Here is a 57,671-nt window from a genome sequence, read left to right on the forward strand (position 1 = left end):
ACTGAAGGGACTGACCCCGGAGGAATTCCGGAATCAGTCCCTATGTGCGGCGTAGGCCGCTTATTAGCCCGTCCAAGAATTGGGGCGCAGTTCAGTGCGCAGCGGGGGTTCTTTCATGTCCGAGGACGTCCGCGAAGGTTAGCCCTCAGATCCTGCGGTGGGAGACCTAGGCCTCGTTGTACACCGTCTTGAGCTTCAGCAGGTGAGCGTAGCGGTCCATGGCGGCCTGCTCGTTCTCCTTGAAGAGCTCCTCGGCACGCTCGGGGAAGGAACGCGTCAGCGAAGCGTAACGGGCCTCGTTCATCAGGAACTCCTGATAACCGCCCGCGGGCTCCTTGGAATCGAGCGAGAACTTCTTGCCGGCAGCAGCCTCGGGGTTGAAGCGGAAGAGGTTCCAGTAACCGCACTCGACAGCCTTCTTCATCTCGGCCTGGCAGTTCTGCATGCCGCCCTTCTTGATGGAGTGCATCTCGCAGGGGCTGTAGCCGATGATGAGGGACGGGCCGTCGTAGGCCTCGGCCTCGTGGATAGCCTTGAGGGTCTGAGCCGGGTTGGCGCCCATGGCAACCTGTGCCACGTAGACGTAACCGTAGCTCATGGCAATCTCGGCCAGAGACTTCTTCTTGGTCACCTTACCGGCAGCGGCGAACTGAGCGACCTGGCCCAGGTTCGAGGCCTTGGAGGCCTGACCGCCGGTGTTGGAGTAGACCTCGGTGTCGAAGACGAAGACGTTGACGTTGTGACCGGAAGCCAAGACGTGGTCCAGGCCACCGAAGCCGATGTCGTAGGCCCAGCCGTCGCCGCCGAAGATCCAGAAGGACTTCTTGGTGAGGTAAGCCTTGTCGGCGAGGATTGCCTTGGAAGCGTCGCAGCCACACTTCTCGAGCTCGGCAACGTAGGCAGCGGCAGCGGTCTTGGAGGCCTCGGCGTCATTGACGGAGTCGATCCAAGCCTGGCCGGCGGCCTTGAGCTCATCGGACGGACCATCGGCAGCGATGATGTCCTGGGTAGCGGCGATCAGCTTGTGCTGAACGGCCTCATAGCCAACGGCCATGCCCAGACCATGCTCGGCGTTGTCCTCGAACAGGGAGTTGTTCCACGCCGGGCCGTGACCGTCCTTGTCCTTGCAGTAAGGAGCGGTGGCAGCGGGGTTACCCCAAATGGAGGAGCAACCGGTGGCGTTGGAAATGAACATGCGGTCGCCGGCGACCTGGGTCACCAGACGTGCATAGGCGGTCTCGGCACAGCCGGCGCAGGAACCAGAGAACTCCAGGTAGGGCTGCTTAAACTGGCTGCCCTTGACGTTGGCCGCGATGAGCTCCTTCTTCTCGGAGACGTTCTCGACCATGTAGTCCCAAACGGGCTGCTGGTCCATCTCCTGCTCGGTGGGAACCATCTCGAGGGCGCCCTTGGGGCAGACCTTGACGCAGTTGGTGCAACCCATGCAGTCGAGCGGGGACACAGCCATGGTGAACTTCATGCCCTTGGCCTTGGGGCCCATGGCGTCGAGCGTGCGGGTAGCCTCGGGCGCGGCGGCAGCCTCGTCCTCGGTCATCGCGAACGGACGGATGGTGGCATGCGGGCACACATAGGCGCACTGGTTGCACTGGATGCACTTGGTCTCGTCCCAGTGGGGAACGACCACGGCGACGCCGCGCTTCTCGTATGCGGAGGCGCCCAGCTCAAACTGGCCGTCGGCGCAACCGACGAAGGCGGAAACGGGCAGGCTGTCGCCATCCATGCGATCGATGGGCTCGAGCAGGTTCTTGACCTGCTGGGCGATGGCGGACTTGGTCTCCTCGGAGAGCTCGACGGGAGCGGCGTCCTCGGCGGTAGCCCAGTCGGCCGGAACCTCGAACTTACGGAAAGCGGTAGCGCCGGCATCGATGGCCTTGTGGTTGGCGTCGACGATAGCCTGGCCCTTCTTCATGTAGGACTTGGTGGCCGCGTCCTTCATGTACTGCAGGGCGTCCTCGGCGGGCAGGACCTTGGCCAGCGCGAAGAAGGCGGACTGGAGCACCGTGTTGGTGCGCTTGCCCATGCCGACCTTGGCAGCCAGATCGATAGCGTCGATCAGGTAGACGTTGACGTTGTTGTTCGCGATGTAGCGCTTGGCCACGGCGGGCATGTGCTCGGCGAACTCCTCGTCGCTCCACTGGCAGTTGACCAGGAAGGTGCCGCCCGGCTTGACGTCGCGGACCATCTTGAAGCCCTTAACGATGTAGCTGGGGTTGTGGCAAGCGACAAAGTCGGCCTTGGTCACGTAGTACGGCGAGCGAATCGGGGAATCACCAAAGCGCAGGTGCGAGACGGTGACGCCGCCGGTCTTCTTGGAGTCGTACTGGAAGTAGGCCTGGACGTACTTGTCGGTGTGGTCGCCGATGATCTTGATCGAGTTCTTGTTGGCGCCGACGGTACCGTCGCCACCCAGACCCCAGAACTTGCACTCGATGGTGCCGGGGGCTGCGGTGTTGGGCGCATCCTCGGCCTCGGGCAGGCTCAGGTTGGTCACGTCATCGACAATGCCGATGGTGAACTCGCGCTTGGGCTCGTCCTTCTTGAGCTCCTCGAAGACAGCGAACGCGGACGCGGGAGGCGTGTCCTTGCTGCCCAGGCCGTAACGGCCGCCGACGACCTTGATGCCCGTCTTGCCGGCCTCGTAGAGAGCGGAGACGACGTCCTGGTAGAGCGGCTCGCCGATGGAACCCGGCTCCTTGGTGCGGTCCATGACGGCGATCTTTTTGACGGTCTCGGGGAGAACGTCGACAAAGTGCTTGATGGAGAACGGACGGAACAGGCGAACCTTGACCAGGCCGACCTTCTCGCCGTGAGCGTTGAGGTAGTCGATGACTTCCTCGAGCACGTCGCAGAAGGAGCCCATGCACACGACGACACGATCGGCATCGGGAGCGCCGTAGTAGTTGAACAGGCCGTAATCGGTGCCGAGCTTTTCGTTGATCTTCTTCATGTAGCCCTCGACGACGGCGGGAAGCTCGTCGTAGACCTTGTTGCAGGCCTCGCGGTTCTGGAAGAAGATGTCGCCGTTCTCGTGGCTGCCGCGGGTATGCGGGTGCTCAGGGTTGAGCGCGTGATCGCGGAAAGCCTGGACGGCGTCCATGTCGCACATCTCGGCCAGATCCTTGTAGTCCCACATGGCAACCTTCTGGATCTCGTGGCTGGTGCGGAAGCCATCGAAGAAGTTAAGGAACGGGGTCTTGCCCTCGATGGCGGCAAGGTGAGCCACCGGCGAAAGGTCCATGACCTCCTGGACGTTGCCCTCGGCGAGCATGGCGAAACCGGTCTGACGGCAGGCCATGACGTCGGAATGATCGCCAAAGATGTTCAGGGCGTGGGAAGCGACGCAACGCGCGGAGACGTGGAAGACGCCCGGGAGCTGCTCGCCCGCGATCTTGTACATGTTCGGGATCATCAGGAGCAGGCCCTGAGAAGCCGTGTAGGTGGTGGTCAGAGCACCGGCGCCCAGCGAACCGTGAACGGTACCGGCTGCACCTGCCTCAGACTCCATCTCGACGACCTTGACCGGGGTGCCAAAGATGTTCTTGCGACCCTGGGCCGCCCACTGGTCGACATGGTCGGCCATCGGGCTGGACGGCGTAATGGGATAAATTCCCGCTACCTCGGTGTACGCATACGAAACATATGCGGCCGCCTCGTTGCCGTCCATAGACTTAAACTTACGCGCCATATACCCCTCTCCTCTCATATAGGTATACAGGCCCCGGCGATTGCCGGGATGTTGGCGTGATGGGATTTTCGCTGTTGCTTCCAATCATCCGACAGGCAGACTGAGCAGCAGGTACATGGCATGGAGAGAAGGCATGCCGAGGCAAGGAGGGCTGCACGCGCTCCACAGGCCCAGCTACCCGTCTTGCACATGACCGAGCGCCGCAAAGGCCGCATGCCGGATGCTCCCGGGCACGCCCCGGCGATGGGAAGCGCCCGCAACGGAAATCCGCATGCGGGCTTATTGTACCCCGCCGCCAAGCCATATTTCGACAAATATAGGTGGGCGGTAAAGGTTTACCTTAGGTGACTGCCAAGGGGCGAGATGGCCCCTCGGACGGAAAAGTCGCAGCCTGCATCGAGAGTGGTAGCGCACAGAGATGTGGTGTAAGAGGCGGGGCATGCCCCGCCTCCGCCCTTTCTTGAAAGGGAGGGGACACCGCCTAGAATTCGTCGTTGGAGTAATGAAGGTGACGAATGAAAGGAAAGGCGATGTCCCAAGAAGAGAGTGTACTGCGCCTCGGCCGCGACGAGGCCCTCGAGGCGGCGAGGCTTTGGCAGGAGTGCGGCGACGCGCGCGAGTTCGCGTGCAGGGTGCTGGGCAGCGTGATGAACGCGCTGATGGACTCCGAGGCCCAGCAGATGTGCGGCGCGGGCCGCAACGAGCGCGGCGACGGCAGGGAGAACAGCCGCAACGGCTACCGACCCAGGTCGCTCAAGACCGCCGTGGGCGACGTGGAGCTCGAGATACCCAAGCTCAGGCACGGCACCTACTACCCCGAGGGCATGCTCGCGCGCTGGTCTCGCGTCGACACCTCGGTGGCCGCCGTCGTGCAGGAGATGTACGTGTGCGGCGTGTCCACCCGCAAGGTCGAGCGCGTGGCGTCCAAGCTGGGCATATCCTCGCTGTCGAGCTCGGAGGTCTCGAGCCTGTGCTCCGACCTCGACGACGAGGTGGCCGAGTTCCGCCGCCGGGACCTGTCGGGAACGCCGTGCTGCTACCTGTGGCTGGACGCCACCTACATGAGCTGCAGGGTCGGCTCGTCGGTGGTCTCACAGGGCGTGGTGACCGCGATCGGGCTGGGCGCCGACGGGCGCAAGCACTTCCTGGGCTGCGACGTGGTCGACACCGAGAGCGAGGACTCCTGGTCGGCCTTCCTCGGCGNTCTCCGACAGCCACGCCGGGCTCGTGGCCGCCGTCTCGCGCCTGTTCCAGGGCTGCGCCTGGCAGCGCTGCGTGACGCACCTGCAGCGCAACCTCCAGAGCGCCTGCTCGGGCAGGCCCGAGGACTCCAAGGCCGCCGTCAGGGATCTCGTGCGCGCCGCGGTCTACCAAGACGACCCCGACCTCGCGCGCTGCGTGTGGGCCGAGGCCGCGCCCTGGGTGGCGTCGGTGTCCGCCAGGGCCGGCGAGCTCTTTGAGCAGGCCGAGGACTCCGCGCTGGCGTTCACGGCCTTCCCCAAGGCGCATTGGCCAAAGCTCCGCACCAACAACGTCCAGGAGCGCGCCAACCGCGAGATCAAGCGTCGCTACAGGGTCGTGCAGTCCTTCCCCTCGAGGGAGTCGATGCTGCGCCTGACGTGCGCGAGCCTCATGGAGACCGAGGGGCAGTGGTGCCAGCAGCGAGTGTTCTCCGAGGCCTCGGCCGCCGAGGGCTTCGACGAGCCCGCAGGCAGGCAGGCTCCGACAGAGGAGAGACGTCGCGCACTCGGGAGGCGCGCCAAGGAGATCGTGGACGAGATAGTCGAGAAGCACGGTCTCAAGAAGGAGTAGCATTGGAGTTCACAGCGACGGACCTCAAGGCACTCTTACACCACGTCCGCGCACGCGATCTCGAGAGTGGATAATCTCCCACTTTTTGCCTGTATCTTGACCAAAAGTGGGAGATTATCCACTCTCATGGGTTGTGCGTCCGAAAATCCTCTCTCGTGCGTCCGGAAATCCACTCTCGTTTCTCTATCGCCGACCACACGGCAGTTGCGGTGAAATGGGGACTGTTTTTGCCGGTCGCGGCCTTAAACAGTCCCTATTTCACCGCAACTTATTTAGGAGATGAGTTAGAGAGCGCCGAGGAGGATGGCGTAGGTGGTGGATTCGCCGAGCTTGAGCTCGTCACCGGGGTTGAGCTGAGCGGAGCGGCCAGGCTCGACCTGGGTGCAGACGTTCGTCGCGCCGTTTACCACCACGGTTCCGTTGGTGGACGACAGATCCTCGACGTACCAGGTATTTTGGTCATCGCACCACACGTGGGCATGGCGAGCCGAAACGTCATCGCCCACATCGGTGATATCGCCTTCCCCCGTCGCCAGCGCACCGATCTCCACGCCCTGCTCACTCGGCTGAATCCAGCGCGGAGCGCTCACCACGTAGCCGTTTTGCACGCGAAGCAGGCCCAGCGGATGCGCAGGCGCCGCCTCGTGATCGCCCGTGACCGTCGAGGTGCTCAGCGAGCGCGGCGTCGACGTGGCGCCGCCGCAGGTCGCATGAGCGTAGTCGATGGCATAGGTCACCGAGGATCGAACATCTGCCGAGCAACCGACGGCTACAAACAGCACCAGCACGGCCTCGGCACGTTCGGCGGGCATAAGTTCCGCCGCCTGCGACAGACGCTCGACCGCATTACGGTAGAGGTTCGTATCCTGATGGCATTCCTCGAGCGCCCGCACCATGGGCTCGCCAGCAGGCCCGCACACCATGTTGATCACCGCCATGGCATTCATGGGATTGCGGCGACGCAGGGCCAGATGCGACATGATGCGCGCGGCCGAGGTGCCGTAATCGGCAAAATAGCGCTCCTGCAGCGTGCCGACCGGAGCGCGCACGATAAAACGCGAGACCCAGGAGCGATCGGCGGCGCGGCTCTGGGGGCTGCGGCCATCGGCCAGCGGACGGCTCGAAAGCACCATGCCGCACAGCTCGATATGGCTCAGGTGCGCTGCGCGTTTAAAGATGTCGAACATGGCTCCGCACGGGGTGAGCTTGATTTGAGATGCCATGGCCTAGACCTCCTTGGTCGTTGAACTCGTATCGGACGACGTCTCGGTCGCCCCGACAAAGGCGCGAACCGCCGCGGCACCACCGGCAAGCGGCGTTGCCGTCTGGGTTTTTGCGCGCCGCGGCGCCGCGACGGGAAGCTCAAAGGCAAAACCCATCGACAGCAAAAACCATACGAGCGTGTATGTTGCAATTAAGGCGGCAACGAAGCCGCTCGCTACGGCGCGCTGGGAAAACACGGTGCATGCAACCGCGATCAGCACCGGAACCTCGCAGGCAGAAAGCGCCAGTACGCCATGCAGGAACCCCGTGCGACGATCGTGCGCCATGGCGCCGGCGGCAATACCCGCCATGCCCGGCAGCGCCAGCGCGAGCGCGGCAACGATACCCGGCAGCGTACCGGACCACGAAATGTACCCCACGGCAACCGCCACACGAGCACCCGACGCCAGCAGCGCCGCCGACACCACCACAACGGCCCATACGATGCCGCAGACAGCCGCTGTACCGATCATCGCAGCGCGACGGACCACGCGGCTGGACGCATCCATGGGACAGGGCGTGAGCGGCTCGCCGCGGAGCGACCGGCCGACGTTTTGCGCGTAGTGGTCGCAAAACGTCGTAAGCGCCGCCTCCACCGCGGCGGGCTCGGGACGATCGCCCTGATTACGCGACAGGCAGGCCATGACCACGTCGAACAACTGGGCGTCGACAAATGCCAGCGCGTCGCGCAGCTCCTCGGAGTCTGGCTCGAGCCCCATCTGCTGTGCCTGCTCGGCGGCGGCGAGCGCCACATCGGGCTCACGCCGGAGCAGCTGGGTTAGGTCGCAACCGGGCGCATGGGCGCCAGCGGGATAGTCGGGGCGCGTATCCATCTTGAGACGATAGGGACTGGCAATATCGCGCGTCTTTTTGCGCGAACCCGAGGTGCCCAATGCGCTCGGCGCCACCTCGTACGGTGCGACGCCGGCGATGAGCTCATAGACCGTGCTCGCCGCGGCATACACGTCGATTGCCGGCGACATGCGCAAAACGCGCAGGTCGGCAATATCGTCGGTGAGCATCTCGGGCGGAGCGTAGGCAACCGTCGCGCGACGCAACGTGGCATAGCGCTCTGTAAAGGACTCCCTGCCGCCACCTCGCGCCACCGCAGAGGCGGGCTCGAGCGCCAACGACGAGCCAAAGTCGATGAGGCACAAATCGAACGTGCCCTCGGCAAGTTGTTGGTCGAGCGGCAGGCGCGCCGTGCGAACCATAATATTGGCCGGCGAGATGTCGCGATGGACGAACCCCTCCCCCACCAAGCTCATGCGGCAGAGCAGATCGAACAGGTCGCGACCCAGGCGCGCCGCCACGAGCGGCGACAGACGCCCGGCATTGTCCACGGCAAAGCGCGGGCGCAGGCGAGCGAGCGTCTCGCCCTCGACCCACTCCATGACAATCGCGGGCACGCCGTCGACCTCGCCCCACCCGTACAAGCGGGGAAAGCCCTTAAGGCCCGAAAGGGCACGATGGCATTCATATTCCTCGCGAAACGCCGCCTTGAACTTGGTGACCAGCGCCTCGTGGGCGACATCGTCATCAAATTCGTCGCGCGTTGGCAAGATGAGCTGCTTGAGCGCCACGGCCTCGCCCTGCGCGTTGACGGCACGCGTCACACGGCCGATACCACCACGGCGCATGGTGGCGTCATCGGCAAACAGCATCGTAAAACGGCGAAGGTAGGCGGGAAGCTCGTCCGTGCCCAGGGCGACGGCCGGCTCAAACCCGTCGACGCGCGCCAGGCGCAGGCCCACCATGGGATCACGGTTGAGCGACTGGGCTGCCGCAGAAGCGAGATCGTTCGTCATAGGGCGATCGCCGCCAGGCTATTGTTGAAGTTGTTAAGCGCAATGTCATCATCGCCGTAATGCCCCACCCATTGGCACAGGTTGGTGTAGCAGCCCCATAGGTTGGCGTACTGCCGATACCACTTTGAGTGGGGAGAAAACGTTTGCCGGCCAAACTCGGCACGGATGACAAACATATCGTTGGCCAGGCTATCGCACGGCCCGGTATCGCCTGTTGCGTTATAGGTCGAGACCGCGCTATTTGCCCGAGAGACATAGCCGTCGAGCATATTGCACTTGGTCACGAGCCAGCTGTGTATGCTTTCCTCCTCGGCGGTCGAAAGGCCGCTGGAGCTTGTATTGCCACCGGTGTTGCCGCCCGTCGAGCTGTCGCCCCCAGACCCGCCGGAGGCGGAGCCCGAACCGGAGCCACCGCTCGAGTTCGACGAATCGGAGCTGGAGCCAGACGAACCGGAGCCGCCAGGTTTCCCCGACTGCTGCGTATCCTGACCCTTTTGCTGCTCGGCCTTGTTTACGACGGTCGAAACGCTGTTATCGGAAAGGTGATGGATGATCTTGGTGTTGGTGAGCACGATGGTCTTGCCGTTGGCAAGCGTGATCTCGTTGGACGCCCGCTCGCCCTCGTCCGCGGGATCGACGTCAAACACGGTGCGCCCGACCACGCTCGCCCACGCAAATCCAGTTGTCGTTCCCAAGTCGCTTTTGGTCTTGCGCCCAATATGCAGCTCGCGCGCAGCATGCGCCTGTACCATGGACGGCACCGTCATGCCATAAGCCGAAACACCGGCTATGACCAGTACGAGCGAGCAAGACAGCAGCACATACGCCCGAGGCGCCAGGCCCAGCCGGCGCCGCATGCGCACCGCGGCGCCATGCTTTGTCTGAGTGCCCCCGGGCCGCATGCGTTCTCCTCCAACAAAAACACGCCGCTTAAAAGCGGCGCATTCTTTCATATCCACATTTTGAGTGTATCAGCGAACCAAAAAGGTTGCGCAACGAATGGGCAAATACGAGGTGCAAGTGGACCCATCCACGCGATAAGCGGATGAAAAGCAGGTTTGTTGCACAACAAATGCATGAACGCGTGCCCAATTATGAGCGCCCCGTGCGGCAGGCCGACGGGACATGCCGCGGAGCTGACGCCGCCTAGATCGCGCGGCGGGCCTCGATAGCGCGGCCGAGCGTGAGCTCGTCGGCATACTCCAGGTCGCCACCCACGGGCAGGCCGCTCGCCAGACGCGACACCTCGACGCCCAGTGGCTTGATGGCGCGAGCAAGGTAGCTCGCCGTGGTCTCGCCCTCGATATTGGGGTTGGTGGCGATGATGACCTCGTGGATGTCCTCGTGGCCCAAGCGTGCCAGCAGCTCACGAATGTGCAACTGCTCGGGACCAATCTTGTCCATGGGACTGATCACGCCGCCCAATACGTGGTAGAGACCGTGGTAGCTGCCCGTGCGCTCAATCGCCTGGACATCGCGCGGCTCGCCCACCACGCAAATGCGAGTGGTATCGCGCATCGAATCCTGGCAGATGGAGCACTCGTCGGCCGTGGCGTAGTTAAAGCAGCGGCTGCAAAAGTGAACCTCCTGCTTAACCTCCAGGATAGCCTCGGCCAGGCGGCGCGCCTCCTCGGCATCGGCCTCGAGCAGGTAATAGGCGATGCGCTGGGCCGACTTGGGACCAATGCCCGGCAGACGGCCCAGCTCATCGAGCAATTTTTGCAGACTATGGTTGGCACTCATATATATGCGTGTCTTAGAACGGCATGCCCGGGATGTTGAGGCCGCCGGTGATGGCGCCCATCTGCTTGTTGGCAAGCTCGTTGACACCGCGGACGGCCTCGTTGACGGCAGCCATGATCATGTCCTGCAGCATATCGACGTCCTCGGGATCGAGGGCATCGGGGTCGATGGTGAGGTTGACGAGCTCCATCTCGCCGTTAACGGTCACCTTGACCATGCCGCCGCCGGCAGAGGCGTCGACGGTCTGGGACTTAAGGTTTTCCTGCGCGGCGGCAAGCTGCTCCTGCATCTTGCGAGCCTGCTTCATCATTTGCTGCATGTTCATACCGGCCATGATGGCTCCTTTACGTGCGGCCGCGCGACAAGCTGCAAGGGCAGCCGGAGCGCGACGGGACTTTCAAACTCAAAAATCGTACCACGGCGCGGGGCAAGCAAGCGGGGCGGACACGCTACCTCAGTCGATATACATGTCCTCTAATACAAACCACGCGCAAAGATTATGCAAGGCCGAATTATGCAAGGTTGCATAATATCGCATACTCAATCTAGTAGAGCCGAATCCGGCATTTCATGTGTGCCACTAAATAGCTAAATGCCAAACCGCTGCTCGAGGCGGAGCACATGGCGGCAGGGTATAATTTGATTGTCATAGATTGCAATTTGGAGGTGCCCCATGAATGCCCCCGACGCGCTCCAAAACATCCGCTCAAAACACCCCGTTGCATATGTGGTTCTCTATCTCTTTGTCGGCTGGGCATTGCTGGTTGTCATCACCCATGCCATAGCTTTTGGAGCAGAACTGCTGATAGCCAGCTCGGACCAGCCCGTCGTCAAATGGGAGACGACCGATGAATGCACCGACGGAACCCGAACCATTTACTACAACAGCCCGTCCCTCTACCAAGAGTTCAAGGTCAAGATAAAGGACTCCAAGATTGTCGATGCCGAACTGGGCTCTTTATTTACAATCGGAGCAACCGTCAACGCCGAGCAAGTCGAGTACACGGACGGCCATGCGACGTATCGTATCGACCTCAGCATCCTAGGCCGACCGTCACGCGCTTGTCTGCTCGAATGCGATATACGCGGCACCACACTACACATGTCCGAAATACAGATGCGCCCGGACAAAGAGATCTCTTCTTGAGCAGCGTACCCGCCCGCACGGTTACTCCACCGGTTTGAAGATGGTGGCCTGGCCAAAGACGCTGCGGATGAGGGCTTTGGCCTCGTCCTCGGTCTGCGGGATGCTCGGGGCTGCGCCCTGGTGGCCGAAGGGACTGCCGGCGCCGGGGTTGGACTCCCAAGGGGCAGCGGGGGCGTCATCGCTTGCGGGAGCGGACGTCGCAGCTGCGGGAGCCGCGGCTGAGGCGGCAGGGCTGGGCGCAGGCACCGCGGCAGGCACGTCGAACGGAGGAAGATCCTCCCCGCCCGCATCGCCGGCAAAGCCACCGACCATGGCGTCGTCGTAGGGCACCTGCTCGGATTCCCAAGGCGCAGCCTGCGCAGACGGCTGAGCCTTGGGAGCGGACGCGCGCTTGGGCGCTCGGGGCGCGGGCTCGGTCGGGAGCTTGCCCGTGGCAGGAGCACCGGCAGGGTTGTCGGAGCGCAGCCAGGGGGCCTTAGCCAGGTCGGATGACTTGGGTGCGGGTGTGGCAGCGGGCTTGGGCGCGGGGGTCGGAGCAGCCGGTTTGGGCGCAGCAGGTTCAGGCGCCGACGGAGTCGGTGCCGCTACCGGTGCCGCTTTTGGCTGCGTCGCGCTGGCGCTCGAGGATGCAGGGACCGCCGAGGACACGGGTTGCGGGTCCGCAGATGCCGCAGCCCGTGCAGATGGAGAATGCTCCTCATGTTGAGGAGCCGGCGTGCCACCCCCATCCAGGACATAGTCGACGGTGCGACGACCGAAGACTGCACTGACTGTCGGCAAAAACACCGCCTGTGTATCAGCACGCCCGAGCATCTTGATAGCAAATGCCGTAGGGAACGAGACCGTGAGCTTAGAACCATCGTCTGCCGTAGCGCGGGCGTTCAACAGGAGAGCCGCATAAGAAGGTTGTTGGGCCTTGACGCGCTCGACGACCTCGGCCCATTTGCGCTGGAGCTCGCCGGCATCCTCGACCGCGGGGGTCTCGGCGGCGCCGGCGGCAGCAACCTGGGCGGCGCTGTTGGGCTTGAACACCGGCACGGTCGATGCCGCAGGCGCGGGAGCCGCAACGGGTTGAGGTGCAGGCGTTACAGGTTTGGGCGCCGACGCAGGAACCGCGGACTTGGGCGCAGACTGGGCCGCCGGAACAGCAGTGCCGCGGTCCCAAGGCATGCCACCCTGATGCGCGGACGTAGCAGCGGGGGCGGCAGTCGCCGCGGGAGTAGCGGCTCGGGCACCCGAAATCAGCGTCGGCTGCTGGGCAGCAGCGGGTGCGGATGCAGCAGGCGCACTCGTTTGAGCAGCAGCCACACCCGCCGGCACCGCGGCGTTGGCGACCATGGCCTCCAAGCGTGCCACGCGCTCGGCCAGGGCCTCAATGGTCAGATCGGCCTCGGGACGTGCCAGGCGCGTGCAGGCGATCTCGAGCACCAGGCGCACGTCGCTCGCGCCCCTCATCTCCAGCGCGGCATCGTCAAGCACCGTCAGCACGCGGGCCAGGCGGTCGGCCGGATGCTCGCCAAAGGCAGCGGCCTCGGCAGCAAGCGCCTCGGCCTGCTCGATCCCGCCCTCAAACAGCTCGGCACGGGCACCGGCAACGCAGGCCACATACACGTCGCGCACATGCGCCACCAGGTCGCGCGTCAGCTCAAGCAGGTCATTGCCCTCCTCGACCTGTGCGCGAATGAGCCCATAGAGCTCAGCAATATCACGCTCGGCGATGGCGCGCGCAAACTCGCCCAGAATCTGGTCCGAAACTTCGCCCAAAAGCGAGCGGGCATCGTCCGCGTGCACGGTACCGTTGCCGAAGACGCTCAGCTGCTCCAGCGTGGAGAGCGCGTCGCGCATGCCGCCCTTGGCATGACGCGCCACGATAGCCAGCGCCTCGTCGTCGTAATCGAAGCCCTCCTGCTCGCACACGTAGGACAGGCGATGCTCAATATCCTCGTTGCCGATGCGATGAAAATCGAAGCGCTGGCAGCGCGAGAGGATGGTCTCCAAAATCTTTTGCGGGTCGGTGGTGCACAGCACAAAGATCACGTGCGCCGGCGGCTCCTCGAGCGTCTTGAGCAGCGCGTTGAACGCCGCCGTCGTGAGCATGTGAACCTCGTCGATGATATAGATCTTGTACTTGCCGCGCACCGGGGCAAAGTTGACGGAGTTGATGATCTCCTCGCGCACATTGTCCACGCCCGTGCGGCTTGCGGCATCGAGCTCGTAGACATCGGGGTGGTTGCCCTCGGCGATGAGCTCGCACTCCTCACAGGTGCCGTCGGGCATGCAGCCGCTTGCACCCTCGGCGCGCGCCGCCTCGGCGTTGCGACACAGTAGCGCCTTGGCCAGAATGCGCGCCATGGTGGTCTTGCCCGTGCCGCGCGGTCCGCAGAACAGGTACGCGTGGGACAGACGCCCCTCGGTGATGGCGTGCTCGAGCGTCGAGACGATATGCTGCTGGCCCACCACGGAGTCGAAGGTGAGCGGGCGATACTTTCGGTACAACGATTCCATGGGTGCTCCCCCGGGTATACTGAGTCTTGTTGCCGCGACGGCCATGCGGTCGCACGGCATACTTCATTCATAATAACCCGTACGGCGAGCCCGCCGCGATAGGAGTCCAAAGAGCATGGCAGACGCAGAGAGCAACCTCGTTCCCTCCGAAGCAGCCGACCAGGTCGAGGTCGCGCTCGAGAAGCAGGCCGCAGCCGACGACGGCATCCTGTACCTCAACGAGTACCAGTACGAAAACGACCTGGTCACCGACTTCGCCCGCCTGGTCGCCTCGCCCAGGCGTCGCGGTTCGCTGTATGTCGCCGCGGCAATTGCCGCGCTGATCGGCATTGGCATGCTGGTGGCCGGCGGTAACTGGATCAAGTTTGGCGTCGTCCTGATCGTATTCGGCGCCTTTTTGGCCTGGTGGAGCAAAAACCTGCACCACACGCTCGCCCGTGACTTTATCGACGCCGTCGAGGCCGACGAGTCCATGGGTGGCCGCTATCGCCGCGTCGCTGCCAACGAGGACGGCCTGATGGTTTGGGGCAAGAGCGGCAAGTCGCAGTTCTTCCCGTTTGAGAAGCTCGACCACGTACTCGACGGCGAGCGCATCTTTGTAGCCATGTTCGCCGACCAGGGCGTGACTATCCCTAAGGACACCTTTATCCGCGGCGATGCCGAGCAGTTTGGCCCCTTCCTTAAGGCGCGCATCAACAAAAAGCTCCGCATCGAGACCAAGAAGAAGAAAATGAAGGCCGAGAAGGCTGCCGCCGAGGCCAAGCGGGGCGACAAGGCCGACAAGCCCCAGGACAACAAGGGCAAGCAGCGCAAGCAGAAGAAGAGCAAGAAGAAGCGCTAGGGCCGAGCGCCACTGCGAAGGGAATCTCATCCCGCTTCAGCGTAGGATGAGGCTCCCCCAACAGGGCCTTCGAGCTATTTAACTTCAAACCTGAAGAGCCTTCGCTCCGGCAGATCGGTCATCTTCATCGTATAGGTCCCGGGAAACGCTTTCTCAAAACGGACGGTCTCGTAACCTTCGAAATAGTCGTTGGTGTTTTGCATCATGAATGGGACGAGTAACTCGTTCTCCGCCCCAACCTGTACAGCAAACGCAGCAGAACCGCCCAGCACCGGCATTGCCTGCGTTATCAGATCGGTATTGACCACAAAGTCATAGTTTGGCGCAGACTCCGGCACCAAATGCCAAACATACGCTTTAATTCCGCCTTCGACATTGTCCTTATTCCTGACACGCATCTTTACGGCGATAACACACGTGATGTCGGCGTCCTTCAATTTCGTTTTCGTATCTACGATGCCATATTTTGAATAATCATCATGCGCTCGTTTGAGATACTCGCGCGGCGTGAGTAGTTCTGCTCCATCTATGCAAAACGAATACCCATCAGTCACCACATCCTTCGATCCCAGAAACGCTCCATCCATCGAGAGCCATTCGCCCTCCGCGTAATATTTCTCAGGAATGACTGTCCGATTCCTGTTAACGACGCTCACCCTCATGCCCGCAAGGCCGGTAGCAGCACAGCAAAAAAGCGCGAGCGCCGATCTTCTCGTCCACAGGGTCTTCTTCATCGCGCTCACGACCTTTCCCGAACTTCCACAACGGCACCGTCGCGCATGCAGTAAACCCGATCGGCCAGCTCCTCGAGCACCTCTCCGTCATGGCTAGACAGAAGAACCTCGCGACCCGTTGATGCCGCCATCGCCACAACACGCTTGAGCATTTCAACGCCCGCTTCGTCGAGGGCATTTGTTGGTTCATCGAGAACAAGCAGCTTCGGCTTTTCCATAATCGCCGCAGCTATCCCCAGACGCTGCTTCATCCCAAGCGAGTATGCTCGGAACTTCTTTTTTTCGTCTGCATCGAGCCCCACGAGCCGCAGGGCGGAGCGAATGTCCTCGGGGGTGGCAACGCCCTTGATTTGAGCTATGAGTTCCAGATTGTCGTAGCCAGACAGATATCCTAAAAAGGAAGGAGCCTCTATCAACATCCCAAGACTCGGCGGAAACGAGATATCAGCCCCAAGTCTTTGACCATCGATAATGATTTCGCCCTCGGTGGGTCTAATCAATCCGCAGACCGCTCGCATAAGCATGGTCTTGCCCGAACCGTTTATCCCCTGAAGCCCGACCACAGTCCCAGGGTCAACCTCGATAGACACGTTGCGCAGGACATCGTTTTTGCCCATGCGCTTCGATACGTCCCTAACGATCACGCTCATATCTTGTCCCTCTTTTCGATAAGGTCGGCCTTTCGAAACCACAGTCCACCCAACGATAGACATAACGACATAATCACAATTGAAAACAAGCCACTCGAGCCCGTCGCAATTCCTTCTTTGACGATTCCACCCCAGCGCAACAGCATCAAGGCATTTCCCAGCAGCGCCCAATGCCGCGCATATGCCGAACAGATCAGGTAGCTCATTACAACCGCAAATGAGGCTGACGGCCCAAGCACAAACCCAACCGCTGCCTGTGCAAACGCAAGCGCCTCAAAAGCAAAAAAGAGACCTATGAAAAACGGCAGCGCATCCGCCTCGCCCACTTTGAGAAACCACGGCGCCAAATTAGCCAGCTGAAGCGACTCGCCATGGATGACCGCGCTGAACGAGGCGCTCACCATCAAGCTCCAAATCACAACAGAGCAAACCACCACAAGCAGCGAAAATGCCGTTATTGCCGTTACTGAGATAAAACGCGAGACCCACCAAAGGGTTCTCGCCCGGCATCGGACAAGCGTTTGCAAACCAAACCCGTGCAACGATTCGGCGGGATAATCGAGTGTTGTATAGAGAATAAGCAGAATGAGAAATAGCCATCCTAGCGGAGGCACAAACATGACCCCGGGCCTAGGCTCAAACGGAGCAGATCCGGCAAACACGAGCGCAAGATTGTCCGCAAACCCCAAGGTATCCGTCCTGACCCCATACACAGAAGACAATCCGTAGGCGTACACCAGGTTCGCAACGGTCACTGCTGCAATCGCAATAAAGGTAATGATGTTCTTCTTCAAAACGGTCCTCAGGTCCGCGGCGACCAACCTAAACAGCATCAGACCATCTCCCGCCTTTTCCACGCCCCAGAAAAAGCCAACGAAGCAAGGGTCAATAATATGATTTCCGCAAAACCGGCTCGAATGTCTGGCCAGTTATTCAGCGATTCCGACCTGATGCTGTTGAGGATATTGCAGTTAAACCCCACGCAAGCCATTACGCCGAAGATCCAGCCATTTGCAAAATGCCACGCAACCATTAGCAGATACGGGACAATTATCGCTTTGATTCTGCTACGAAACAAAATTGAGAAGCCAGTTACAGCCATGGATAAAGTCCCGAGCGTGACAGCATCGAACAGCGTGTATGCGAGCACATACGACAAAGGATGCGAATAAAATAGACCGGAGAAGTAGCTATGCAGGTAAAGTCCTACGTAAGTCGACTCATCGACCCGAGGAAGATACGCAGGAAAAAGCATCGAGACGATCAGGAAATTGACGAGCAGAGGAATGGCAGTCACTGTAAACGCGGAGAGGAAAGCGGACAGCATCTTTACGTTCACGTACGCCTTTCTGGAAACGCGCGTGCATATCTGCATGTCATAACCACTCAAACGCTCAAAGAGGCACGACCAAGATCCAGCCAACATTGCAAGCAGGGGCAGTGCATAGAAAAACACCGACGCAGACAGCGGCGCGTTCGCGCTCACAACAATCCAGTTACCGAAGCTGCTTTCACGTGTTTGACCGAGATAATTTTTGGCTTGCATGCCAACGCCGTAACCAAAAGAAAGAAGGTTGTGACGTTCTTTTTCCAAATTTGCCCACGGCTCCAGCGCGGCAACTATTGCAACTGCGACTGCAATCAAGAGAGCAAAGATAAAAGCTGGACGTCTTATCGTTTTCGACAGTTCGTATCTTGCGAGCTTTTGGTTCATACGTACTCCTCCCCCTTCCGACCCAGAAAGCCGGAAGGGAGCCATTTAAAACAACTATGCGGGAAGCTTGCGGAAATGCCCGACGCAGTCGGGGCTCCATACACCAATAACAGTGCCGTAGCCAGACTCCGCCCATGCAGTCAGTCGCGCCGCAGATCGCCCGTTCTCACGGACGAGGTTATACATTTCCCACTGTCCCTTGTGATTCGAACGATACGTTCCCTGAGTACAATTCATGCTGCCGCTACCGCTTGTGTTATACGCACCGTCTGTATATAACCGAAGCGGATTTCCCGTATAGCCCTGGATATCCAGATAGAGCGATGAGGAATCATCCTTTTGACGGTAGCCAGTTGCACTCGTCCCGGCACATTGAAAACTAAATGCCCTATCGGCATTGTTCGTACAGGTCGTAATTCCCGTATCGGCGTTTTGAGTAATGCTAGAAACCTGAGAGGTGTCAAACTCCTCTTGCGCGAACGATGCAGCGGGAACCCCTAGGGACAGACCCGCAGCAATCGCCAACCCGACTCCGATTCGAGTAATAGCGCTCCTTGGCTTAATCATGGCCTTCTCCAATCAAAAGCGGCTAACAATGCGTCGACGCACAGCAACCTTTGCATGAATGGAGAAAGATGTCTGTAAACACTCGCTATTGAGTTGATAATCCAGGCGTTTACACGTTATCTACCTGCGATAACAATGAAATAAGCTCTGCTTTGTTCTTGATCTTCAACTGGCGATAGGACGCGGATCGCAGCGCTTGCACCGTAGATGCAGCGTAACCGACATCCTGCGCAATGGTCTTTGTCGTTGTGCCCTCTGCCGTCATCAACAATATTCGGGCCTGAACATCGGACAGGGCGCGCGACGTAAGCAGAGCCAGCCGGCGCACGTGAGCTGCTTCGGTGGACCCGTTCGCACGGTACTTCAAGACGGCCTTCTCGTCCTCAACCGAGCGTACGAGCACGATGTGCGTAACGAGCATGGGCACAGACCAGCAAACAATCACCGTTGCCACGACGACATTGACGGCCGAACTTTGCCCCAGCAACGACGCAAGGAACAGAGGCTCGAAAACCGTCAGATCCTGCACCATGTTGAGCAAGACAACCCAGACAGGAGCCGCCGCCCCAAAGCAAAGCATCCATATCCCAAGCATTTTGCGCTGCGGGCAGCTACGCAGCACTATGTATGTGAGCAACATCCCCGTCAGCACCGCGAACCCATGGATTCGCCCCCTAGTGGCCGCATGGATTAAAGTAGCCGCACCTATTGACACCAACGGCACGATAGCCCGGACACGGGCATGCACCTTAAACGGACGCAGCCCAACAGCGAGCGAGACCGTAGATGCCACGCCGCACAGCAGGACCGGCGCAGCCATCAACGGATCGCATATACACCTCCATGCCGCGATATAGACAAAAGACCATTCCACGGCAGACAGCACCGCCCATACGCACGGGCTTCCGAGCCCAATCGCCCCATCCGTTCTAGTCAGCGCAACTTCACGATTCAGTTTTTCACCCGCGTAGTGCAGCGACAGAAGCAGTCCGAGACCCAATGCATAGCTTGCGAGAGAAAAGGCGACTGCCCGCGAAACACCGGATCCCCAATCGCTATCCGCCATTACCAAGGGGCCCGCCGCAAGGAGGATAAAAAATGTTGTGAGCAGGTATCGAAACAGCCGGCGCGTCCGAACTGATGTCAACATATCACCAGCATGCCGCCGCAGCAGACCAGGCCCTGTAGCATCACCCTCACCCGCAAACAATGCCACGAGCTCGCGTGAGCCCGCAACCGATGCCTTCCCGTATGCTCGGTGAAGCGTTGTTCGCACCGTCGATGGCTTCGTACCCGTCTCCCTGGCAATTTCCGCCGGCGTTTTCCCTTTGAGCAGCAGTCGAACAAACTGCTCTTCTCGAGGCGACAGGGCAGGGGAAAACACCCCCGCATCGAATGGGTCGGACGTGCGAGGGGTATCCGAATTGTTGTCCCGTTTCTCCCTTAGCAATGTGCATACGAAGGCGGCAACAGCAATAGCGGACCCCATCGACAGTGATGCAATGACTGCGGCATCGCTTGCAAAGTATGCCACCTCGACAGCCGGAACAAGGCCAATGGGAACTGCTACAAGCACAGAACGGGCAAACACGTCGCCCTGCCCCCGACCAAAGGCGCGGGGACAGCAAAGCAGCGGGACCGCAGCCAATACGAGATAGACCAGCGGAATTAAAAGCACGAGGCCAATTGATGCGGCCGTTACAGAGGGCATCCCCCATGGCTCGGGAACGACTCTCCATGAAATTCGACAGCAAAACAGCAGGCAAGACAGGACAACTATTGTTTCTGCAAAAAGCGTGCTCTGCGATCGGCGGGTCCCCCTTTCGCCGTCCCGCGCCGCCCCCCGTATCAAAGGAGAGCCCGCCGTATCCCAAATTACATATGAGAGGAGCAACGACCCAGTGAAGCACAAGGCACACGAAACACGATGCAACAACCAGATTGGTGCAAACACGATTGGAATAGAATCTCCGCGAGCATAGAAGGCCAAGTCGACCCATTCGGGAACCACCGCAATAGCAGCAAGGAAAACACCGAAGACGCCAAGGCGACCCGGCCGTCTTATTTCTCTCCCCTTGCGGAGCGCAACACCATGACCAAACGCCGCGAGGCATGCGCCAAGGATAACGAGCCAGGTCATTGCACCTGATGCCAAGCCGATTGAAGATGAAAACCGGTGATAAGGGGTAACCGCCATTACGACGAGCGCAATGGCGAAAGCAGATGTGGCAGAACAGCGGGAAAAGAGCATATGACCTCCATAGCGTGTCATTATATCGCTCGGGCTGCTCGTTTATCTCCACGCCCACACCAGCCAGCATCAACGATTCAGGCGAACTCCAATCCGAGCCAGATCACGGTTCAGCTTTTGTCCGCAGTCCCCGCATCAAAGCGGGATGCGGTTTCCTTTTGAGCGTCGATCTGGAAACTGTATCCCGTTCTGAGTCAATATTCTGGGACGCAGTTTCCGCAGCACACCCCATTCGGAAAGCGTGTCCCAGTATTTGGCCGCAAACTGGGGCGCGCTTTCCGGATGGGTCGAGACGAAGGCCAAGCCAGACAGGCAGCCTCGCATCCCGCCATCCTCGCCATCCGCCTGAGCGTGCTACACTAGCAGCATCTATGCCACCGCGAACGGCTCGGCCCCGCGCCCGCCGCTCGCAAACGAACTTTAAACGCACGAGGGTTGGCCATGCCGCTTTTCTCGCAACATACCGCCCGGTTCTCGCCGGACGTTCCCTTGGAGGGCACTAGCTCTCGCGAGCTGCTCAAGCGGTACCAGCCGCTCGAGACGCTTGCGACCGGCGGTTTTGGCTCCATCGAGATTTGCCGCGACACGCATCTGCGCCGTCGCGTGGCCATTAAGCGCATCCCCCTTATCAACGGCGCCGGCATGCCCGCCAGCGACATCATGGACGTGCTGCGCGAGGCGCATACCGCCGCCATGCTTCAACATCCCAATATCGTGCAGGTTATCGACTTTACGCACGACACCGCCTATGCCTACCTGGTCATGGAGTATGTCGACGGTATGTCGTTGGCCGAGTTTTTGCATCGCGTGGACGGCCACTCGCTCACCTTTGACGAGGCCGCGGCCATTGCCGACGCGCTGGGTCAGGCACTCACCTTTGCCCATGCAAACGGCGTGCTTCATCTGGACATAAAGCCCGCCAATGTGCTTATCGACCATTCGGGCAATGTAAAGATCACCGACTTTGGCATGGCGCGGCTGTCGTCCGCCGGCGGCTTTGGCGGATCGCGCGGCGGCACCATCGGCTACATGCCGCCCGAGCAGCTCGATATCGAGACCGGCACGGTCGACGAACGTGCCGATGTCTTTGCCCTTGCCTGCGTGATCTACGAGGGCCTGTGCGGCAGTGCCCCCTTTATGGCGGCCACGCCTGCCGACTCGCTCGACCGCATCATCGGCGGCGCCACCTATCCCAGCGAACTGATCCCTCACTTTCCCCCGGGGGCCGAGGCGGCGCTCATGAGCGCTCTCTCCCCCATGCCGCAAGACCGCCCCGATAGCATCGAGGCATTCTGCGACCGACTCCTTGCCGGCTTGGGGAGCGTGCGCGAAGGCCGTCGCAGCTTGGAGCAGATGGTAGGCGAGCTTTCGAGTGACGAGTGCGCGGCAGATGATATCGAGCCATCGAGCTACGAGGATGACACCGTCGAGGTCGACCCCGCGCTTGGCTGGGCGGGCACGCGCTGGGGCCGCGCACGCAATTACACCATGCGCGGCATCTCGGCGCTCTCATGCGGAGCCTTCAGCTTTTTGCTTATGCAGACAGCCGGCGTCGCGACGCTTCCCGGGCTGGTCGTGGCGGCCGTCGCCATTGGCGCGGCGGCAGGCTTGGCCCCGCAGATTGGCTCGGCCATCTCGGCCGTGGGCTTTTTGGTGCTCATGGCCAACGCCACCATGCAGGCGCAGGGCATCCTGTCGATGCTGCCGGTCGCGGTCATTTTTGCCGCTGCCATGTCCGGTTGGTGGATTGCTTGGGGACGCACCGAGGCGGCTGCGAGCGCGACGCTCACCTGCGCGCTTGCGCTGGGTTGCCTAACCGGCGACGCCCTCCTTGCCGCCGGAGCCGCCACGAGCATCGCGGCGTTTTGGCTCGGCCCGGCAAGCGCAGCGGCGGCCACGGGCATGGGCGCACTCTTTGCCCGCCTTGCCGCAGCGGCTCTCTCTGCGGGAGGCGTACTGGGGCTTAGCAATGTCGTCGCAGCGCTGGGAGACGCGCTCCTTCTCGCTGCAATCGTGCTGGTTGCAGCAATAGCCGCGGCAACATCGCTGCTGCTCAATGCTCATGCCAAGCGCGCCGAGCAGGGATCGAACCTTGCCGCCATCGTCGCAATTGCCGTCGCCGGCATCGGCTCGGCCGTATCGTTTTGTCTTGCACACCATATGGAAATTGCCAGCCTTGCGGGCCCGGTCGTCGCCAAGGCAGCGGTTACGGGAATCCTATCCTCTATAATCGTCGGGATATGCCTTTATTTGCTCGGATACCAAAGAACCTATACGGAGAGTGATCTTTCGTGAACTTCCTGAACATCTTCGAGGACCACGTGGCCGGCATCTTCGGTGCCACCCGTGCCCCGTTCTCCTTTAAGAAGCTTGCCAAGCAGGCCGCTCGCGACATGGAGGATCAGACTCTGGTGATCAACGGCGTCAACACCGCGCCGGCGCTCTATACCATCCTGATTGCCGCCGACGACGATCCCATGCTCGCCCCGTTCTATCCCGAGCTTTCGCGCGAGGTCCGCGAGTTTGTGAAAGCGCAGGCCGAAAAGCGCCGCTACGTCTTTGTCGGCGAGCCCCTCGTTCGCTTTATGATCGACCCGCAGCTGCGCGGCGGCAAGTTCTCGGTCTTTGCCGAGAACGTCGATGCCCCTACGCTCGGTCGCCTGTACGAGGAAGAGCGCGCCTACCAAAACGGCCTGGGCCAGAACAACTCAGCCGCGAGCCGTGCCGCCAGCGCCCCGCGCGCCGGCCAGCAGCAGTTTGCCGCCCCGCAGCAACACCCCGCTGCTATGCCGCAGCAGCAGCCGGCACCTCGTGCTGCCACTCCCGACCCGCTTGCCGTGGCCGACCCCTTTGCGCCCAATATGCCCGATCCCGCCGCCGCACCCATCCCCGTGCCCCAAACCGTCTCGCGCGACGCGCTTGCCGGCATGGGCGGAGCCGCCGCGACCGGCGCCGCCGCTGGCCTTGGCGCCGCAGCCAGCATCGCCTCCAACATGGCAAGCTCTCGCGCCCCGCAGCGTCCGCTCGCCCAGCTCGTCGACGTCGTGAGCGGCGAGAGCCACGCCATCACCTCCGCACAGGTGACCATTGGTCGCGAGCGCTCGGTTTCCGACATCGCCCTGCGCGACCCCAACGTGTCGCGCCGTCATGCCCAGCTCACCTTTACCGGCTCGGACTGGTCGATCGAGGACCTCAACTCCACCAACGGCACGCTCGTCAACAACCGTCGCATCACGCGCTGCCCGCTGCGCAACGGCGACCTGCTGACGTTTGGCCTGAGCACGTTCGAATTTAGGGGATAGTCGCTTATGAACATCGATATCGTCCTGTTTGCAGGCCGCATCGTCCTGGTCGTCCTGCTTTATATCTTCCTGTTTGCCGTCATGAAGACCGGCGTGGGGCTCGTCCGCGGCCAGCGCCGCGACTCGGCCATCTGGACGATCGATGTGGACAAGGGCCCGCGCGGCATCCGCGGCATCCACGTGGATATGCTCGGCCCCGTCATCGTCGGCCGTTCGCCGTCGTCGGACATCTGCATCAACGAACCGTTTGTCTCGGCCTCGCATGCGCGTTTTTCGCTGCAGGGTCCGGCACTTATTATCGAGGACCTCAACTCGCTTAACGGCACGCTCGTCAACGGCCGCCAGCTGGTGGAACCCGCAACGCTGCGCGAGGGCGACGAAGTCCAGATTGGCGACGTGGTCATGAAGGTGAACCGTCGATGATCGACGAGGAGAACAAGTCCGCAACCATGCCAGAGACGTCGGCCGCCCCCGCGACCGCGCCGGCTCATGCCGCCCCGGCGGGCCATGCGCCCGTGGAGCCCGAGGACACTGTGTTCTCCCTGCCTCTTTCGCATGTAACGCAAGAATATCCGACGCTGACCGACGACGAGGATACCGAGGACAACGCTGACGGCGGTAACACCCCCATCGGCGTGCACGCCGCTACCGAGCAGCCCGCGGCCCCGCAAGACATGCCCGCGCCGGCTCACTTTGCCGAACCCGTCGCCACGGCGATTACCGAGAGCTCCGCGGTATTTGCGGCTCCCGAGCCCGCGGCACCGGTGTTTCCCGTAGCGCCGGCACCCGCCGCAGCACCCGAGTCCGCATCTGCACCGGAACCCGCGGCGGCGCCCTCCCCCGCGGACGCATCGGCGCCCGAAGCCATGCAGTCTGTAACCGAAGACGTACCCGCAGCAACGACGGAGGATGTCTCCCAATCCCACGGCACGCCCGCGCCCGCGCACTTCGCGACGCCCGAGTCTGCAGCCGTCGCCCCGCAAGACGACGAGCCTGTCGACCGTACAACCGAAGAGCCCGCCACGCCCAACGTCAACGACCCGAGCAACGATGCCGACACCGTCTCGCCCGGCGATACGGCCGAGATTGACGTTGCCGCCGTGGAGGCCAAGCTTAAGGACCCCGGCTCGACCATGAGTTTTGAGCCGCTGACCGACGAGCGCGTCGAGACTGACTCGACCTACGACGCCGGCACGACCACGCAGCTCATGTGGGGCGCCCGCTCCGATGTTGGCTGTGTGCGCCCGCATAACGAAGACTCCTATCTGGTGCAATCGCCGCTCTTTTGCGTATGCGACGGCATGGGCGGCCACGCCGCCGGTGAGGTAGCCTCCTCCATCGCCGTCGAGACCATTGCCAAGACAGCGCCGCAGGCAGCCGACGCCGCACGACTGGCGGCCGCCGTCGAAGCTGCAAACGCCGCGGTCATCGAGGCTGCGCTCAACGGGCTTGGCAAGCCCGGCATGGGCTGCACGGCAACCTGCGCCTATATCGAAAACGACATGCTCGCTATCGCCCACGTGGGCGACTCGCGCGCCTATCTGCTCCACGAGGGCACGCTCATCCGCGTGACCCGCGACCACTCCTATGTGGAGGAGCTCGTGGACGCCGGCGAGATTACGGCAGACGAGGCTCGCGTCCACCCCAACCGCTCGGTCATCACCCGCGCGCTGGGCTCGGATCCCGCAATGTATGCCGACCACTTTACCCTGCATATCGAGGAAGGCGACCGCCTGATCCTGTGCTCGGACGGTCTTTCGAGCATGATTCCCGATAGCGATATCGAAAACATCGCCACGCAGTCCTCGACCGCGCAGATTTGCGTCGACAACCTTGTTGACGCGGCACTGGTCGCCGGCGGGCATGACAACGTCACCGTGCTTGTCGTTGACCTGGTCGACGATGGCGTCATGCGCGAGGCAAAGCGCGTCCGCCGCCGCAACATCACCATTGCCACCGTACTGGGCATCGCTTTTGTGCTGGCGGCAGCCATCTGGGCCTACGCAGGCATCACCGGCTCGTACTACCTGGGCACCTACAAGGACACCGTCGCGGTCTACCGGGGCATTCCCGGCAAGCCGCTCGGCCTTAAGCTGCACTGGCTCGACAGCACGACCACCATCAAACTGTCCGACCTGCCCGAAGACACACAAAATCGCCTTAAGGCAGGTATTCAGCAGACGAGCATCGACGACGCACAGGACACCATCTCCAAGTACCGCCATCAGATCGACGAGGAGCAGACCCGTCAGGTGATCGACGCGCAAACGATCCGCAATAACACCGACCAGGGTTCGACCTCCGAATCGGATTCCGAGAATACCGCCGAACAGTCCGCCGAGGCCGAAGCCTCCGATAAGAATTAGAAAGGGAGTGCCGCTTATGAGTCGCCGTAATACCGAACTGCTCTTACTCATCGCCTCGGCGTTCCCCGTCATCCTGCTGTATGCGATGTACGTGCTCACCGCAGGCGCCGCCATCTCGTTTGAGACACTTGCCGTTCCGATCGGTCTCTTTGCCGCCTTCGCCGCGGCGCATATCGCCGTGCGCATTCTGGCACCCGGCGCCGACCCGGCCATCCTGCCCGTCGTCTTTGTTCTTTCGGGCATTGGCATCACGTTTGTGACGCGCTTGGCGCCCACGCTCGCCATCTCGCAGCTCGTCATCCTGTTTATCTCGGTGGCGTTGATGGTAGGTACGCTTGCGCTGGTCAAAAACCTCGACGTAGTCATGCGCTACAAGTACACCTTTGGCATCATCGGCATCATCTTGCTGATGCTGCCCATCTTTATCGGCACCACGATCTCGGGCTCTAAACTGTGGATTCGCATCGCCGGCTTTACCATTCAGCCCGGCGAGTTCGCCAAGGTCTTTATCGTGCTGTTCCTAGCCGGTTACCTGGCCGAGAACCGCGAACTGCTCTCTATCTCCAACCGCAAGATCTTGGGTCTTAAGATTCCGCGTCTGCGCCTGCTGCTGCCGCTGTTCGCAGTCTGGGGCGTATGCCTGCTCGTCGTTGTCTTCGAACGTGACCTGGGCTCGGCCTTGCTGTTCTACACCATCTTCTTGCTGATGCTCTACGTTGCCACGGGTCGCTTCTCGTATGTCATCATCGGCCTTGTGCTCTTGGCCGTGGGGGCCGTGGGCGCTTACAAGTTCCTGTCGCACGTCCAGGTTCGTTTCCAGATCTGGGCCGATCCCTTTAAGGATGCACAGGGCCAGGGCTACCAGATTGTCCAGTCCCTCTTCTCGCTGGCCGACGGCGGCCTTGTTGGCGTCGGCATTGGCAACGGCATGGCCAACAACATCCCCGTCGTCGAGTCCGACTTTATCTTCTCGGCTATCGGCGAGGAGATGGGCCTTTTGGGCGGTGGCGCCGTTCTTATCCTGTTTATGCTCTTTGCCGTACGTGGCCTGACCACGGCAGCCCGTGCCAAGTCCGACCTTGCCGCCTTTAGCGCCACCGGTCTTACGGCCGCTATCAGCTTCCAGGCGTTCTTGATCGTTGGCGGCGTTACCCGCCTGATCCCGCTGACCGGCGTCACCCTGCCCTTTATGAGCCAGGGTGGCTCCTCGCTGCTGGCAAGCTTTATCATCGTCGCGCTGCTGCTGCGCGCCGGTGACGAGGCAACCGGTCGCGAGGCCGAGCTCACCGGCACCGGCACCATGGCCGCCATCACCGACGACCAGGTCGCCTCGGCGTCCTCCCCGGCCGGCACGCGCTTCGCCACTTCGTCTTCGTATGCCCGCGGCAGCCACTCCGCCGGCTCGCGCATGCGTCGTCGCCTGCTCGACACGCCCGAATCCGGTGTGCTCGGCCGCGTGGCGCTCGCCAATCGACTGACCCGCGCCGTGCTCGCCTTTACGGCACTATTCGCCATCCTTATCGGCAACCTCACCTATGTCCAGGTCATCAAGGCCAAGGACTATCAGGACATGCCGACCAACAACCACACCATCGCCCGCTCCAAGTACATCCAGCGCGGCTCCATCATCACGTCCGACGGCGTGACGCTGGCCGAGTCGCTGCAACAGGAAGACGGCACCTACGCCCGCTCCTACCCCAACGGAAACATGGCCGCTCACGTGGTGGGCTATGTAAGCCAGCAGTACGGCACCGCTGGTGTCGAGAGCGTCATGAACGAAACGCTCACCGGCTCCAAGGATTACTCCAGCTGGGACAACGCCCTCGCGTCGCTCGCGGGCCAAAACCAACCGGGCAACACCGCCAAGCTCACCATCGACTCGCGCATCCAGACGGCTGCCGAGCAGGCACTCAAGGGCTTTAAGGGTGCCGTGGTGGTTATGGATCCGCGCACCGGCGCGGTCCTCGCATGCGCAAGCTCGCCCACCTATGACAACACCAACATCGATGCCCTGATGCAGTCGGGCGGTGGCGAGGACGGCTCCATGTACGACCGCGCCATGGACGCTCTCTATACCCCGGGCTCGACCTTTAAGGTCGTCACACTCTCCGCGGCGCTCGAAACCGGCACCGCCAGCCTTACCAGCACGTACCAGGCGCCCGGCTCCATGGATATCGGCAACGCGCCGGTCACCAATTACGCCAACGAGAGCTACGGTACCATCAGCCTGCAACAGGCCTTTGCCGTGTCATCCAACGTCGTCTTTGGCCAGGTGGCCAACGAGATCGGCGCCAGCTCGCTCGTCCAGTTTGCCAACGCCTTTGGTTACGGCCAAAAGCTCGGTCAGGACCTGACCACCGCGGCCTCCATCATGGCCGACCCCTCGCTCATGACCGAGTGGGAGACCGCCTGGGCAGGCGCCGGCCAGCCTGTCGGCATGGACCACACGCCAGGTCCGCAGACCACCGTCATGCAAAACTGCGTGATAGCAGCGGCCATCGCCAACAGCGGCGTGGTCATGGACCCGTTCTTCGTGGCCCAGGTGCTCGCCCCCGACGGAACCGTGGTCAAGACCACGCAATCCCGCTCGCTCGGCCAGGCCGTCAGCGCCACCACGGCCGATCAGGTCAAGCAGGCCATGCTCGCGGTTGTCCAGTCCGGCACCGGCACCGATGCCCAGATTCCGGGCGTCAAGGTCGCCGGCAAGACTGGATCGGCCGAGACCGGCGGCACCAACGTCAACTCGATGTTCGTCGGCTTCGCACCTTACGATTCACCCACGGTCGCCATCTCGGTGGCCTTGGAGGATTACGACAAACACGACGTCAAGGCAGCCAAGATCGCCGGCATCGTCCTGACCGCGGCACTTGCCGCCCAAGGAGCGTGATGCCTGTGATCGAAGCGGATACTTGGGGCGCGCCGCGGCCGATGAGCTAGCGGCAAGGCGCCACGCGGTCCCAGCGACCATAGATTTGGTACTACACACATCGTTGAGCGAATAAGTTAGTTAGGAGCAGGAATGGAACAGAGGGTCCTCGGGGGAAGATACCTCCTCAAGGATAAGGTGGGAACGGGCGGCATGGCGACCGTCTTCCGTGCGCAAGATCAGGTCCTCGACCGCACGGTTGCCGTCAAGATCATGCTGCCGCAGTATGCCGGCGACGCCACCTTCGCCGCCCGCTTTAAGCAGGAGGCCCAGGCAGCAGCAGGTCTCTCCTCCCCCTATATCGTGGGCGTCTACGATTGGGGCAAGGATGGCGATACCTACTACATCGTCATGGAGTACCTGCGCGGTACCGACCTTAAGAGCGGCATCAAGAGCCACGGCGCCCTCGATCCAAAGAAGGTCGCGCAGATCGGCTCGCAGATCAGCTCCGCGCTTTCGGTCGCCCACAAGCACGAGATCATCCACCGCGACATTAAGCCGCAAAACATCATGGTGCTGCCCGACGGCAACATCAAGGTCATGGACTTTGGCATCGCGCGCGCAAAGAACAGCCACCTCACGCAGGACAACAATGTACTGGGCACCGCCCACTACGTAAGCCCCGAGCAAACGCGCGGCCAGGACCTCGGTCCCACTTCGGATATCTACTCCCTGGGCGTCGTGATGTACGAGTGCGCCACCGGTCGCGTCCCCTTTGACGGTGACGACGCCATCTCGGTTGCGCTCAAGCAGGTAAACGAACTGCCGGTTCCGCCGAGCCAGATCAACTCCGGCGTCGACGCCGATCTGGAGCGCATCATCCTCAAGTGCATGGAAAAGGACCCGTCGAACCGCTTCCAGACGGCAGACGAGCTGCGCCAGGTGCTCAACAACTACCTGTCCGGCCGCGCCGTCAACGTCTCCGAGCCCACGCGCATCATTGGCGCCGCGGGCGACCTGGGCGCCACCAAGACCCGTGAGCTGTCTGACTCCACGCGCGCTATGGTTCGCCCCGTATCGGGCGTAAGCGGACAGACCAACCCCCGCAGCGCCGTCTCGGGTTCCACCGGTTCCTACGAAGTCGATCAGCCCAAGTCCAACAAGAACAAGATTATCGCCGCCGTAGTCGCCGCAATCGCCGTGGTTGGCGTTGTGGTGGCCTTCGCCACCGGGCTCTTTGGGGGCGAGCAGGTTACGGTGCCCGATGTGCTTAACAAGGACCAGCAGACCGCTATCGAGCTGATCAAGGAGGCCGGCCTTGAGGTCGGAACTGTCGACCAGAGCTATAACGACGATGTCGACGAGGGCAAGGTAGCCGAGCAGACCCCCAACGGCAACACTAAGAAGCCCAAGGGCTCCAAGGTTAACCTGGTGATCTCCAAGGGCCCCAAGCCCTCCGAGAAAGTTGAGGTTCCGCAGCTCGTCGGCCTAACCAAGGACCAGGCCGAGGCCGCGCTGGCAAGCGTGGGCCTGAAGGGCAACGCAACCGAGGAGGCCAACGAGGCCGACGAAGGCCAGGTCTTTGAGCAGGGCACTGATGCCGGCAAGGAAGTCGAGAAGGGCACGACCATCTCGTATAAGGTCTCCAGCGGTCCTGACACCACCTCCGTCCCCGATCTGACCGACATGACCGAGGCCCAGGCACGCAACGCTCTCGACATGGCCGGTTTTGGCGTCAACGTGAGCTACCAGGAGAACGATTCCGTCACCGAGGGCACCGTCATTAGCTGGAACCCCAGCGGCAAGCAGAAGCCCGGCGCCACGATCACCGTCGTCATCGCCAAGAAGTCCGGCAAGGCCAGCGTTCCGGGCAACCTGTACGGCAAGAGCATCTCCGCCGCCGTCACCGCGCTCAACAACGCCGGATTCTACAACATCGCATTCTGCGATCAGAACGGCAACCCCGTGAGTGGCAACGAAAACGCCACCGTGACGGGCGTCTCCCCCACTGGTAAGCAGTCCACCGACAGCACGATCACGCTGACGGTTTCGGTTTCTGGCTCTGGTACTGATTCAGGCGACGATTCCGGTACAAGCAACTAGCCGGCTGCTTATTATCTGCGCAGCGAACGCCGCAAACATATTCGCTCAGAAGCGCCCGCTTGCTCCCCCGGCAAGCGGGCGCTTTGCTTTTGATGCGACCCGCTAGCATGGAACGGCGCAGCTCTAACACCAAAAGAGCCCGGCACCGTAGCGGTACCGGGCTCGGCAAATCTCTGGTGCCCCCGGGCGGATTCGAAAACTCCCCCCGCGGGGAAATTGGTGACGCGGGTGTCGACGGTCCGAATCCGGCCTTTAGACCAGAAGAGCCCGGCACCGTGGTGGTACCGGGCCCGATATTCCTCTGGTGCCCCCGGGCGAATTCGAAAACTCCCCCCCGCGGGGAATTGGTGACGCGGGTGTCGACGGTCCGAATCCGGCCTTTAGACCAGAAGAGCCCGGCACCATAGCGGTACCGGGCTCGGCAAATCTCTGGTGCCCCCGGGCGGATTCGAACCGTCGACACCCGCTTTAGGAGAGCGGTGCTCTATCCCCTGAGCTACGGAGGCATGTTGTACTAGTGTAGCAGATTTACTGCATCGCCATACGTCGCATGACTAGACTTCGAAGTTGCGGTGGAATAGTTCCTGTCTGAAGCATCTAAAGCCGTATTTAGAAACTATTTCACCGCAACTTATGAGGAGCTAGTTGCCTTTGTGGAAGAGGCCTTTGATGACGGAGGGGATGCTCTTGGCGCCCTTGGCCGTCACATCGATAAAGTCGGGCGAACGCACGAGCTTATTCTCGTCGACGTACTTGCGGACCGCGCGAAGCGTCTCTTTGTCGTCGCGCGTCGAAAACGTAAAGTGACCGTTGTCCTTGGTGAAGATGGCAAAACGCGTAATCTTCTTGGTGCCGCGCAAAACCTCGGCGGCAATATAGTCGACCTCGTCCCACGGGATTTGAATATAATCCTCGGGATTGCGCTCGTTATAGTACTCAAACGCCTTATTGCCCACCATCACGTTACCGTGGCTGGTAAGCCCCATCAGGCAGGTTGCCGGCGTTGCCAGATCGACCGTGCTGTTCTGAGATTGCGCCATACGCGCCTCGCCCTCCAATAAAAACAATCGGACCGCATCCAGTGTACCCACCGGGTGCGGTCCGTTTCAATGGCTCAAAAGCCCTTACCTAGCAACTCTCGGTCTTAAGCCGAAGCGTGCTTACATGAAGCCGCAGAAGCGACCGATGATGCCGACGGCGAAGAGAGCCAGGATGATGACGATCGGGCTGACCTTCTTCTTGAGGAGCTTGCAGACCAGCAGGGTCAGGCACACGGCGGCAAGGCCGGGGATGAGCTGATCGAGGTTACCCTGGAGCGTGGTGACCTTCATCTGATCAAGGGCGGTAGCACCGACGGAGTTGTACATCGTCAGCGCTTCCTTGATACCCTCGGAACCGGAAGGCAGGCTAGCCCAGTCGATAAAGGCGCCAGCAGACTGCTTGACCGTGGAGACGATCGGGGTGAAGGAAATGGACACCCAGCGCTCGACCAGGGCGCCGATGATGAACATACCCAGGATGGAAGCGCCCTCGGTGACCTTGCCCATCAGACCGCCGGAGAGGTCCTTGGCGATAGAGGAGCCGACCTTGTAGCCAAACTCCTGTGTGTACCACAGGAAAGCGTAACGGATGATGTTCCACGCGAAGAAGAACAGCAACGGACCGACGATGCTGCCGGACATGGCCAGGGAAGCGCCCAGAGCGCCCAGAATCGGGCGAAGGGTGAACCAGAAGACGGGGTCACCGACGCCGGCGAGCGGGCCCATCATACCGACCTTGACGCCCTGGATGGCGACGTCATCGATCGGAGCACCGTTGGCGCGCTCCTCCTCGAGGGCGAGGGTAACGCCAATGACGGGGGCGGAAACATAGGGGTGGGTGTTATAGAACTCCAGGTGGCGCTTAAGCGCGGCAATCTGGTCATCCTTGCTGGTGTAGAGCTTCTTGATCGCAGGGATCATTGCGAAGCACCAGCCGCCGTTCTGCATACGCTCGTAGTTCCACGAGCCCTGAAGGAACTGATGACGGAAGCAAACCTTCTTACGGTCAGCCTTGGTGAGCTGAATCTTGTTCTCTGCCATATGTATCACTCCCCTCCTACTCGTAATCGTTCAGAATGTCGCCGAGCGGGTCGCCGGAGCCACCGCCCGTGCCGCCACCCTGCTTGGCCAGATCCTTAAGGCCAAGGTAGATGAGGGCAAGGGAGATGCCGATGAGGCCAAGGGCGATCAGCGTGAGCTGAGGGATGGCAGCAAGGACAAAGCCGAGGATGAAGAACGGCCAGGTCTCCTTGGTGGCCATCATGTTGATGACCATGGCGTAACCGACGGAAGCGACCATGCCGCCGCCGACGGCCATGCCGCCGGACAGCCAGTCGGGCATAGCGTTAAGCGCGTTGGTAACAGCCTCGGCCGGGATAACACACAGAAGTACTGCCGGGATGGCGATACGAAGGCCCTGCATGAGGATGGCAGCGTACTGCCAGCGCTCGATGCCGGAGAAGTCGCCCTTCTCGGCGCAACCGTCCATGGCGTGAGCGATAGCGGTAGCAATGGTACGGCAGATCATGGTCAGGAACAGACCAGCGACCGACAGCGGGACGGCGACGGCGATGGCCGCGGTAACGGCCTTGGCCGAATCAGTGGCGCCGCCGTTGAGGGCGAGCACCATGATGATCGAAGAAGCGACCGAGGCCAGAGCGGCGTCAGGCGCGACGGCGGCGCCGACGTTAGCCCAGCCAAGGGCCATCATCTGGAGCGAACCGCCCAGGAGGATGCCCTCCTGAAGGTGACCGGTTACGAGACCGATAAGCGTGCATGCCACGAGCGGCTGATGGAACTGGAACTCATCCAGAATGCCTTCCATACCGGCAAGCAACGCGACAATCGCAACAAGCAGAATAGTGATTGCAGACATGTATCGGACCCTCCTTTACTATGCTTGAGCGGCCAGTTCGGCCTTAGCTTTCTTCAACATGGCATCGAGATCCTCGGAGGCATCCGAAGGAACCTTGCGGACCTCGAACTTGACGCCCTTGGCCTTGAGGGCCTCGAGGGTCTTAACGTCGTCATCGCCCATAGCGACGGCGTTGGTGACGACGACCTTGCCCTTGGAGTGAGCCATGGAACCGATGTTGACTTCCTTGATGTCGACGCCGGCCTCGATGGCCTTGAGCAGATCCTGCGGGTTCTCGAAGAGCAGCATGGCCTTGGTGTCACCAAAACGCGTGTCCTTGACGACCTCGGCCATCTTCTTGATAGGCACGACGTTGGCATGGACTCCCGGAGGGGCAGCCTGCTCGATCATGGTCTTGCGGAGCTCGTCGTGAGCAACGCCGTCGGAAACCACGATGATGCGGTTGGGGTTGATCTGCTTGGTCCACGTGGTGGCCACCTGACCATGCAGCAGACGGGTGTCGATACGGACGTGGGCAATCTTGATGTGCCCGTCGCCGATGACCGTTCCCGGAGGGATGGCGCCTGCAGGAGCAGCGGCGGCCGCAGCCGGCTTCTTCTCCTCGGGCTCCAGAGACTCGGGCTTGACGCGCACGCCAGCCTTAGCCTCAGTCACGAGATGTTTTGCGATCGCATGTGCAGTGTTCTTTGCATCAAAGCGCTGCGAATATGCCTCGATGAGCATAGGCAGGTTGACACCGGTGACGATAGCCCAGGAATCATGGCCCTCGATGAGCCCGCTAATCTGGTTGAACGGCGTGCCGCCCCACAGATCAACGAGGAAGAGCACCTGCTCCTGGTCCTCGAAGGAAGCGATTGCTTCCTCGACCTTAGCACGGAAGTCGTCGGGGCCCATGCTCGGCTCGAGCGAGACCACGGCCACAGACGGCTGATCGCCAAAGACCATCGAGCCCGTCTGCTTGATTCCAGCTGCCAAGTCCCCGTGGCTAGCAAGAACAATACTTACCATCACATAACCTCCTTTTTGTCTACGTAATTCCTACACGACATGAAAGGAGTATACCTGTTTGGTTTGTGGAATTATAGCTAAATCCGCAAAAGGTTGGATTATTTGTTTAAACGTCTAAGTTTGTTACAAGTTGGTTACGTTGCTGCTTTTCGACTCATTACCCGCCAAGGCGTCGCTCATCAAGCCACGCATTTTACAGATACAAGCAGACTGTTCATTAATATCGATTTTAGGCAAGCGCGAATGCGCTTGTACTGCCGCTACATTGTTCAAACAGGTATGACTTGACTATTTGCGCGACTTATGATCTACGAAACCACTCAAAAAAGTTGCGGTGGAATAGTTCTTGTTTAAGAGCCAGAAGGCTGGGATTTAGGAACTATTTCACCGCAACTTATAGGGAATCCTAGACGATGTGGAGGGGGTGGGCGGCATCGACGGCGTCGAGGACGTCGGAAGGGCCGTCGGGGGCAGCGTCTGCCGGTTCCTCGTCGGGGGTCTCAATCTGCTTAATCATGACCTCCTGGCCCTGCAGCAGGTATGTCTCGCCGCTGCCGCAATGAGGGCAGGTCTTGCCGTGCTCGACTGTCGCATAGTCGCGGCCGCACGCCTCGCAATGCGTCACGGCCTCGACAGGCTCCACAATAAGCTCCGCGCCCTGCGCGATGGGCTTTTTATCTGCCGCCCAGCGCCAAGCGTCGAGCAGCAAGTCGGGAACGACGCCCGAGACCTCGCCCAGCAGCAGCGTGACGCTCGAAACGCGACTCACGCCATTGGCGCGCGCCACGTTCTCGACATCGCGAATGATGTGGTAAACGATTCCGAGCTCGTGCACTTTTAATTCCTTCCACCGTTCTAACGAACGGCGGTCGGCTTGACGCTGCGCGAGCCCCAGACGGGCGATCTGCCTTTCAATCGTCGGGCATGGGCAAAAGCCCTATGCCCTCCTCTTTCAAGGCACCTCGCCACGCCTGGGACCCGCTCGCTGTCCAACCGTTCTCTGCGCCGTTCGCTTACTTGTTAGGTTCTTTTACTTCTTCCCGAATTTGATTTTGATGGCGCGCTTGAGCGCGTACTTACCCAGGCTTGGGAGCTTTTGCTCGTATTTGACCATCGTGGAGCACTCGGGGCGATCGCGATCCAGGTGGATGGCATCGAACGCGCACTTGGTGGTGCACAAGCCGCAGCCGATGCACTTGTTGGGGTCGACGATCGAGGCACCGCAGCCCAGGCAGCGGGCGGTCTCGGCGCGCACCTGCTCCTCGGTAAAGGTCTCGACGTACTCGCTAAAGGGTGCAGCCTTCTCGCGCTCGCGGTCGACATGCGCCACCTCGCGGCTCGCCTTGTCGTAGCTCTCGATCACGACATCGTCGCGGTCGAGCGCGGTGTAGTGGCGCTGGTTGCGGCCGATGGTGAGCGTGGATCCCGGCTGCACAAAGCGATGGATGGACACGGCGGCCTCGTGACCGGCGGCGATGGCGTCGATGGCAAAGCTCGGACCGGTGTAGACGTCGCCGCCCACAAAGATGTCGGGCTCAGCGGTCTGATAGGTCTGGGGGTCGGCAAGAGCACCCTGGCCGCGGCCGAGCTCCACCTTGGAGCCAGCCAGCAGGTCGCCCCACACAATGGACTGGCCAATCGACATGACCACGCGGTCGGCATCGACGCGGCGCAGATCGTTCTCGTCGTACTCGGGCGCAAACCGGCCCTCGTCGTCAAAGACACGCGTGCAGCGCTTGAAGGTGATACCGCACACACGACCGGCCTCGTCCAGGTGAACCTCCTTGGGGCCCCAGCCGCAGCTGATGTGAGCGCCGTCCTCAACGGCCTCGCGACGCTCCTCCTCGCTGGCGGGCATCTGGGCCTCGCTCTCCAGGCAGAACATCTCAACGTGCTCGGAACCCAGACGGCAGGCGTTGCGCGCGACGTCGATGGCCACGTTGCCGCCGCCCACCACGATGGTGCGGCCGGGCAGCGCGTCGATCTTGCCACTGTTGACCTCGCGCAAAAAGTCGACGGCCACGGTCACGTCCTCGGCATCCTCGCCCGGAATACCGGCGAAGCGGACGCCCTGGCAGCCGATGGCAACATAAAAGGCCTTAAAACCCTGCTCGCGCAGCTCGTCGAGCGTCACGTCGCGACCGACCTCCACGCCATAGCGGAACTCGGCGCCCATCAGGCGAATGACCTCGACCTCGGCCTCGATAACATCCTTCTGCAGCTTAAAGCTGGGAATGCCGTAGGTGAGCATACCGCCCGGGCGCTCGTTTTTCTCGAACACGACGGGCTTGTAGCCCTTCTCGGCCAGATAGAAGGCACAGGACAGACCTGCCGGACCGGCACCGATGATGGCGATCTTCTGGTCGAAGCCGCCGGCACGCGTCGGGGTCACCACGGGTGGGACATAGCGGGTCGCGGCATCAAGATCGCGCTGGGCGATGAACTTCTTGACCTCGTCGATAGCCACGGCGGCGTCCACACGGCCGCGGGTGCAGGCATCCTCACAGCGGCGGTTGCACACGCGGCCGCAGATAGCGGGCAGCGGGTTCTCACGCTTGATGAGCGCCAGCGCCTCGTCATAGCGGCCCTGAGCCGCGAGCTTCAAATAGCCCTGAACGGCGACATGCGCGGGGCAGGCCGTCTTGCAGGGCGCGGTGCCGGACTCATGCGTCTCGATGCGGTTGTCGTTGCGGTAGTTGGGCGACCACTTGGTGTGGTCCCACTTGGTGGCGTCGGGCAGCTCCTGGCGCGGATACTCGGGCACCTGTCCGCCGGCCTTTTTGCTGCAGAGCTTCTGGCCCAGCTTGGCGGCGCCGGCCGGACACACCTCAACGCAGCGACCGCAGGCCACGCACTTGTCCTTCTCGACCTTGGCGACATAGGCCGAGCGCGACAGGTTGGGCGTGTTGAACAGCTGAGAGGTGCGCAGGGCATAGCACACGTTGACGTTGCAGTTGCAGATGGCGAAGATCTTGTTCTCACCGTCGATATTGGTGATCTGGTGCACAAAGCCGTTGTCCTCGGCCTGGCGCAGGATGTCGTAAACCTCCTCGCGCGTCACATAGTGGCCGCGGTCGGTCTCAACCACGTAGTCGGCCATATCGCCCACGGCGATGCACCAGTCGGCGGGGTCGTCGGCGCAGCCCTCGCCCATCACGCGACGGCTCGCGCGGCAGCTACAGGTGCTGGCGGCATACTTACCCTCGTATTTGTCGAGCCAATGCTCGATATGCTCGATCGGCACCGACGTGCTCGCGGCATCGATAGCCTTCTCGACCGGAATGACGTGCATGCCGATGCCGGCGCCTCCGGGCGGCACCATCGGCGTGGCCTTGGACAGCGGTCCCTTGGACGCCTGCTCAAAGAACTTGACGTAGACCGGGTGCTCTTCGAGCTGGCTCACGCGCATGTTGAGGAACTCGGCGGAACCCGGTACCAGCATGGGCAGCACCCACTGCTTGGCGCGCTCGGGGTTTTCCCAGTTGTACTCGAGCAGGCCCGTGTAGCTCATGTCGTCGAGCATCTTCTCGATCTGGGCCTCGGGCATGCCGGTGAGCTTGATCATCTCGGGCAGCGTGTAGGGACGGCGCATCTTCATCTTGCAGAGCACCTCGGCCTGCTCGTCGGTCGCGGCCTCGGCAAACGACCAGTACTCGTAGCCCAGCAGCTCGTCGCGATGCAGCAGACGGTTGGTGCAGTGCTCGCACAGCTTGACGATGGCCTCGCGCGGATGCTCCGGCAGCGGCGGCACAAACTCCGAACCGATATCGGGCTCGGTGTAGCTAATTCCCGGTCCGTTGAGAATCATGGTTGTCCCTTCTCTTGCCACAGCCCGGCGAGACCGCGGCGCCCCTCTTTTTACGGGCTCGACATGCCCCCCACGCCGTTCACCCGTTATTGTTGACATTGTGTCAAAAACAGTATTGACGAACCGTCAACAATATTCAAGACTGTTAGGCGAACGGTCAGGCTCAAACGGATGAAAGGCGGCAAGCGCATGAGCAGTAACGCAGCGAACACCTCTGTGGCCGACGCCGTCCCCGCGCCCGACAGCACGGCAAAGCGCCTGACGGGCGACGAGCGCCGACGCGAGATTCTCGCCGCCGTGCGCACCGTGAGCTCCGAGCTGGGCGTGTCGCATCTATCCGTCTCGGCCGTGACCAAGCGAGCCGGCTGCACGCGCTCGCTGTTCTACCACTACTTCGCCGACATGGACGCCGCCGTCACCGCCGTCATGGACGAGGCAATCGACGGCTTTATCTCCGAGCTCGAGCAGTGGAATGCCAGCCGCACCGTTGGCGATATCGAGGGCGCGCTCGACACCGTCGCCCCGCTCTTTAAGCGTCTGGTCGCCAGCGGCCACGAGCTGCCGAGTACGCTCACCTCAAGCAGTGGCGCGCTCTACGGCGGCTTTTTGCACAACGTGGTCCAGCGCGTGGCGCAATACATCTGCGACACTACCGTGGTGGACTTTGTCGCCCATCATGAGCTACGCATCGACCATGTCTACGAGACGTTCTACACCCTCATCATGGGGTTGTTGATGTATATCCGCACGCACCCCGATGTGCCCGACGAGACGGTCAAGGAAATCATCGCCTCGACACTCCACATCGAGGGCTATACCGCCAAGTATCCGGAGCGCAAGCCCCAGGACTGACGACATTTGGCCAAACTGCCCGCGATCGGAAGAGGGGCCGCGGGCGTGTGAAAGGAGAGCAGCATGCTGTTCGATGTTTGGGGTAGCGATACCCTTATCCACTGGGCCGGCTGGGCCATGGTCTTTATTGGCCTGATCGTGCTCAACGAGGTCGGCCGCCGCACCAAGCTGGGCGCGGCCATCATCTTTGGCGTGGCTCCGCTGGCCATGACCATCTACTGCGTCGCCATCGCCGTGGGCGTCTCACAAGGCGCCGAGTGGGCGCTCACCAACCCCACCCATGTGTACCAGAACAGCTGGTTCCACTACGCCAAGGTATACGCGGCGCTGGCCGGTTGCTGGGGCTTCATTGCCATTAAGTACCAGTGGGGCAAGATCGGCAAGGCGCATTGGTTCCGCGCATGGCCGTTTGTGATCGTCGCCATCAACATCATGATCGCCGTCGTGTCCGACTTTGAGAGCGCCTATCACTTCTTTGTCCTGGGCCAGTCCACCTGGGTCACCTCCGAAGGTGCCACGCAGCTGGCCGGCTGGAACAACGTGTTCAACGGCATCGCCGGTATCATCAACATCTTCTGCATGACCGGTTGGTGGAGCGTCTACGCCTCCGAGGATCAGACCGACATGCTGTGGCCCGATATGACCTGGGTCTACATCATCGCCTACGATATCTGGAACTTCTGCTACACCTACAACTGCCTGCCCACCCACTCCTGGTTCTGCGGCTTTGCGCTGCTGCTGGCGCCCACCGTCGCCGCCTTTATCTGGAACAAGGGCGGCTGGATTCAGAACCGCGCCTTTACGCTGGCCATTTGGTGCATGTTTGCCCAGGTGTTCCCGTTCTTCCAGGAGGAGTCCATCTTTGTGACCCACTCCACGCTCGACCCCGGCGCCGCTACCGCGGTCTCGATCGCCGCGCTGGTCGCCAACATCGCCGCGATCATCTACATCGCCTACCGTGCCAAGAAGCTCGGCCGCAATCCCTACAAGCAGGATGTCTTTGAGGGCACCAGCGATTGGGAGAAGGCTACCGCCCGCCGCGCCAAGGTTGATTACGCTCACGCCGAGTAACATGTTTATTCCGTCCACATTTGAATGTAGGCAAACTTAGCCGATACCGCAATCGCGCGTCATGCGCAGCCCCGGAAAGCGATTCGCCCGCTTTCCGGGGCTTTTTGTTGTTGCACGCATTCACGCACATATTCCATTCGCACACACATTCAAAACCTCTCGCACAGATAAAATCAGATTTCCGATCGCCTGACAGCTCTATATGACCTTGTTTTTGGGTACATTGTTGTCCCGATATTGAGCTTGGGGGATATATGAAAGATGAGACGATGGGCCAAGAGGATGCGACCCAAGATGCAGAAGCTTGCGCTGAGGCCTTGGAGAGCTTAGACCGGATTTCACTCGATGAGATTGCGTTTGACGATTCGGGCGTTGATGTGCAGGATGAGCTGGAAGCCGAGGCGCAGTCCGATGATCAGGATGCAGACGACGTTGAGCCTGCCGAAGATGAGGCAGGTCACGAAGGTACCGAAAGCGAGGCCGGCAATCAGCCCGAATCCGACACGGGCGAGGAAACCGTCTTGCTCGACAGCTTACCGGCCGAAGATTCGCTGACTCGCGAGCTTCCTGGCCTGGGTTCCGCACCAGCCGTGGATGAGACCATCGCCATGGGCGATATTCCCCTGCCGTCCGTTCCCTCGGCACACGAAGCCGAGGTCCGCCATCGCAAGATGTCGCCCAAGCGCCGCAATCTGATGGTCGCCGGTGTCGTGGCCGTCGCGCTCGTCGCCGGCGGTGCAGGCTATGCTGCCTGGAACGGATATCAGCAAGAGCAGGCTGCCGCTGTCGCCGCCAATGCCCACACGATGATGTCGGTGCAGATTGGCGTGCATGCCGCGGGCCTCGACTGTTCCGCCGGCTCCAAGATTCCCGTACAAGTGAGTGGCCAGGATTCTGACGGATCCTCCGTGAGCGAAACACTCTATGTTGACGAGCACGGCCGTGGCATCAAACTGCTACCCGGTGACTACACGCTCTCCATCGCTGCCTCCCCCATCGCGTCCGACGGCACCGTCTATACCGTGCCGACCACCAAGGCGCAGGTCACGATCAAGAGCGACGGACAGGACCTAAGCAGCCAGGCCGCCTTTAAGCTCAAGGTGCCTTCGGCCGACACGGTAACCGACGACCAGATCGATGCCGCCGCCAAATATGCCGAGGAGGGAGGCGCGAGCTCCGCCGCCACCGCCAAGGTGCTCCAGCAGGCGGCAACCGCGCGGCGCGACGCCGCCGTCAATGCCGTGAGCGCGCAAAAGGCACAGGCAGCCCGCGATGCTGACGCTCGCCACAAGGCAACCGACCTCTACCAGCTCGATATCCCCGTCGAGTGGTACGGCAAGGTCGAGACTTGGCAAAATGGCAGCACGCTATGCATCTATCTTGCCGGCGACAGCGATACGCCGATTGTGACGCTCGTCGCGGTGCGCGAGGGCGAGAGCTTTACGCCCGATGAGGGCGATACGGTTTTGGGTGCGGCCAATCTAGGCAACGGTTATACCGTCTACGCCAGCGGCCCCGTCTATCCGTACGTGGTGCCCCAGACCATCAACGGACGGACGCAGAATCCCGTGTCAACCTACCCCATGGACACGGCCATTGAGCTTGTCGAGCTCACGACCGGTAACCGCTACACCTATAGCCAGATCAAGAACGTACTGGTCGGCAAAGACGGCAAGGCCGACGCTGCGACCAAACTCGAGACCGACTACCTCGCCCAGATTCTCCTGCCGAGCATCAAGGCCCAGGACTAGCGGACCATGACACCTGAGTCCTGGCCTCGCAAATCCATAGACGATTAGGAAAGGAGCCACTTCCATGCGGGCACAGCATGTACCACGCCGTGTTTGCATGGAATATCGGCCTGCTCATCCATGGTAACGATTACCGACTCGCCAAGATCAAACTGGGCCATCGCGGCATCGAGCGCGGCAATTTCGCGCTCGCGCGTTTTCTCGCTTGTCATATCCACACTTACCTGAATCAGGCCGTAAGCCTGCATGAGCAGTGCATCCCCAGCCACAAAGTCCACCTCATGGCTTTTATTCTTATCTTTAATCAGCAGGCGGCAAACCGAACCGGGCCGCACGGCGGGGGTCCTTCTTCTGAGCGCATTGAACACCGCGGTCTCGAGCCTCTGACCATGATCCAATGCCGATGCGGGGGAGAACGCTCCGAACATCGCAGGATCGACGGCGTAGACCTTAGACGCAGACCGCGTATTATTTGCAAGCGAACGCGTGAACTCCGGCACCGAAAACAGCAGGTAGGCGTCCTCGTAATACTCAAGTAAGTCGCTGAGCGTATTTCGACTGACGGATATCTGTCTGCTCTTGAACTCGTTGTACACTTTGTTCACTGACAGCTCTCGTCCCGAAGATGCCATGCACCGCGCCAGAAACAGCGAGGCCAAACGGGGGTTCTTGACGTCGTAACGTTCAACGACGTCCATGGCGACCGTTCGCGACGCATATTCCTGTAGCAGCTGAATCGCGTCTGCGGGCGTCTGCTCAAGTGTCGCGATGAATCCCCCTCGCTCGAGATATCCGACCAGATGGTGTCGGAGCAACGCTGCATCGCTCGAGGAGAAGGGTGCGTTCGACTCAGGAACGCTCCCCGTCTTATATCGGACGTATTCCGAAAAACTCAACGGAAAAAGCTCTCGCACAAGAGAACGGCCCCTGAACTCGCTCTTAAGTTCTGAGGACAGCATCTTAGAAGAAGATCCCGTCACGTAAACGGTCGCCTTCTCCGTATCGACCACGCGTCGCAGAAACGCACCCCATTCGGGTATTTCCTGGATCTCGTCAAAGAAAAGGTAGGCGCCCTCGCCTCGAGCAGCAGGATATAGTGCATAGAATGTATCGAGCACGTCCGCTAGTAGCGATGGCTCATACGGACGCAAGCGCTCATCCTCAAAATTGAAATATAGCATCCGGTCAAGCTCGACGCCTTGGCCCTGAAGCCGCCGTATCTCCTGATACAGGCGATACGTCTTTCCACAACGACGGGCGCCCACAATCACATATACGATGTTGTCGCGCTTTGGCTCCTGCGGGTTGCCCAGATCAAGGTCGCGCTCAAAGACCTGCGGAATCCCCTGTTGCTCAAAGTCCTTTATTTTTTGAGCCACCAAGTCGTTGAATGCCATAATTCTCCAATCTTGCTCTCCTGCTAATCAAGATTATAACGATTCTTGATTAGCAGGAGAGCAAGATTATGCGTATCTTGATTAATGGATAAGCAAGTTTTCTATTAGTGGCCCCTCCCGGAGGATATCGAGCGGCCGAGGGGGCAGGCATGAACGCCTCTAGCCGAAAACAAAGTAGCTAAAAAAGCCCCGTCCCAAATGAGCTACTTAACGCCAGGGGTCGGCTTCGAAGAGGGGCTCGCGCTCGGGGCGACGATCGCTATAAGGATCGTAGCCGTCGTCATCCTCGTTCTCGGCACGGATATAGGGGTCGCGCGGCTTGGGCACAGGCTTGGGTGCAGGCTTGGGTGCGGCCGGCGCGGCGTTGGCGACCGGCGCATTCGTCTTGTTCTTGTCTATCATCTGCATATCTCCTTGCCATGCAATCGTGTTCAACATTATCGATTGTCGCACGAAAAAGGGCGGCGGACCCAATTGGATCCGCCGCCCTTGGCGTTTAGAGACGGCTGGCAGATTTTAAGGCATGTCCCATAAATCTACTCGGCGTCGGGGACCTCGTAGGTAGCAGACGGCGTGTTATCGCACACGACGGTAAAAGCACCGTCCTTGTCGACATCGACCGTCACCTGATCGCCCTCGCGCACCGTACCGTCGATGATGGCGGCGGCGATGGCGTCCACGACCTCGCGCTGGACCAGGCGCTTGAGCGGACGGGCACCGAACACGGGGTCCAGGCCACCCACGGCGAGCATCTGCTTGGCCGCCGGGGTAATGGCAAGCGTCATGCGCTCCTTGGCCAGACGCGCGCGGACATCGGCAAGCTGGATATCGACGATCTTTTCGATTTGCGCCATGCCGAGCGGATGGAACACCACGATATCGTCGATACGGTTGAGGAACTCGGGGCGGAAGGTTTGAGCCATGGCCGCGTCGACCTGATGGCGCATCTCCTCCTCGTCCTTGCCGGACAGATCGGCGATAGCCTTGGAACCCACGTTGGACGTCATGATGATAATCGTGTTCTTGAAGGACACCTGGCGACCCTGGCCATCGGTCAGACGGCCGTCATCAAGCACCTGCAACAGCACGTTAAAGACATCCGGATGAGCCTTCTCCATCTCGTCGAGCAAGATTACGGAGTACGGACGACGGCGCACGGCCTCGGTGAGCTGGCCGCCCTCGTCGTAGCCCACGTATCCCGGAGGCGCACCGATCAGACGCTGGACGCTGAACTTCTCCATATACTCGGACATGTCGATACGCACAAGCGCGCGCTCATCATCGAACAGGCACTCGGCCAGCGCCTTGGCGAGCTCGGTCTTGCCTACGCCGGTGGGGCCCAGGAAGAAGAAGCTGCCGATGGGCTTGTCCGGATCGGAAAGGCCCGCACGGCTGCGGCGCACAGCTGCGGCGACGGCGGAGACGGCCTCGTCCTGGCCAATGACGCGCTTATGCAGCTCGCCCTCCAGGCCCTTGAGCTTGTCGAGCTCGCCCTGCATCATCTTGGACACGGGCACACCGGTCCAGGCGCTCACGACCTCGGCAATCTCGTCGGAGGTCACCTGCTCGTTGAGACCCTCGCCGTCCTGCTGCTTTTGTGCCTCGAGCGCGGCCTCGGAATCCTGAATCTGCTGCTGCAGACCCGGAATCACGGAGAAGCGCAGCTCGGACGCACGACCCAGGTCGCCGTTGCGCGTCGCGCGCTCCTCTTCGCTCTTGGCCTCGTCAAGCTGGCCCTTAAGCTCCTGCACGTGGTCGATGGCGTTCTTTTGGTTGAGCCAGCCGGCCTTTTGCACGTTGAGCTTTTCCTGGACCTCGGCAATCTCCTGGCGCAGGGCTTCCAGACGCTCCTTGGAGGCGTCATCGGTCTCCTTCATGAGCGCCTGCTCCTCGATCTGCAGCTGGGTGAGCTGACGCGTGGTGGCGTCGATCTCGACCGGCATGCTGTCGAGCTCCATGCGCAGGCGGCTTGCGGCCTCATCGACCAGGTCGATGGCCTTGTCGGGCAGGAAGCGGTCAGCGATGTAGCGATCGGAGAGGTCGGCGGCGGCCACGAGCGCGCTATCGGTGATATGCACGCCGTGGAAGATCTCGTACTTCTCCTTGAGGCCACGCAGAATCGAGATGGTGTCCTCGACGGTGGGCTCGGAGACCATCACGGTCTGGAAACGTCGGGCGAGTGCCGCGTCCTTCTCGATGTACTTACGGTACTCGTCGAGCGTGGTCGCGCCGATCGCATGCAGGTCGCCACGGGCGAGCGCAGGCTTGAGGATGTTGCCGGCATCCATGGAGCCCTCGGTGGCACCCGCGCCCACGATGGTGTGGAGCTCATCGATGAACAGGATGACCTTACCCTCGGATTTTTGTACTTCCTTGAGCACGGCCTTCAAGCGGTCCTCGAACTCGCCGCGGTACTTGGCGCCGGCGACCAGCGCGCTCATGTCGAGCTCGATGAGGTCGCGGTCGCGCAGGGTGCTCGGCACGTCGCCGGCCACGATACGCTGGGCGATGCCCTCGACGATGGCCGTCTTGCCGACGCCCGGCTCGCCGATGAGCACGGGGTTGTTCTTGGTGCGGCGCGACAGTACCTGGATGGTACGGCGAATCTCGTCGGTACGGCCGATGACCGGGTCGAGCTTGCCGGCGCGGGCGAGGTCGCAGATGTTGCGACCGTACTGCTCCAGCGCCTCAAACTGCGTCTTGTCCTCGGCAGACGTCACGCGGTCATCGCCGCGCAGCTCCTCGTAGACTTGCTCGATGCGCTCCTTGGTCACGCCGGCGTCGCGCAGAACGCGGCCGGCCTCGCCCTTGTCCTCGGCAAGTGCCATCAGAAGATGCTCGGTCACCACAAAGCTGTCGCCCATCTTGGTGGCCTTCTTTTCGGCCTTCTCAATGACGCGGACGAGCTCATTGGAAAGACCCATCTGCTGACCCTCGCCCGAAACCTTGGGCGCATGGTCGATGGCATCTTGCGTGGAGCGTGCGAGCTGGGCCGGTTCGGCGCCGATGCGTTCGATGATCACGGAGATATTGCGCTCGCCGGCGCCGAGCAGGGCGGACAGCAGGTGAATCGGCTCCACCGCGCCGGCCTGCGCATCGGCAGCCGTGCTCATGGCGGTCTGCAGCGCCTCGCGCGACGTCATTGCTAGCTTATCGATTCTCATGGAATCACCTCTCTTGGGGTGGCCGCCCTACGGGGCGGCTTCACGTTGTTCGAGAAGTATTGTTGCCAGCTTTGCGCGATCTTATACACAAATCTAAGTCTCTATATATAAGATTTTCTGAGTGATTGAAAGATAGGGAGCAGGTGCGCTCACCCGCTACGGCCTCGTCCCCTTACTATCTCAATCTGTAACATCTAGCGGCTGTTTATGGCTCTAGATGTTACAGATCGAGATGAAATGACCAGCGGCACCCGTTTATCTAAATCTGTAACATCTAGTCAGCAAATAGAGCTCTATCTGTTACAAATCGAGACGAACAGAAAACACCCGGATCAATAATCTAAATCTGTAACACCAGGCCCACTTTTAGCGGCCAAGATGTTACAGATCGAGACAGACCGAAAACCACCACAAAGAGGACAGGCGCCTTTGTGGTGGTTGCAGCCTCTATTTACTTGTCGAGCCCGTACTTCCCGATTCGACGGTCCAGGGCATCTCATCCTCGAACAGCCATGTACGGGCAGACCCACTATCGCGTGCAGTCTGCGGGTCAGGCAAGCAGGTCTGTTTATAGGCATCTTGGATACACTGACCCATAAAATCGTTGAGCTCGGTCTGGTCGCCCTCCATGACATAGGCGACATCGCCGTCCATGATGTAGATGCCCGGCCCCTCATTGCCCTCGTAGCCCGGATCGTACGAGACATCACATAACTTTGCGCCGTTTGCAGTGTCCAGCTCGATGGAAGAGTGGCATCCGCCAACCATGTCGTTCGCTTTTGCCCGATAGGACGCATATCCGTACCAACGCTTAAATGTTTTGCCCTTGAGTAGCTCGGACGCCCTATCGATCAGGCTTGTATCCGTGGTATAGCGCATGGCCCCAAGCTGAATACGCGGATAATTACTAATGCCCAGCGCAGCCGGTTGCTCATCAAAATCAACGGTAATGGTCTCGGGCTTGTCGTCGCCGGTCAGAAGTTCGACAGATTGAGTCACAGGCTTGACCACCGGCTCCGTCACCGCAGCAGGTAGAAACGCCATGCCGACAGTGCCCATGCCAACCACGGCAATCGCAAGCGCCAAAACAATCAATCCAATACGGGCAGGACTTCTCACAGCAAAACACCTCACAATGCAAGCCTTCGCCACCTGCACTAATGATATCGCGGCCAGCACTATTACCAAAAGGAGCTGCTCGTACCCCACCACCACAAAGGTGCCTGTCCCCTTTGTGGTGGTCCCAGTCTTTTTTAGCGTCCTTCAAGACCCAACGAGAACACAGCGACGAAATCGAGAGCCAGCGATAGCCCGTTCGCGCAGATATAGATGGAGATTCAAGACAAGGGTGCCGGCCTAAACGACTTGGCTATCGTACGCCACAACTTTCTCGTCATCGTCCCTGTCGTTTTTATAGTGCTTATAGTGAAAATAGCGAGTTTAGTGAGAATAGTATTGCGCAAAACTCGTGAACTCAATTTTTGACCCCTCGCCCAGAATGAGGGGAGGCAAATATTCCTATTAGAGATCAAATCGAAGCCCAATGGGGCCTTTCAGCCCCCTCATTCCGGGCGGTCGCTTTCTTTTGAATATTGTCGTAAGCTGGTATCACTTATCTTAATGAATGCATACTGTTTGCGAGGTACCCGCCGTGAAACGCTCCACCTATATCGGCCTGCTCGTCTTAGCGTTTGCGATTACCGCAGTCGGCGTAGGAATTATCTATCTCGCATTTCTCCCCGCCTCTGCAACGCAGGCAGCGATTGAGACCGTAAGCTATCCCATCGAAATCCTCACCGATATCGCCAAACCCGATTCGATCACCGTCGATTTTGACGGTACGCCCGCAGCGCTTGGGGTCAGCAACTATCCCCGTATCGAACTTGGGGCCAAGCGCTATACCAAAGATGAGCAGCTTATCGGTAAGGCAGCCAAGTTGCTCAAAGGCAAGACGTTTAAGCGGTGGTACAGCGCCGTAATATATCGAGCCAAGAACAGCCAAATGAATGGCGGGTATCATTCGACCCTTGAACTCGATGCGGCAAACGGGAGCAGACTGTGCAACGTCTCATACGACCCCGGCTACGTGGACAACGAAGGGCCGGGAGTCTATATCTCGGATGGCAACGTGATCTACGTCATGGAAGGCGACCAGACGGCAGTCGTCGATTTTATGGATCGGTGTACCGAGGATGCCTACGAACAAACCTGCGAGCCCGATCCGCAGACAGCGCGCGACAGCGGCTCAGCACGCACTTGGCTATTTGACGATGAAATAACCTGGACCCCATCGAAATAAGAACCCGCCGGACAGGCACCTTTGTGGTGGTCCAAAAAGAAGCCGCCCCAATAAAAAGAGGCGGCATCAGGCCCAGTCTATTTTTGGCGTTCCTCAAGATCCAACGAGAACGTCGCGGTAGCCCCTGCCGCGCCTTTCCCTCGGGCGACCCTCGCGAAGCGCGTGAGCACGAGGGAAAGGTGTGGCAGGGGCGTACGGCAGCGTTACTCGGCAGCGGCCTTGAACTTGTTGTAGTTGATCAGGCAGCCGGCCTTGACGATGGCACGCTCCTCTGCCGTCATATCGGCAATGTAGAGCTCAATCTGCTCGACCGCACCATCGGCGCGCACCACGTAGGCGGCGATGTCCTTCAGGTCGCCATCGAGCGCGGCACGGATACCCGGCACAAAGACGTAATCGCCCACCTCAAAGTTGGGCTCGGCCTCCATCTGGAAGGGCACCATGCCCCAGTTCATCACGTTGGAGCGATAGCGCTTGGTGGCGTACTCGTGGACGATGTTGGCCAGGCCGCCAATTACGCGCTGGCAGCTCGCGGCCTGCTCGCGGGCGCTGCCGTCGCCAGGCTTCTTGGCGTAAATCATGGAACCGAACTCGGTCGCCTTGGCATCGGCCGCGACACCCGCGCCGGCCAGCGCCTCAAACACACCGGCAAGCTCGGCATCGAACGCCGCCAGGTCGCCCGCGGACTCGCCGGCAACGCGACGCTTCTCCACAGCGTCGACCTCCTTGGAGCGACCCACGTAGGCCGGGTCGCGGCGGCTCAGCGTAAACTCAGCCAGGCCCAGCGGGTTGGAGCGGAAGGAGCTCGTCTCGCCCGAGGGAATGAGCTCGTCGGTCGTGGTGACCGGGTCCATGATCTTGGAGCAAACCTTGAGCAGGATGTCGTCGCCGAGCGGCTCCATCGCGGGCCACGGCTTGATGTTGGGGCCTTCGACCAGCTCGTCGGCAGGCTCCGCCTTGCCAAAGCCCCAGTACACGCGCTTCTTGTACGGCGCGTCGTCAAAGGTGTACTCGCAGGCCTCGTCCCAAGTGTCCTCGGGCAGGTCGGTCGCCGGCGTCAGGACGCCGCCGTTGGCAGCCGTTGCCGCAATGGAGCGGGCGTCCATCAGGGCCACGGCGCTCAGCTGGCCATTACCCGGCTTGGAACCCTCGCGGTTGGGGAAGTTGCGCGTGGTGTGACGGATCGAAAGGCCGTTGTTGGCGGGCGTGTCGCCGGCGCCGAAGCACGGGCCGCAGAATGCCGTGCGCACGATTGCGCCGGCCTCCATGAGGTCGTAGATGTAGCCGCGGCGTGTAAGTTCGAGCGCCACGGGCTGGCTCGTGGGATAGACCGACAGCGAGAACTCGCCGCAGCCGGTATTGGCGCCCTTGAGCACGCGGGCAGCCTGGACCACGGAGTCATAGTTGCCGCCCGAGCAGCCGGCGATAACGCCCTGCTGCACGTGCAGCTTGCCGTCGACGATCTTGTCGAGCAGGCTAAAGTGCGTCTTGCCCTCGCCGATCTTGGCGGCCTCGAGCTCCACCTCGTGCAGGATGTCCTCGAGGTTCTCGTTGAGCTCGTCGATCTCAAAGCCGTTGGAAGGATGGAACGGCAGTGCGATCATGGGCTTGATGCTCGACAGGTCGACCTCGACGCAACCGTCGTAGTAGGCGACATCGGCGGGCTTGAGCTCGCGATAGTCGTCGCCGCGGCCGTGCATGGTCAAAAACGCGTGCGTGTCCTCGTCGGTGGCCCAGATGCTCGACAGGCAGGTGGTCTCGGTGGTCATGACGTCAACGCCGTTGCGGTAGTCGGTCGTCATGCTCGCGATGCCCGGGCCCACAAACTCCATGACATTGTTCTTGACGTAGCCCTTGGCAAAGACGGCGCGAATGATGGCGAGCGCCACGTCGTGCGGGCCGACGCCGGGGCGCGGGGCGCCCGTGAGGTAGATGGCCACGACGTCGGGATAGGCGACATCGTAGGTGTCGCGCAGCAGCTGCTTTGCCAACTCGCCGCCGCCCTCGCCCACGGCTATGGTACCCAGGGCACCATAGCGGGTGTGCGAGTCGGAACCCAGGATCATCTTGCCGCAACCGGCGAAGTTCTCGCGCATAAAGGAGTGGATGACGGCGATGTGCGGCGGAACGAAGATGCCGCCGTACTTCTTGGCTGCGGAAAGGCCAAAGACGTGGTCGTCCTCATTGATGGTGCCGCCCACGGCGCACAGCGAGTTATGGCAGTTGGTGAGCACGTAAGGCAGCGGGAACTGCTCCATGCCCGAAGCGCGCGCCGTCTGGATGATGCCGACAAAGGTGATGTCGTGGCTCGCCATGGCATCGAAGCGAATCTTGAGTGCCTCGGGGTCGCCCGACGTATTGTGTGCCTGGAGGATCGAATACGCGATGGTGCCGCGCTTGGCATCCTCGGGTGTCTGCGTAATACCGCGCTCGGCAGCCTCGGCCGCAGGCACAACCTCGCTGCCGCCGCGCAGGTAGATGCCGTCCTCGTACAGCTTGACCATACTGTCTCCCACTCTGCCCAAAAGATTTGGGCGCATAGCATACATTCGTTCAATATCGTGCCATAGAACGGTTGCGAGTGGGTTACGAATCTCTGCGTTCACTTTATCTCAGTAAAGCAGAGGACGAGTTAGGTCCTGGGGAGGCAGACTTAGACGCTCAAATGACGAGAGTGGATAATCTCCCACTTTGAGCCTGCAAACAGGCAAAAAACGGGAGATTATCCACTCTCATTCTGCAGGTACTCATTTAAGTCTGTCCCCAATGAGTGCCTACAGGTCGCCGCCCGTGCCCAGCAGTTTGCGCATGACTTGCTCGGGGTTGACCGAGCCGTCGCGCGGGGCCAGGGCGGTGATCTTCTTCTGCATCTTATACTCGTGCAGCTCGTCCTCGAGCTGGCGCACGCGGGCGCGAAGCTTTTCGTTCTCGCGCTCGCGCTCCTCGGCACGCTCCTTCATATCGAGGATGCGCACCACGCCGGCAAGGTTGATGCCCTCGTCGGTCAGCTGGTTGATGAGCTCCAAGCGCTCGATATCGGCACGCGAATACAGACGCGTGTTGCCGCCCGAGCGCTGGGGGTTCACCAGGCCCTTGGACTCGTAGACGCGCAGAGTCTGCGGATGCATGCCGGTCAACTCGGCCGCCACGCTGATCATGTACAGCGGTTTATTCCTATTGTCCTCGGCCATGCTACCTGACCCCTTTCCGTCTCGTTATCGTCCATCATAAGCCCGCGGGCGCGGGTGTGCGCCACGACCGCCCTAGTATGTCGCCTTGTAACGGTTGACCTTCTCGCGGTAGTCGCGCGTGTCGGCCTCGCGCAGCTTGGCCATGGCATCGCGCTCGTCATCGGATAGGTTCGTGGGGACCTGCACCTTGATCTCGACGAGCAGCGCGCCCGTACGGCCACGGTGTTTAACGTCGGGCGCTCCCATCTCCTTAAAGCGGAACTTCTTGCCCGTCTGGGTACCCGCGGGCACCTTCAGACGGACCGTCGCACCGCCGGGCGTGGGCACGTCCACCGTGCAGCCGAGCGCCGCCTCGTAGACCGAGACCGGTACCTCCATGGTCACATCGGCGCCTTTGCGCTTAAACAGCGGGTGCTCCTCCACGTGCGTGGTCACGACCAGGTCGCCGCGCTCGCCGCCGGCAACGCCATACTCGCCGCGACGCTTGTAGCGTAGCTTGCCGCCGTCGACCGCACCCGCAGGCACCGAGACCGTAATGGTCTGCTGCTCGCCTGTCGAGGGAATGCGATAGGTGACCTTGTGCGTCACGCCGCGGAACGCGTCCTCGGCCGTCACATCGACGGTCAGCGACAGGTCGCCGCCCTTGCGAGCACGGCTGCGGCCCGCGCCGGCACCGGCAGCGCCCGCAGCCCCGGCAAAGCCCGAGCCCCAATCGCTGCCCCAGGCGCCGTTGCCGCTAAAGATGCTGTCGAAGATATCGCCCCAGCCGCTCGCACCGGCGCCGGCACCGTAGCCGCCGCCATACGCGCCGCCCGCGCCCGGCATGCCGCCGAACATGAGCATCTGGTCGTACTCTTTGCGCTTCTTCTCGTCCGAAAGCGTCTCGTAGGCCTCGCTGATCTCCTTGAACTTGGCCTCGTCGCCGCCGGCATCGGGGTGATATTTTTGCGCGAGCTTGCGAAACGCGCTCTTGATCTCTTTGTCGGAGGCGCTCTTGGATACGCCCAGGATGTCATAGAAGGTTTTGCCTGCAGCCATCGTAGCTCCTCTCCTGTTTCATCCGCCGCCCAGCGGGCGGCGGCTCATGCTTTCATATGGCACTAGGTCAGAAAGGGCCCCGGGTGTTGCCCCGGGGCCCTTCTCAATTACTCCTCGGTGCTCTCGGCCGTATCGGCCGTAGCATCCTCGGGCGCCGCTTCGGGCTCCGGTGCGGGGCGCTTCTCGCCACCGTAGGTCACCGTCACCATCGCGGAACGCAGGATGCGATCCGCCATGCGGTAGCCCTTCTGGTACACGTCGTTGACGGTCTCGTCGTACTGCGATGCGTCCTCGACGCGACCCACAGCCTGGTGCTCGAGCGGATCGAACGCCTCGCCCTTGGGGTCGATGGGCTCAACGCCCTCGTGCGCAAACACATCGAGCAGCTTGGCATGCACCGCGTCGACGCCATCGACGAACTGCTTAAAATCGTCGGAAAGCTCCTGGCTACGGGCATGGTCGATCGCGCGCTCGATATCGTCAATCACCGGCAGCAGCGCAGTGACAAGCTTCTCGGTCGCGCGCTCGCGCTCAGCGATGCGCTCGTTGGCGGTGCGGCGACGAAAGTTCTCCCAGTCGGCCTGTAGACGGGCAGTGCGCTCGGTGGCGTCCTTTGCCTTGTCCTCGGCAGCCTTCTGAGCCTCTGCCGCAGCATCGAGCTCGCTGCGCACGTCGGTAAGCTCCTTTTGGGCCTGCTCGAACTTGAGCTTAAAGTCGTTGTCGGCGGCTTCCTCACCGGCGCGGATAGCGGCTTCCACCATCTCGTCCTCGGTCATCGTCGCCTCCTTGTTGGAATCCTCTACCTGGTTCTCGGCAGCCTCGGCGGCCGGGGCCTCGTTGGCCTCGGTATCGTCGACGGCCTCTACGGGAATCTTCACGTCCTTCTCCTCAGAGTCAACGGGGGCGGCGCCAGTGGCGGCCGCCTCCGTGCGAGCTTTACGGGCGGACATGATTACTTGTCCTCGTCGTCCACAACCTCGTAGTCGGCGTCGACAACGTCATCGTCGGCAGGCTGGGCGCCGGCGGCACCGTCGGTCTGCTGCTGAGCGTCGGCGTAGACAACCTGGGCCAGCTCGTAGGCCACGGACTGCAGGGACTCGCCAGCGGCCTTGATGGCCTCGACGTCAGAGCCCTCGAGCGCCTTCTTGGCGTCGGCGATAGCGGTCTCGGCCTTGGACTTCACATCGGCGGAAACCTTGTCGCCCAGCTCGTTGAGGGTCTGCTCGGTGGAGTAGCACAGGCTATCGGTCTGGTTGCGGACCTCGACCTCTTCCTTCTGCTTCTTGTCCTCCTCGGCATGAGCCTCGGCGTCCTTGACCATACGATCGACTTCGTCGTCGGACAGAGCGGTGGAGCCGGAAATGGTGATCTGCTGCTCCTTGCCGGTGCCCTTGTCCTTAGCGGAGACCTTGACGATGCCGTTGGCGTCGATGTCGAAGGTGACCTCGATCTGCGGCACGCCGCGGCGGGCAGCCGGGATACCGGTCAGCTGGAACTTACCGAGCGACTTGTTGTCGCGGGCAAGCTCGCGCTCGCCCTGGAGCACGTTGATCTCGACGCTGGTCTGGTTGTCGGCAGCGGTGGAGTAGACCTCGGTCTTGGAGGTCGGGATCGTGGTGTTGCGGTCGATCATCTTGGTCATGATGCCGCCCATAGTCTCGACGCCCAGCGACAGCGGGGTAACATCGAGCAGCAGGATGCCCTCGACGTCGCCGGTGAGCACGCCGCCCTGGACGGCAGCGCCGTCGGCAACGACCTCGTCGGGGTTCACGGACATGTTGGGCTGCTTGCCGGTCATGGTCTTGACGAGCTCCTGGACGGCGGGCATACGGGTGGAGCCGCCGACGAGGATGACCTCGGTCAGATCGGAGAGCTTGAGCTTAGCGTCGCGCAGGGCGTTGGTGACAGGCTGCTTGCAGCGCTCGAGCAGGTCGCGGGTGATCTTCTCGAACTCGGCGCGGGTCAGCGTGTAGTTGAGGTGCAGCGGGCCGGACTGGTTCATGGTAATGAACGGCAGGTTGATGGTGGTCTGCTGGGCGGCGGAGAGCTCCTTCTTGGCGTTCTCGGCGGCCTCCTTCAGACGCTGCAGGGCCATGGGGTCCTGACGCAGGTCGACACCGTTCTCCTGCTGGAACTTATCGGCCATCCAATCGATGACGCGCTGATCCCAGTCGTCGCCGCCCAGGTGGTTGTCGCCCGAGGTGGACAGAACCTCAAACACGCCGTCGGCGAGGTCGAGGATGGAGACGTCGAAGGTGCCGCCGCCCAGGTCGAAGACCAGGATGCGCTGGTCGGTGCCCTGCTTGTCCAGGCCATAGGCAAGAGCAGCAGCAGTCGGCTCGTTGACGATACGCTTGACGTTGAGGCCGGCGATCTTACCGGCGTCCTTGGTGGCCTGACGCTGGGCGTCGTTGAAGTAGGCCGGGACGGTGATGACGGCGTCGGTGACGGTCTCGCCCAGATACTTCTCGGCGTCGGCCTTCATCTTTGCGAGCGTCATGGCGCTCACCTGCTCGGCGGTGTAATCCTTGCCCTCGATGTCGACGACGGCACGGCCGCCCTGGCCCTCCTTGACCTCATACGGCACGGTCTTGATCTCGGAGGTGCACTCGGAGTACTTGCGGCCCATGAAGCGCTTGATGGAGAACACGGTGTTCTTGGGGTTGGTGACAGCCTGGTTCTTAGCGGCCTTACCCACAACGCGGTCGCCGTCGGCACGGAAGCCCACGACGGACGGGGTGGTGCGGTCGCCCTCGGCGTTCACGATAATGGTCGGAGAACCGCCCTCGAGAACGGCCATGGCGGAGTTAGTAGTACCAAGGTCGATACCAAGAATCTTACTCATTAGAAATTCCCTCTCTCTTTTGCGTTCGCGTCGCCTCGACGGTCTGTCGCGCGGCGCTTCGGCTTGTCTTTCAGGATGTAGTGTATCCCCTTATGGGCTGGAATATACAAAATCTAAGTCAATTCATATAAGATTTCTTATCTCTGAGAGTTTAGGTTCTCAAATGTGCAGGTAGATGCACTGATTGAGTTCTCGGCACATCTATCGAGATCTATGTAGAGATGGCTGAGGTTTTGGTCCGGGGGTGCCTGGGGGTGCCTTGCGGAAAGCTCGTCCCGGTTTGAGCGTGGATTCCGGGTCGCAGTTTCCGCTAGCGGGCTCAACCGGAAACTGCGACCCGTTTTTCGGCCAAATAACGGGACACCCTTTCCGCAGGCGCGCTCAACAGCTCAATATTTCAAGTCACCTTTAGCTAACATTTGCGCAGCTCAACGGCCCCACCTGCGCGTTTTTTAGTAAACCTTGGCATACTCGGCGAACGGTATGAAGATGCCGGCCAGAGGGTATTGCAAACGGTCGCTCCCGTGGTATGTTTTTGCCCGAATCAAACCGGCGCGCATCGCCTGTAGCGTCGGTCAACAGAGAGGAAACTACCATGGCTCATCCCGTAATTGATGCCGACGAGTGCATCGCTTGTGGCGTTTGCGTCGACTCCTGCCCCGCTGGCGTTCTGGAGCTCCAGGACGTCGCTACCGTCGCTGACGAGGACTCCTGCGTCGCCTGTGGCGCTTGCCAGGACGCTTGCCCCGCCGGCGCGATCACCGAGATCGTCGAGGAGTAACAACTCCCCCACTTGCACACTCACAAGTACACCGTGCACAAAAAAGGAGGCCTCCGCATCGCCGCGGAGGCCTCCTTTTTTGTGCGGATAACCAATTAGGCACCATCGCAGGTTGAGCTCACGTCAGCGAAAACGTCCCTAAGCGAGCAAGGTGACGTGAAAGAGGAGGGAA

Annotated in this window: 41 protein-coding genes, 1 tRNA gene and 1 pseudogene; 14 read left to right on the forward strand and 29 right to left on the reverse strand. The window is 61.1% G+C overall.

From position 1 onward, the window contains the following. Nucleotides 1–166: 166 nt before the first annotated feature. Nucleotides 167–3,706 carry a pyruvate:ferredoxin (flavodoxin) oxidoreductase gene (nifJ, locus tag AQ996_RS02475; RefSeq protein WP_055250750.1) on the reverse strand — a complete coding sequence of 1,180 codons (3,540 nt, stop codon included), beginning with the start codon at nucleotides 3,704–3,706 and terminating at the stop codon, nucleotides 167–169. Between the two features lie 647 nt (nucleotides 3,707–4,353). Between nifJ and AQ996_RS02480 the strand changes: the two are divergent. Next, nucleotides 4,354–5,518, forward strand: a pseudogene (locus AQ996_RS02480) (IS256 family transposase). A gap of 284 nt (nucleotides 5,519–5,802) precedes the next feature. Here the strand turns inward: AQ996_RS02480 and AQ996_RS02490 are convergent. From AQ996_RS02490 to AQ996_RS02510, 5 genes are all read right to left on the reverse strand, one after another. After that, complete coding sequence (locus tag AQ996_RS02490) at nucleotides 5,803–6,741, reverse strand: FHA domain-containing protein (RefSeq protein ID WP_055250754.1); 939 nt, start codon at nucleotides 6,739–6,741, stop codon at nucleotides 5,803–5,805. A 3-nt stretch (nucleotides 6,742–6,744) separates the two neighbouring features. After that, on the reverse strand, nucleotides 6,745–8,589 hold the full coding sequence (locus AQ996_RS02495) for a serine/threonine protein kinase (protein ID WP_055250756.1): 1,845 nt from the start codon (nucleotides 8,587–8,589) through the stop codon (nucleotides 6,745–6,747). After that, nucleotides 8,586–9,491 carry a hypothetical protein gene (locus AQ996_RS02500; RefSeq protein WP_055250758.1) on the reverse strand — a complete coding sequence of 302 codons (906 nt, stop codon included), beginning with the start codon at nucleotides 9,489–9,491 and terminating at the stop codon, nucleotides 8,586–8,588. The genes AQ996_RS02495 and AQ996_RS02500 overlap by 4 nt, the downstream gene beginning before the upstream one ends. A 244-nt stretch (nucleotides 9,492–9,735) precedes the next feature. Next, nucleotides 9,736–10,332: a recombination mediator RecR gene (gene recR, locus AQ996_RS02505; protein WP_055250760.1), complete on the reverse strand. Its 597-nt coding sequence runs from the start codon at nucleotides 10,330–10,332 to the stop codon at nucleotides 9,736–9,738. 13 nt (nucleotides 10,333–10,345) lie between these two features. Further along, nucleotides 10,346–10,666, reverse strand: coding sequence for a YbaB/EbfC family nucleoid-associated protein (locus AQ996_RS02510; RefSeq protein WP_006235174.1), 321 nt, complete (start codon nucleotides 10,664–10,666; stop codon nucleotides 10,346–10,348). Between the two features lie 339 nt (nucleotides 10,667–11,005). Between AQ996_RS02510 and AQ996_RS02515 the strand changes: the two genes are divergently transcribed. Then, nucleotides 11,006–11,479, forward strand: a complete 474-nt coding sequence (locus AQ996_RS02515; protein ID WP_055250762.1) for a hypothetical protein — start codon at nucleotides 11,006–11,008, stop codon at nucleotides 11,477–11,479. A 21-nt stretch (nucleotides 11,480–11,500) separates the two neighbouring features. On the opposite strand, the gene dnaX is transcribed toward AQ996_RS02515, so the two are convergent. Continuing rightward, nucleotides 11,501–13,984 (reverse strand): DNA polymerase III subunit gamma/tau, encoded by a 2,484-nt coding sequence (gene dnaX / locus AQ996_RS02520; protein ID WP_055250764.1) that lies wholly within the window; start codon nucleotides 13,982–13,984, stop codon nucleotides 11,501–11,503. Nucleotides 13,985–14,099: 115 nt separating this feature from the next. Between dnaX and AQ996_RS02525 the strand changes: the two genes are divergently transcribed. Further along, nucleotides 14,100–14,825, forward strand: coding sequence for a hypothetical protein (locus AQ996_RS02525; protein WP_055250766.1), 726 nt, complete (start codon nucleotides 14,100–14,102; stop codon nucleotides 14,823–14,825). Nucleotides 14,826–14,899: 74 nt separating this feature from the next. Here AQ996_RS02525 and AQ996_RS02530 read toward each other — a convergent pair whose 3' ends face one another. The 6 genes from AQ996_RS02530 to AQ996_RS02550 all read right to left on the reverse strand — a co-directional run bounded on the left by AQ996_RS02530 (nucleotide 14,900) and on the right by AQ996_RS02550 (nucleotide 20,741). Then, nucleotides 14,900–15,559 carry a DUF5028 domain-containing protein gene (locus AQ996_RS02530; protein ID WP_148315806.1) on the reverse strand — a complete coding sequence of 220 codons (660 nt, stop codon included), beginning with the start codon at nucleotides 15,557–15,559 and terminating at the stop codon, nucleotides 14,900–14,902. A gap of 5 nt (nucleotides 15,560–15,564) precedes the next feature. Beyond that, nucleotides 15,565–16,209, reverse strand: coding sequence for an ATP-binding cassette domain-containing protein (locus AQ996_RS02535; RefSeq protein ID WP_055250770.1), 645 nt, complete (start codon nucleotides 16,207–16,209; stop codon nucleotides 15,565–15,567). Next, entirely contained in the window at nucleotides 16,206–17,003 is a 798-nt protein-coding gene (locus AQ996_RS02540; RefSeq protein ID WP_147350643.1) for a DUF2705 family protein, read from the reverse strand. The genes AQ996_RS02535 and AQ996_RS02540 overlap by 4 nt, the downstream gene beginning before the upstream one ends. A 38-nt stretch (nucleotides 17,004–17,041) precedes the next feature. After that, complete coding sequence (locus tag AQ996_RS02545; protein ID WP_055250774.1) at nucleotides 17,042–17,923, reverse strand: ABC transporter permease; 882 nt, start codon at nucleotides 17,921–17,923, stop codon at nucleotides 17,042–17,044. 54 nt (nucleotides 17,924–17,977) lie between these two features. Beyond that, nucleotides 17,978–18,490 (reverse strand): DUF2712 domain-containing protein, encoded by a 513-nt coding sequence (locus tag AQ996_RS10230; RefSeq protein ID WP_148315808.1) that lies wholly within the window; start codon nucleotides 18,488–18,490, stop codon nucleotides 17,978–17,980. 109 nt (nucleotides 18,491–18,599) lie between these two features. Further along, complete coding sequence (locus AQ996_RS02550) at nucleotides 18,600–20,741, reverse strand: helix-turn-helix transcriptional regulator (RefSeq protein WP_172674591.1); 2,142 nt, start codon at nucleotides 20,739–20,741, stop codon at nucleotides 18,600–18,602. A 441-nt stretch (nucleotides 20,742–21,182) separates the two neighbouring features. On the opposite strand from AQ996_RS02550, the gene AQ996_RS02555 reads away from it, so the two are divergent. The 6 genes from AQ996_RS02555 to pknB all read left to right on the forward strand — a co-directional run bounded on the left by AQ996_RS02555 (nucleotide 21,183) and on the right by pknB (nucleotide 31,378). Beyond that, on the forward strand, nucleotides 21,183–23,036 hold the full coding sequence (locus tag AQ996_RS02555; RefSeq protein WP_055250778.1) for a serine/threonine-protein kinase: 1,854 nt from the start codon (nucleotides 21,183–21,185) through the stop codon (nucleotides 23,034–23,036). After that, the gene (locus tag AQ996_RS02560; RefSeq protein ID WP_070097114.1) at nucleotides 23,033–24,043 is read left to right on the forward strand and encodes an FhaA domain-containing protein; all 1,011 of its coding nucleotides are present in this window, start codon (nucleotides 23,033–23,035) and stop codon (nucleotides 24,041–24,043) included. Before AQ996_RS02555 ends, AQ996_RS02560 begins: the two co-directional genes overlap by 4 nt. 6 nt (nucleotides 24,044–24,049) lie before the next feature. After that, nucleotides 24,050–24,466 carry an FHA domain-containing protein gene (locus AQ996_RS02565; RefSeq protein ID WP_055250779.1) on the forward strand — a complete coding sequence of 139 codons (417 nt, stop codon included), beginning with the start codon at nucleotides 24,050–24,052 and terminating at the stop codon, nucleotides 24,464–24,466. Then, complete coding sequence (locus tag AQ996_RS02570; RefSeq protein ID WP_055250781.1) at nucleotides 24,463–26,409, forward strand: Stp1/IreP family PP2C-type Ser/Thr phosphatase; 1,947 nt, start codon at nucleotides 24,463–24,465, stop codon at nucleotides 26,407–26,409. Before AQ996_RS02565 ends, AQ996_RS02570 begins: the two co-directional genes overlap by 4 nt. Nucleotides 26,410–26,425: 16 nt before the next feature. After that, nucleotides 26,426–29,296 (forward strand): FtsW/RodA/SpoVE family cell cycle protein, encoded by a 2,871-nt coding sequence (locus AQ996_RS02575; protein ID WP_055250783.1) that lies wholly within the window; start codon nucleotides 26,426–26,428, stop codon nucleotides 29,294–29,296. Between the two features lie 132 nt (nucleotides 29,297–29,428). Further along, a complete protein-coding gene (gene pknB, locus AQ996_RS02580; RefSeq protein ID WP_055250785.1) occupies nucleotides 29,429–31,378 on the forward strand; it encodes a Stk1 family PASTA domain-containing Ser/Thr kinase in 1,950 nt (649 codons plus the stop codon). A gap of 430 nt (nucleotides 31,379–31,808) precedes the next feature. Here pknB and AQ996_RS02585 read toward each other — a convergent pair. The 7 genes from AQ996_RS02585 to AQ996_RS02615 all read right to left on the reverse strand — a co-directional run bounded on the left by AQ996_RS02585 (nucleotide 31,809) and on the right by AQ996_RS02615 (nucleotide 39,110). After that, nucleotides 31,809–31,884: transfer RNA gene (locus tag AQ996_RS02585), tRNA-Arg, on the reverse strand. Between the two features lie 135 nt (nucleotides 31,885–32,019). Further along, nucleotides 32,020–32,418 carry a DUF956 family protein gene (locus tag AQ996_RS02590; RefSeq protein WP_055250787.1) on the reverse strand — a complete coding sequence of 133 codons (399 nt, stop codon included), beginning with the start codon at nucleotides 32,416–32,418 and terminating at the stop codon, nucleotides 32,020–32,022. Between the two features lie 120 nt (nucleotides 32,419–32,538). Continuing rightward, on the reverse strand, nucleotides 32,539–33,459 hold the full coding sequence (locus AQ996_RS02595) for a PTS system mannose/fructose/sorbose family transporter subunit IID (protein ID WP_035136639.1): 921 nt from the start codon (nucleotides 33,457–33,459) through the stop codon (nucleotides 32,539–32,541). A gap of 16 nt (nucleotides 33,460–33,475) precedes the next feature. Next, nucleotides 33,476–34,294, reverse strand: coding sequence for a PTS mannose/fructose/sorbose transporter subunit IIC (locus tag AQ996_RS02600; protein ID WP_035136637.1), 819 nt, complete (start codon nucleotides 34,292–34,294; stop codon nucleotides 33,476–33,478). An 18-nt stretch (nucleotides 34,295–34,312) separates the two neighbouring features. Beyond that, a complete protein-coding gene (locus AQ996_RS02605) occupies nucleotides 34,313–35,302 on the reverse strand; it encodes a PTS sugar transporter subunit IIB (RefSeq protein WP_055250789.1) in 990 nt (329 codons plus the stop codon). 406 nt (nucleotides 35,303–35,708) lie between these two features. Beyond that, the gene (locus AQ996_RS02610) at nucleotides 35,709–36,137 is read right to left on the reverse strand and encodes a hydrogenase maturation nickel metallochaperone HypA/HybF (RefSeq protein WP_055250791.1); all 429 of its coding nucleotides are present in this window, start codon (nucleotides 36,135–36,137) and stop codon (nucleotides 35,709–35,711) included. Nucleotides 36,138–36,332: 195 nt separating this feature from the next. Beyond that, nucleotides 36,333–39,110, reverse strand: a complete 2,778-nt coding sequence (locus tag AQ996_RS02615) for an FAD-dependent oxidoreductase (RefSeq protein ID WP_172674592.1) — start codon at nucleotides 39,108–39,110, stop codon at nucleotides 36,333–36,335. Nucleotides 39,111–39,299: 189 nt separating this feature from the next. On the opposite strand from AQ996_RS02615, the gene AQ996_RS02620 reads away from it, so the two are divergent. The 3 genes from AQ996_RS02620 (at nucleotide 39,300) to AQ996_RS02630 (ending at nucleotide 42,784) form a co-directional block, all read left to right on the forward strand. After that, nucleotides 39,300–39,962, forward strand: coding sequence for a TetR/AcrR family transcriptional regulator (locus tag AQ996_RS02620; RefSeq protein WP_082435493.1), 663 nt, complete (start codon nucleotides 39,300–39,302; stop codon nucleotides 39,960–39,962). Nucleotides 39,963–40,025: 63 nt separating this feature from the next. Next, the gene (locus tag AQ996_RS02625; protein ID WP_055250792.1) at nucleotides 40,026–41,033 is read left to right on the forward strand and encodes a DUF5692 family protein; all 1,008 of its coding nucleotides are present in this window, start codon (nucleotides 40,026–40,028) and stop codon (nucleotides 41,031–41,033) included. Between the two features lie 254 nt (nucleotides 41,034–41,287). Then, nucleotides 41,288–42,784, forward strand: coding sequence for a hypothetical protein (locus tag AQ996_RS02630; protein ID WP_055250794.1), 1,497 nt, complete (start codon nucleotides 41,288–41,290; stop codon nucleotides 42,782–42,784). A 44-nt stretch (nucleotides 42,785–42,828) separates the two neighbouring features. Here the strand turns inward: AQ996_RS02630 and AQ996_RS02635 are convergent, their stop codons facing one another. The 4 genes from AQ996_RS02635 to AQ996_RS02650 form a co-directional block, all read right to left on the reverse strand. Further along, on the reverse strand, nucleotides 42,829–44,181 hold the full coding sequence (locus AQ996_RS02635) for an ATP-binding protein (RefSeq protein ID WP_055250796.1): 1,353 nt from the start codon (nucleotides 44,179–44,181) through the stop codon (nucleotides 42,829–42,831). 207 nt (nucleotides 44,182–44,388) lie between these two features. Beyond that, entirely contained in the window at nucleotides 44,389–44,583 is a 195-nt protein-coding gene (locus AQ996_RS02640; RefSeq protein ID WP_233502698.1) for a hypothetical protein, read from the reverse strand. Between the two features lie 134 nt (nucleotides 44,584–44,717). Next, nucleotides 44,718–47,345: an ATP-dependent chaperone ClpB gene (gene clpB / locus AQ996_RS02645; protein WP_055250800.1), complete on the reverse strand. Its 2,628-nt coding sequence runs from the start codon at nucleotides 47,343–47,345 to the stop codon at nucleotides 44,718–44,720. A 447-nt stretch (nucleotides 47,346–47,792) separates the two neighbouring features. Next, entirely contained in the window at nucleotides 47,793–48,464 is a 672-nt protein-coding gene (locus AQ996_RS02650; RefSeq protein WP_148315810.1) for a hypothetical protein, read from the reverse strand. A gap of 532 nt (nucleotides 48,465–48,996) precedes the next feature. Between AQ996_RS02650 and AQ996_RS02655 the strand changes: the two genes are divergently transcribed. Then, nucleotides 48,997–49,644, forward strand: coding sequence for a hypothetical protein (locus AQ996_RS02655; protein WP_055250805.1), 648 nt, complete (start codon nucleotides 48,997–48,999; stop codon nucleotides 49,642–49,644). A 203-nt stretch (nucleotides 49,645–49,847) separates the two neighbouring features. On the opposite strand, the gene AQ996_RS02660 is transcribed toward AQ996_RS02655, so the two are convergent. The 5 genes from AQ996_RS02660 to dnaK form a co-directional block, all read right to left on the reverse strand. Further along, nucleotides 49,848–52,148: a hydratase gene (locus tag AQ996_RS02660; protein WP_055250807.1), complete on the reverse strand. Its 2,301-nt coding sequence runs from the start codon at nucleotides 52,146–52,148 to the stop codon at nucleotides 49,848–49,850. A 270-nt stretch (nucleotides 52,149–52,418) separates the two neighbouring features. Further along, nucleotides 52,419–52,835, reverse strand: a complete 417-nt coding sequence (locus tag AQ996_RS02665; protein ID WP_055250809.1) for a heat shock protein transcriptional repressor HspR — start codon at nucleotides 52,833–52,835, stop codon at nucleotides 52,419–52,421. A 72-nt stretch (nucleotides 52,836–52,907) separates the two neighbouring features. Continuing rightward, nucleotides 52,908–53,873: a DnaJ C-terminal domain-containing protein gene (locus AQ996_RS02670; RefSeq protein ID WP_055250811.1), complete on the reverse strand. Its 966-nt coding sequence runs from the start codon at nucleotides 53,871–53,873 to the stop codon at nucleotides 52,908–52,910. A 107-nt stretch (nucleotides 53,874–53,980) separates the two neighbouring features. Beyond that, nucleotides 53,981–54,823: a nucleotide exchange factor GrpE gene (locus AQ996_RS02675; protein WP_148315812.1), complete on the reverse strand. Its 843-nt coding sequence runs from the start codon at nucleotides 54,821–54,823 to the stop codon at nucleotides 53,981–53,983. Nucleotides 54,824–54,825: 2 nt separating this feature from the next. Next, nucleotides 54,826–56,718 (reverse strand): molecular chaperone DnaK, encoded by a 1,893-nt coding sequence (dnaK, locus tag AQ996_RS02680; protein ID WP_055250813.1) that lies wholly within the window; start codon nucleotides 56,716–56,718, stop codon nucleotides 54,826–54,828. Nucleotides 56,719–57,247: 529 nt separating this feature from the next. Here dnaK and AQ996_RS02685 point away from each other — a divergent pair. After that, nucleotides 57,248–57,499 (forward strand): ferredoxin family protein, encoded by a 252-nt coding sequence (locus tag AQ996_RS02685; RefSeq protein ID WP_158564522.1) that lies wholly within the window; start codon nucleotides 57,248–57,250, stop codon nucleotides 57,497–57,499. Nucleotides 57,500–57,671 lie beyond the last annotated feature (172 nt).

It is taken from the genome of Collinsella aerofaciens, assembly GCF_001404695.1.
GTDB lineage: Bacteria > Actinomycetota > Coriobacteriia > Coriobacteriales > Coriobacteriaceae > Collinsella > Collinsella aerofaciens_E.

Excerpts from the sequence above, each read along its gene's own strand:
- AQ996_RS02535 (WP_055250770.1), bottom strand. The coding sequence starts at position 16,209 with ATGAGCGTGATCGTTAGGGACGTATCGAAGCGCATGGGCAAAAACGAT.
- clpB (WP_055250800.1), bottom strand. The coding sequence starts at position 47,345 with ATGAGAATCGATAAGCTAGCAATGACGTCGCGCGAGGCGCTGCAGACC.
- AQ996_RS02675 (WP_148315812.1), bottom strand. The coding sequence starts at position 54,823 with ATGTCCGCCCGTAAAGCTCGCACGGAGGCGGCCGCCACTGGCGCCGCC.
- dnaX (WP_055250764.1), bottom strand. The coding sequence starts at position 13,984 with ATGGAATCGTTGTACCGAAAGTATCGCCCGCTCACCTTCGACTCCGTG.
- AQ996_RS02685 (WP_158564522.1), top strand. The coding sequence starts at position 57,248 with ATGTTTTTGCCCGAATCAAACCGGCGCGCATCGCCTGTAGCGTCGGTC.
- AQ996_RS02525 (WP_055250766.1), top strand. The coding sequence starts at position 14,100 with ATGGCAGACGCAGAGAGCAACCTCGTTCCCTCCGAAGCAGCCGACCAG.
- AQ996_RS02495 (WP_055250756.1), bottom strand. The coding sequence starts at position 8,589 with ATGACGAACGATCTCGCTTCTGCGGCAGCCCAGTCGCTCAACCGTGAT.
- AQ996_RS02565 (WP_055250779.1), top strand. The coding sequence starts at position 24,050 with ATGAACATCGATATCGTCCTGTTTGCAGGCCGCATCGTCCTGGTCGTC.
- AQ996_RS02515 (WP_055250762.1), top strand. The coding sequence starts at position 11,006 with ATGAATGCCCCCGACGCGCTCCAAAACATCCGCTCAAAACACCCCGTT.
- AQ996_RS02510 (WP_006235174.1), bottom strand. The coding sequence starts at position 10,666 with ATGGCCGGTATGAACATGCAGCAAATGATGAAGCAGGCTCGCAAGATG.
- pknB (WP_055250785.1), top strand. The coding sequence starts at position 29,429 with ATGGAACAGAGGGTCCTCGGGGGAAGATACCTCCTCAAGGATAAGGTG.
- AQ996_RS02590 (WP_055250787.1), bottom strand. The coding sequence starts at position 32,418 with ATGGCGCAATCTCAGAACAGCACGGTCGATCTGGCAACGCCGGCAACC.
- AQ996_RS02530 (WP_148315806.1), bottom strand. The coding sequence starts at position 15,559 with ATGAAGAAGACCCTGTGGACGAGAAGATCGGCGCTCGCGCTTTTTTGC.
- AQ996_RS02620 (WP_082435493.1), top strand. The coding sequence starts at position 39,300 with ATGAGCAGTAACGCAGCGAACACCTCTGTGGCCGACGCCGTCCCCGCG.
- AQ996_RS02625 (WP_055250792.1), top strand. The coding sequence starts at position 40,026 with ATGCTGTTCGATGTTTGGGGTAGCGATACCCTTATCCACTGGGCCGGC.
- AQ996_RS02595 (WP_035136639.1), bottom strand. The coding sequence starts at position 33,459 with ATGGCAGAGAACAAGATTCAGCTCACCAAGGCTGACCGTAAGAAGGTT.
- AQ996_RS02630 (WP_055250794.1), top strand. The coding sequence starts at position 41,288 with ATGAAAGATGAGACGATGGGCCAAGAGGATGCGACCCAAGATGCAGAA.
- AQ996_RS02635 (WP_055250796.1), bottom strand. The coding sequence starts at position 44,181 with ATGGCATTCAACGACTTGGTGGCTCAAAAAATAAAGGACTTTGAGCAA.
- AQ996_RS02605 (WP_055250789.1), bottom strand. The coding sequence starts at position 35,302 with ATGGTAAGTATTGTTCTTGCTAGCCACGGGGACTTGGCAGCTGGAATC.
- dnaK (WP_055250813.1), bottom strand. The coding sequence starts at position 56,718 with ATGAGTAAGATTCTTGGTATCGACCTTGGTACTACTAACTCCGCCATG.
- AQ996_RS02575 (WP_055250783.1), top strand. The coding sequence starts at position 26,426 with ATGAGTCGCCGTAATACCGAACTGCTCTTACTCATCGCCTCGGCGTTC.
- AQ996_RS02555 (WP_055250778.1), top strand. The coding sequence starts at position 21,183 with ATGCCGCTTTTCTCGCAACATACCGCCCGGTTCTCGCCGGACGTTCCC.
- AQ996_RS02490 (WP_055250754.1), bottom strand. The coding sequence starts at position 6,741 with ATGGCATCTCAAATCAAGCTCACCCCGTGCGGAGCCATGTTCGACATC.
- nifJ (WP_055250750.1), bottom strand. The coding sequence starts at position 3,706 with ATGGCGCGTAAGTTTAAGTCTATGGACGGCAACGAGGCGGCCGCATAT.
- AQ996_RS02570 (WP_055250781.1), top strand. The coding sequence starts at position 24,463 with ATGATCGACGAGGAGAACAAGTCCGCAACCATGCCAGAGACGTCGGCC.
- AQ996_RS02545 (WP_055250774.1), bottom strand. The coding sequence starts at position 17,923 with ATGAACCAAAAGCTCGCAAGATACGAACTGTCGAAAACGATAAGACGT.
- AQ996_RS02500 (WP_055250758.1), bottom strand. The coding sequence starts at position 9,491 with ATGCGGCCCGGGGGCACTCAGACAAAGCATGGCGCCGCGGTGCGCATG.
- AQ996_RS02660 (WP_055250807.1), bottom strand. The coding sequence starts at position 52,148 with ATGGTCAAGCTGTACGAGGACGGCATCTACCTGCGCGGCGGCAGCGAG.
- AQ996_RS02600 (WP_035136637.1), bottom strand. The coding sequence starts at position 34,294 with ATGTCTGCAATCACTATTCTGCTTGTTGCGATTGTCGCGTTGCTTGCC.
- AQ996_RS02670 (WP_055250811.1), bottom strand. The coding sequence starts at position 53,873 with ATGGCTGCAGGCAAAACCTTCTATGACATCCTGGGCGTATCCAAGAGC.
- AQ996_RS02665 (WP_055250809.1), bottom strand. The coding sequence starts at position 52,835 with ATGGCCGAGGACAATAGGAATAAACCGCTGTACATGATCAGCGTGGCG.
- recR (WP_055250760.1), bottom strand. The coding sequence starts at position 10,332 with ATGAGTGCCAACCATAGTCTGCAAAAATTGCTCGATGAGCTGGGCCGT.
- AQ996_RS10230 (WP_148315808.1), bottom strand. The coding sequence starts at position 18,490 with ATGATTAAGCCAAGGAGCGCTATTACTCGAATCGGAGTCGGGTTGGCG.
- AQ996_RS02640 (WP_233502698.1), bottom strand. The coding sequence starts at position 44,583 with ATGATAGACAAGAACAAGACGAATGCGCCGGTCGCCAACGCCGCGCCG.
- AQ996_RS02550 (WP_172674591.1), bottom strand. The coding sequence starts at position 20,741 with ATGCTCTTTTCCCGCTGTTCTGCCACATCTGCTTTCGCCATTGCGCTC.
- AQ996_RS02615 (WP_172674592.1), bottom strand. The coding sequence starts at position 39,110 with ATGATTCTCAACGGACCGGGAATTAGCTACACCGAGCCCGATATCGGT.